Source organism: Gordonibacter sp. An230 (genome assembly GCF_002159915.1).
Classification (GTDB): domain Bacteria; phylum Actinomycetota; class Coriobacteriia; order Coriobacteriales; family Eggerthellaceae; genus Rubneribacter.
Genome location: NZ_NFJP01000006.1, coordinates 1 through 57671, shown reverse-complemented (window position 1 = coordinate 57671; position 57671 = coordinate 1). Strand labels below are relative to the sequence as shown.

Below are 57671 nucleotides of genomic sequence, written 5' to 3'. Positions count from 1 at the left end.
CCCCGCGGTTCAGCAGCTAGCGAATCCCATTCTCGTCAGGCGTAACCATTTGCGCGATCGCCGCAGCCTCTTTCTCGGCGCCCTTCGCCTTCTCGCGGATGCGATAAAGCCTTGCCTTCTCCGCGTTGGCCATTCTCCTGAGATACGAGACCTCCCATTCCTCGATGGCGACAGCGTTCTCCTCCTCGCACCGGCGCCTCTCGTATTCCGAGGAGCCGTCTGCCTTTTTCATCTTGGGTTTCGGAGGGATGCTGCTTCCCCTTTTGAACTGTTTCGACAAGAATTCCGCGCGCGCTTCGTCAGGAAGCTCCAGAAGGGCCTCTTCGCACCGGCGTCGACACCTATCGACCCGGCTCCTTAAACGGCACACGAGGCACAGCCCGGTGCCCTTGAACACCTTCGTCCTCCACGTTGCGCAGTTCGGGCACCAGACAAGCACGGACTCGTAGTGCCTAAGAGAGACGCCTTCTCCGCCCTTCCTAAGCTCGCAAACCTTGCTTTGCACGGAGGCCTTGCTTCTTCCAAGGGCTTCGCAGATTTCGTTTGCCGAAATCCGGCCAGCCCACTTCTTGAGGAAACGCACTTCCGAAGTGGTCCAGCTTCTTCTCGGCATGCTCCCGCCCATAAGAAATTCCCTTCTCGCCACCAAAGCGAGGGAAGTATCTCCAAGGCGTTACTTTTTTCGCGCTCGTCAGAAAGCCCAAGACCCTACAAGCGCTCGAAGCCGGAATGCGAGGAAGAGCGTTTTTCGCTGCGGTTGCCGCGGCAAAGAGCGACCACGCGCCCAAGCCATCGATTTGGGTAACGCCGCGAGCAGGATGGACGCGAAGGCGGACGAAGGGTCTGCCCAGACGCAAGGAGCGTGGTGAGAATGACGAGCAAGAGCGAAGTGGCTGCGCAGATCATGGAGCACCTGTGCACCCACGACGGAGGCGGCGGACACGGCTACTCCCAGCCGGGCAGATACGGGACCGGGACCGAGTCGATAGTCATAGACGGCGTCACGTACAGCTTCGCAGGAGGGGACCGCGACTGCTCGAGCGCGGTCATCTCGGCCTACGAGGCCGCCGGAGTGGACTGCGGCGGCGCGACGTACACGGGAAACATGAAGAACTGCATGTGCTCCACGGGCAACTTCGAGTGGATGCCCATGTCCTACATCGCTCAGCGGGGCGACATCTACCTCAACGAGCACGGACGGGGCATGTCCGGCAACGGCCATACGGCCATGTGCACGTCGGCGTACCCCGACGAGCTGGCCGAGTTCTACGGCCCGGAGGGAGGCGGCGTGGACGGCCAGCTGGGCGACCAGACCGGATGGGAGTCCCGCATCGTCCACTACTACGACGCCCCATGGGACGGCATCCTGCGCTACGTCGGCGAGGGCGGCGGGGTCCAGCCGCCGAGCGGCGGCCTCCCCGACCTCCGCTACCGCGTGAAGACCGCCCAGGCCGGCTGGCTGCCCGAGATGGTCAACTGGAGCGACACCGGCCCCGTCGGCGACGACTTCGCGGGGAACATCGGGCAGCCCATCACGTACGTGGCGATGGACATTTACTGCGGGTACTACCAAGTGCGCACGGAGGCGTCCGGATGGCTGCCCCCCGTGAGCCAGTACAACATCTACGACGAGATGTACGGCTGCGCCGGAGACGGCTCCCCCATCACGGGCATACGGTGCTGGACCGACTCCACGAACCCCGACGTCGGCGTTCTCATGGTGCGCTACCAGGTGGCGACGGTCGGCGGCGTCTGGCTCCCCGAGATGCACGACCTCTACGACCACAGCGGGTCCGGCGACGACTACGCCGGCAACGGCGCCCGCATCGACCGCTTCCGCGCCTGCTACGGAAGGGCGATCTAGCCGGGGCCCCGCGCCCGGCCCGGAGGGGGCCGCCCCTCCGGGACCGTCCCAGCACTCGTCCTACGAGGTGGCCGCCGTCCCCTGGCCCTGATCGAGGCCCATGACGGCCCTCATGTCCTGATATGCGGCTTCCAGGGCCTCCATGTCGTCCTCATCGGCGGAGACGACGCGAGCCAGCACCTTGGCCATCTGACCGAAGTCCTCCTGCAGGGCGAGCAGCTTCGGAGAGTCCGCCCGGCCCTCCTCGAGGGCCTGGTCGTACTCGGTCTCGATCAGCATCTCGAGCCAGTTCATGCACACGAACAGCTTCTCCGTGAGGGCGCGCTTCGAGAACGGCTCGACGCGGGCGTCCTCCTCAAACCATTCAGGGACGTAGCCGAACTCGTCGGACACATCCTCCCGCTCCTCCCCGGAGCCGACCGACCCCTCCTGCGAGCAGCCCGCCATCGGAAAGGCGGCGAGGGCCGCCGCCGCAAGGAGGGCCGCGGCCCTCGCGCCGCTACGCACGGCCGCCCCCTTCCTCGGCGTCGAGGCGCTCCCACATCCCCGGGCTCTCGTCCACCTCCAGTATGTCGAGGAGCTCCCCGTAGGCCGCCTCGAGCGCCTCCGTGTCGGACGCCTCCATGGACACGACGCGCGCGAGAAGGTCGGTCACCCGCTCCTCGCGCTCCTGGTACTTCCGGAGGACGTCCTCGTCGTAGTACTCGCGCTCGGGCTGGCCCTCCATGTCCCTCACCACGCCCTCCGCCGTCCCCGCCTGGTAGAACACCAGGGAGACGAGGGTCGGCTTCGTCACCTCGTCGAGGAGCACCTCCCGCGAGGACATGGGCGACAGGAACGGCTCGGAGGTGGTGACTCCGTCGGCCACCACGGGGGAGTCTGCCGAGACCGCGCCCCCCTCCGCGCATCCGGCGCCCGCAAAGGCGAGCGAACACGCGAGCGACGCCGCGCAGAACAGCGGCACCCTTTTCGAAGTGTTCCCCATCGCCGATGCCTCGCTTTCCCCGAAGACCGCCTGACGAACTCAACGGCATTCTACCTCGCGGCGCCGCGGATGGCGAGGCCCGCCGCGGACCCCGGGCCGGCGAGGCCCCGGGGCCGCGGACCGGAAAGAGGTGGGCGGGGCGATCCTCCTCTTCGACGTTCCGTCGCTTGCCTTCGGCGGGCCCGGCTCGAAGGAAGCGAGGGGGATGGGCGAGGGCATAAGGGCCGTGCGCGAGAAAGGCAGAGGGCGGCCGCAATCGCCCCGACGGCCCCGACGGCTTCGCCTCCCGGCCCCGGGCGCGTTCGCGACGCCCCCGGCGAAGGCCCGCCCGACGGGAGGAGACCTCACAAGAGGGACATCGCGAGCACCACGAGGGGGACGCCGGGCACGAACGCCGCCTCGAACACAAGGGCCGACGCGGCCACCCGCCCGACGCTGTACGAGTAGGGCTCGTAGGAAAGCCTGCGGCACGTCGCCAGGAAGACGAGAAACGACGCCGCGAGGGCGACGCTCGCGCACAGGTAAGGGGACAGGAAGGCCCAGGACAGGAGGCTTTTCGCGAGGAACCCCCCTGGAGTGGCGGCAGTGGCCGCCAGAGCGAGCAGGGCGTTCCCGCAGGAAGCCGCCCCCACCCCGAGGGGCGCCGACACGGGACGGCTCCTCCTCCCCCGCCCAGCCAGGATCGGGACCCAGAACGCCGCGGCGAACACCGCCGCAGGGGCCAGGCAGAGCGCCGCCCCGGAGGGGATCGCCAGCCATTCCAGCAGGGTGCAAGTCCGAACGAACACGAAGCCTCCTCGCGACCGGCCCCGGCGCGGGGGCGCCGCCCCCGCGCCGGAAGCCCAGCCGTCCGCGCGGCGGACGGCCTAGACCTTCCCATCTTGCATCTGCCAATGATCCTCTAAGAGGAGAATGCTTTCAACCACGAAAGGTACGTTTCGGGGCCGTGAGCATGGAAAATCCGAGGCGAAAGCAGACCCCCCGCAATAAGGTACCCCGCCAAATCAGGAAAGCTTGCAGAAGCCGTCGAAAAGTCGGCGATATCGCCTCCACCTCCCACAACACCGGCAAGCTTCATGAAGTACTCGTACGTGGTCAATTGGCCAACTCCGTGCCTCGTCTCATAATAGGCTTGGACGGTCGGCGCATAATTTCCGACATTCGCGATGAACTCGGATGTTTCCGCAGCGCCAGTATAGTTGAGATGATCCTCTCCGACCAATTTCTTGAAGTGATCGTTCATCAGGGAATGCAATTGGTCGTACGAGCTCATCTCTGTGTTCCATTGTTACCCTCCATAACTTCTGATTGTTGCCGTCTTGACGATTATGTATCTTTACATTACCTTCTGAAACATATGGCGCACCTTGTCCAGGCGGCTGTTTGGACGGCGGGGCTGGATGACCGGCTGACCGACAGCGGCCTGATATCCTTTCAGCTCTGTAAGGCATACGCTCCGCCCGTTGGTGTAAAAGGCCAGATCAGTACGGTATGCCTGTATACAGCGGGCGGGAATCTCGCCAGTAAAGACAACTTCATCCTTTTTTACCTGGACCGTTTCGATGGTGGCACAGTATTTCGGTGCATCATGATAAGCCCTGGAAAGATATTCCCGGGGCGCATAGAGGGTGAAGGAGAGATAAGGTTCCAGCAGTTGCGTCCCTGATTCCTTCAATGCCTGTTCCAATACAATCGGGGCCAATGAGCGGAAGTCCGCCGGCGTGCTGACCGGACTGTAATAAAGCCCGTATTCAAAGCAAATCTTACAGTCCGTTACGTTCCAGCCGAACAAGCCCTGCTCCAGCCCGTAACGGATACCATCCCTGACAGCGTTTTGAAAACTCTGGTTCAAGTATCCCAGCGAAACCCGGCTCTCGTATTGTACACCGGAGCCAAGCGGGAGTGGTGTAACAGACAGTCCGATGGATGCCCAAAACGGGTTGGGCGGCACCTCGATATGGATGGTGTGGCTGGCTGCTTTGAGCGGCCGCTCCATATAAATGACGGTGGGTTCCTTTACCACTGTTTCAAGCTTGTATTTTTCCGACAGCAAAGCGGAAACAACCTCCAACTGCACCCGGCCCAAAAAAGAAAGAATGATCTCATGGGTGATGGAATCCACCTCGCAGCGCAAAAGCGGGTCAGTATCCGCAAGTTGCGTAAGAGCGTCCAGCAGCCGTTCTCTTTGCGCTGCCGTTTTCGGCGCAATCGACGTCCGCAGCATGGGGAGGGGGTCCTCACGCCACCTTTTACGAGGGAGCCGGGTTGGGTCCCCTAATACATCGTTTAACCTCACGCTGTCGCTGGGAAGGATAACAATTTCACCCGGATAAGCGGTGTCTGTCCGAACAATTTCCCCTTTGGATGGAATACGCATCTCTGTGATTTTCAGCTTTTCTCTCCCGGCCAGGGCCACCGTATCCCGCAGGCGCAGCGTTCCGCTGTATAGCCGTAGATAGACACGCCGCTGGCCGCAATCTGTATACTCCACCTTGAAAACGCTGCCGCATAGGGCGGCGCTCCCCTGTTCCCCAATCGGTTGGAACAGCCCTGTCACCGCATCCATCAACGGTTGAATGCCAAGGCCCTTTTTGGCGCTGCCATAATAGACCGGGAACAGGGAGGCGTCTTGAACCCGCCGCTGTTCCTCCCGCACAAGTTTTTCCCGGCTGATTGGTTCTCCTGCGATATACTTTTCCAATAATTTATCGTTATTTTCGATGACCGCATCCCATGCTTCTATGTCGGTATTTTCCTCCAGGACTATTTCCGGGGACAGCGACACCGTCTGCTTGATGATAATATCGGCGGAGAGCTTATCCCGAACAGACTGAACCACGCTCTGCAAATCAACGCCAGCCTGGTCGATCTTGTTGATAAAGATAACGGTGGGAATGTTCATTTTCCGCAGGGCATGGAACAGAATACGGGTCTGGGCCTGCACGCCATCTTTAGCGGAGATCACCAAGATGGCCCCATCTAAAACAGCCAAAGAGCGGTACACCTCCGCCAAAAAATCCATGTGGCCGGGCGTATCCACAATGTTGACTTTACATCTGTGCCACTGGAAGGAAGTGACTGCCGCTTGAATGGTAATCCCACGCTGCCGCTCCAAAAACATGGTGTCCGTCCTCGTTGTCCCTTTTTCGACGCTCCCCGGTTCTGAAATGGCTCCGCTGGCATATAGCAGGCTCTCCGTCAAGGTCGTCTTTCCAGCGTCTACATGGGCAAGAATTCCAATATTGATTATTTTCATGTGATTGTCCTCCCTTTACTGCCCCGAAGGGCATAAAAATCCCCAGCAGTAAAATACTTTTACCACTGGGGATGATAATTTGCGGACATACACATATACAGCATACACCTGTTTGTGAGTGCTGTTTTTGGGGATATGTCAAAATTGATAAGGCAAAAGTATTCTTAAATTGGGTACAAAAAACTAAGCCCCTACAAAAAGGACTATCATAATCCTTTGTTCCCACTATTTGATTATAGTTTTATTTAAGAATACCTTGCCGCATATTTTTTACTCCTTTTCTGGAATTGAATTATTATTTTCTGGAATTGAATTATTATATCACATCAGTTTTAGGAAAACAAGTATCTAAAAGAAATTTTTCTTCCCCTTATATGTAACAATCATACCGGCTTCCTAACGTTCAGAATGGTTTCTACTGTCTGCTGCGGTGTTTGGTTGGAATTGTCCAGCCAAAAGCCGATCCGTGGTGTTGTCTGCATTTTACTAAATACAAATTCAATGTATACAGAAAGAAATATATAAGGAGTGGGAGGGATTCCGCCGTAGTCGGCATTGTAGGAAAATCCAAAAGTTTAGATTTTCTCAAAATGCTTATCTTTTGGTCTTTGGTTCGGAATAGTGTAGTGCTGGCGGTCTATCTATTGTTTTCGGTTGCTTGCTTCTTTACCGTACATGAGCATTCATCCAGGAGATAAAAGCCTCGTACACGCCATCCGTGGCAAGCCTGAAACCACGATGCTCGCTCGCAGTCGCAGATCCGCCGGACATGTCCATATTAGACTCCCATTCTGCCCGGTTTGACGTCCCTCGAATAATTGCAACTGCAAAGTTGGCCGTCGAACTACCTACGGTCACCCGTTTCGATGCAAAATGATAACCGACAGGCCCTTCGCCGGCGACGCTGCCCGAAAAAATACTTCCGGAAGGAAAACCGATCTTCTGCAGCCCTGCCGAAACAAGCCCAGAATCCGAATAAGCGAGGGCGCTCAAAGCCATGGCCGCCGTCGCCAAACCACTGCCGTAATCAGCAGAAGAACGCCCGAGCCAATCATCGCTCCAAAGGATATCCCTCATCGTGCTAGTGCTTTCTTTGAGGGTACTATAGTAGTCAAGGTCAACTAGGTAGCAAGCCCCTGGTGGCACCTGACCCTCCGTCACGCTGGAGAACCCCATGTAGCGGCCGGAGGTCACGTTCTTGTCGATGCCGAAGCCGGCGGAGTTCGTGTACTCCTGGATCTGGTCGAACGCCCAGTTGGACGGCAGGGGGTACCCGAGGTTGCCCGAGTAGCCCGTGGACATGTCGGACACGAAGCTGCTCGACGCGAGGCCCTGGGCCGACACGATGCCGCAGGTGTTGCGGGCGCTGTAGATGCCGATCCTGTAGGGACTGCCGACGGCGGCCATATAGGCATTGACCCCCTGGAAGTGGGGCACAACCTTGCTCCATACCTCGCCCTCCATGAAGTCATAGTCGACCGCGAAGTAGATGTACTCTCCGCGAGGGACGCCAAGAGAATACGCCGCGTTCACAGCCTTCTGCGCGTCGCTGAACCCGCGGGAATAGCCGAAGTAACCCGACAGGTCGTCGTGGTCCTGCCACCAGTCGGCGTCATCTTGGAAGATGCAGAACAGGCTCATCCCTCCGGCGAAGATGGTCTGGATCTCGGAGGAGGTGAGGTTCTTGGGTCGCTTGTTCGCGCCGCCGCCGACGGTTCCTGTGAGGTAGCGGCCCACGATGCGGTACTCGTCGTTGTAGAGGGCGGCCACGAGGTCGGGGGTCACGAGCTGCGTCGCGCAGTCGCAGGCGAGGCCGTCGCGGTTGGGGTTGCCCGTGCTCACGAGGAGCCCCATCCATTCGTCGAGGCCCACCATGTCGCGCTGGGCGAGCGCGTAGTCGGACTGGAAGGCGTGGAGGGCGGACAGAGTGGAGGCGCCCTGGCTGCCGTTCATCGCGCCCGGATCGTACTTGGAGCCCGAGCCGCCCGTGTAGCGGTCCACGCCGACGCAGTAGAGGGCGTACTGGGCGAGCCTGGTGAAGTTGGCGATCTGGGCGTCGGTGTAGTTTCCGTTCATCCCCCACTGGCCGGGTTGCCACAGGTCGGGCAGGTAGGTCTTGGTGGAGGGGCCGAAGAACCCGGTCGCCATGTCGGTGGGCATGCCCTCCTCGGCCTGGATGGCGTAGATGAGAGCCGTGTTGGTGGAGCGGCCATAATAGCCGTCGCAGGCGCACAGGCCCGAGTAGGAGCGGTAACGGCTGTTGAGGTCCTGCTGGATGGAACGGACCTTGGGATCGCCTCCGGCGAGGAGCTTGTACTCGTCAACGCCCAGAATGGCCTTCATCGCCATGGACCCGATCGAGGCGTCGGCGAGGACCGACACGCCGGCGTCAGCGATGATGCTCTGCACAGCGAGCCCCGTCGTCCCGTTGTAGATGCCCGTGACCTCGCCGGGGTTGTACCCCTTGGAAAAAAGCCCGTACTGGATGATCTTCACCTGGTTGCCCGAGTCCCCGATGGAGATGCGGTTCGCGTCGCACGCCGCCTCGGTCTGCTCCCCGAACACGCCCGTGACCGTGCTCATGCCGAGCTCGATCTGAAGCGCCGAGACGAGCGCGGCGGACGTGGCCGAGCCGGGAAGGCCCGTCTCCTCGACGCGCTGGTAGCCCGCCCGGCCGCCGTACGTGGAGTTCAGCCACTTTTGGGCTTCGAGAACTTCTGCTGACATGATCTCTCCTTTCTCTGCCGCGAGCATCCGGCTGCGCGGCCCTTGGGAGAGAAGGCTAGGCATGGCGTTACCTTTTTCGCGACGAGCGCTCAAAGGACGCAACGAGTTTGCCATTCCTATTGCAGCAGAATCGCCCACCACGATCCACCCCTCTTGCCGCATACGCCCAACATTGCGGCAACCATGAAAGGCGAGATTATGCCGGACTATTTTCCTATTCGCGCCTCTACGATTTCTCGACAGAACGCGCCTGAACCTCATCGATAGAACAAGTCCGGAGACGGCAAGCCAAGCCCCCTGGCAATCATTACAATTACTCACTTATCTTGAGAAAGCGTTGCCTTCCAATAGGTTTACTTGGAACCCCAGAAAAAGGAACATCCATAGGTGCCGAGAACCCCCGAATCCGAAAGCAGTGCTTCCGAGAGTCGCACGCCCTCAAACAAGCAGGTTGCCCATCTCAATTCGCTTGGACCCCGCCCAATCCCACCTTCCAAATAGCGCCCAGGCAGACAGCATCACCCAACCTAAGGAAAGAGACCCGATATGACCAGTGCTCGAATTGAAAAACGAAAGTGGTCAAAACCGGAAGAGCTCTTTTTAACGAACAACGCCGACAACATTTCCTTTCCGACACTATGCACTCTCCTGGGCAGAAGCGAAGCCTCCGTCCGCTCGAAAGCCTATCGAATGAACAAGCTTGGCTCCGGCATTCACCTTAACAGCGCTCGAGCAAATTTGACATGGTGTCCGCAATGCGCCACATGGAGAACCAAGCTCTACGGCAAATCTGGATTATGCCCCGTCTGCAGAGCAAAAGAGCTACTAAAGAAATACGATGAGAGACTTGACATGGTTTTCAAGATTTCAGATTCGGCCAACATTGAAAAACTCTTGGCCGCTTCAACATTGGAAAGAATCACATATCCACCAAAACCAGAGATGCCTCAACCGAGAGGCAAGGGAAAGCGAAACTCGAAAAGGGAGGAGTACGATCACCTAGTCAAAATGGAGAAATGGGAAATAGATTGCATACGCAGAAAGATCAACGCAAAGAAGGCAAGGCTTACGAGGCTCAGAGAAGGAAAGGGAAGGGCTCGGCTCTCCTAGAAACCACTCTTTTCTTCTCGGAACGCCCCTCCATTATCTACAGCAAACCCTTCTCCACTTTAATTGCATAAGCTTGACAAGCAACCTGCTCTATAACTCCGCGCTCAAGAGCATCGATTTCCCGTCTCTCATTCTTAGAATAGAACGCTCTACTGATCAAATCCAGAGCTTGAAAAACAAGCTCCGCGCTTGTGACCTGCTTACCATCCATATCGAGCACCTATCGCTTGATTCCCGGAGAAAGAGACTTTAAAAAGATCACTTATTTCCGTCCACTAATTCATTATAGCGAAGAAAAACGCAGCAAACCAAAGGCAAAAAAGATTACTAGAATCCTAGCGTTGCTTTAAATGAGGGAATCTCGATGCGATGACAAGCCGATTCTTGACAGAGGAAATCTCCTCCCCGCCGTTTTCGCGATCGTAAACAAAACAAACAGGGATCATGACTCCGAAATCTCTTGGTTGAAGAAAAGACGCATCGGGATAAATCGATTCCAAAGAAGCGTCGTAAGCGACAAAAACCACTCCCTTATCCCGCTGCATAAAATCTATATGGCTTTCCTCGGATGGGAAAACCTCTTCGTAAAGCAGCCCTCTTCCAGCTTTCTCCAAAGCCTCTGCGATCACCTTAAAGCTGTACCGCAAATCATAAGGGCGAGCTATTGGGTAATCAAGCAGATCGGAGAGGGCAACATCCTTCTTAAGGGCCAGAGGGTGACTCTTCGACACGGCCACCTGGGGACAAAAAGAAAAGAGGCGAGAACAAGACACCCATCCCTTCTCGACTCGCCCCAAAACGATCGCCGCCTGGACAACTCCCTCTTCTAAGGCGGCCAAACACGTGCTGCTTGTGCCCCTATAAATTGAAGATGATGGCTTGGGGCATAACTTGTATACGGCATCGAGCACGTGTTGGCTCAACACGATTCCCCTATAAGGCGTTGCGCAAATCGAGATCGATATCGGATGCGCAATGTTCGGCTTTGCTGCTACGGCCTTTGCAAGAGATCGAAAATCATCTACCTCGTCAATAACCTCGAGCGCTTTCTCGTACAGGATTCTGCCCTGCGAAGTTGGCCGGACCCCTCTTCCCGACCTTTCGACGAGTTTTATCCCCAGTTCTTTTTCAAGATCTCCAACAGCCCGCAAAATACCCGATGGGGACAGGAACACATTCTTCGCCGCGCGAGCGTAGCTTCCGCAACGCACGGTTTCTACAAAGTACTGAAGTTGGTATATGTTCATGGATGTCCCATACAAATGAAATTGCGTATTTCGCTATATTATAGGTGAAATGCGCAATTTCAATATCATGGTAATGCGCGAAGAAGAATGGAGATTCTTCTCAACATCTCAAGCAGTTTGGTCGCTTTTGAATCTATGAGTTTTTCTCACTGATTGAGAAAAAGGCACGCGAACGTTTCCAATGATAGCGAGATACTCTTGAACAAGCATTCATAAAACCCAACCTAAGAGAAGGGATGCGCCATGCTTTTTTACTCAAACCCCGAAACACTAGGAGCGTGCAGCTACATCGGCTTTAAGGATATATGCATCGTTCTAGGCTTCTAAATCCTCACCGGTATTCACCTCCGAAAGACGCTGCCTTCTTGCCCACGTCCGGACGTTTCGCGCAAAGAGGCTGGCGAGATAATGGTATATTGAGAGAGCATCGCGTCTTAGAAACAAGGAGGATCGCCGGATGTCAGGCGAAGGATTCTGCCGAATCGAAAGATCGCTTTCGAAAGTAGCGAGATTTGGATATATCGGAAAAGTTGCGCTTGCCGTCTTGGCTAGCGCAACTTCATTAATAGGGATCTCCGTACTTTGCCTTGGGATAGCGAGCCAAATGGCAGCACCTTTCGACACAACCGTCCAAACATCTACCCTAGGCTTGCTCTCCTTGTTCCTCTTGTGGTTCTGCATGGCATTCGCACTATGGGTGGCATACTTTATCTTCAAAGATATGTCTCTGAAGATATCCCCCTTTACCAAAAAACATGCGAATAGGCTAAAACTGCTAGGTGCTATCTTGCTCGCAAGCACTGCCTTGCAAACGCTTTTATCTCCTGAAACTCTCGCAATCCTAGATATCGGAGATATAGCCATAGGGGCTAGCATGCGCGAGGCAAACGAGTATCAAGGCATCCCGATCAACATAGGATTGCTGACTTTTGGGCTTTTTTGCATCTGCTTTTCTCTGGTTTTCGAATACGGCGCCCTCCTCCAAAAACTTTCCGACGAAACTGTTTAGGAGCGGAATGTGGCTATCGTTATTCGACTGGACAGAATGCTTGCCGATAGAAAAATGTCGGTAGGAGAGCTTGCAAATAGATTGAACATCGACCCTTCAAATATTTCCAGAATCAAAACCGGAAAGATCAAGGCTTTTCGCCTTGCAACGCTGGATGCAATTTGCAAAACCCTTGAGTGTGAACCAGGAGACATTCTCGAATGCATACCCGACGAAGAGGCGAGGCGCCTTTTCGGAGACGGCTACCTCGAAGACACCCCTTAGAACAACTACATATCCCGGAATAGATCCTCAAGACCAATATTAAGCCCGTCGGCTATCTTGATTAAATTGTCTAAGGATATATTTCTCTTTCCTTTTTCAACTTCGCTGAAATAAGTTCTATTCATATCGATCATCATGCAGAACTTTCTCTGAGATAATCCGTTGGATTCCCGGAGATTTCTTATTCTGGCACCTACCATATGTCGCTTATCGACCATTGCAAAAGCCTATACTTGCCTTGTAGGCAAGTGGCTTATTACGAGTGAAGTTGATCCCTCTTGGGAAAAAACTTGTTTCTTTTGATGCCAGATTCCGAAGATGGCTTGTCCAACTTCCGGACAACTAAGTGGCAGACTTCATATTCGCTCCGCGTGCATCATCTCTCGACCACCTATGGAAATATTTCAACTATCGGTTAAGAAATTTGGGTTTTCTAGAAGCTGCCCTGCCTAGACCCTTCTTAGGCTCAATGTCAGAGCATCACTTTTGCAAAGAAAAGGGCCGTCGTGGATGATTGCCAAAAGAAGGTCACGGGGCGGGAACTTGCTCAAAAAGGAACCCTTGGCCTCTATGCTCGCCGTTCCACATTTCGTGCGCCGCCTGACGCCGCTCGAATGCGAGCGCCTGCAGGGGTTCCCGGACGGCTGGACCGATGTGGAATACCGCGGCAAGCCCGCTTGCGACACCCCGCGCTACAAGGCGCTGGGCAACTCCATGGCCGTCCCCGTGATCAGGTGGATCGGGAAGCGGATGGAGGCGTCGGCGGCGTAGCGGCCGGAAGGCGAGGAGGGCTCCTGCGCGCTCCGGTGAAAAGGCCGATGCCCTACTTTGCCGCATGCCGCGCGACGCCGCCCCCGCCGCGCTCCCGCAGAAGAGCGGCCGGACGCCCTCCCGATCCCTCGGAGCCAGCCCCTTCGACCATCCGCCTCAAGGCCGCGAACGACTCCTCGCTCAGGGCGTGCTCCATCCTGCACGCGTCGGCCTGCGCCGTCTCCTCGTCGACTCCGAGACGCTCCAAGAGGCCGGAGAAGAACCGGTGCCTTTCGTAGACCCTCTCTGCCACCGCCCGCCCCGACGGCGTCAGGACGAGCGCGCCATGCCTCCCGCACTCGACAAGGCCCTCCCTCGCAAGGCGCGGGACGGCCTTGCACACGCTCGTCTTCGAGAACCCCATGAACCCTGCCACGTCCACCTGCCTCACGACGGGAAGCCCCTCCCCCAGCCGGAGTATGGCCTCCAGGTAGTCCTCCGTCGACTCGCTATAGGCCATCATCGATCCTCCTTCCTCCGAACGCCGCGCGGCCCCCGGCCCTCGCATCGCGCCGCATCGCCCGACAGGCTCCTCTCGACGGCCCTCCCGGTGTACGCCGCCAAGGCCAGGCAACCGGCGAGGGAGGCCAGCCCGAAGCAGCTGAGCACGGCGGGCGCCCCGAGCCCCGCCTGGAGGATCGCCCCTCCGCACATAGGCGCGAACACCGCCCCGAGCCTGCCGAAGCCGAGGGTGAAGCCGAGCGCGGAGCTTCTCGTCTCGGCCGGGAAGGCGTTGGACACGAGCGCGTTCAGGTGGTTCTGCGCGCTTATGGCGAAGGCCCCCGTCGCGGCCACCAGCGCCACGAGCGCGACAGGATTTTCGGGTTTGATCGATATGGCGAAGAGGCTCGCGCCCGCGAGGATGCCGCTCGCCACCGCGACCTTCTTCGCATCGATCCTCAGCGAGACGAGGGACGTCCCGAGGGATCCCGCGACCGCCCCCGCGTTCAGCACCAGCGAAAGCTGGAGCGAGCCTTCGAGGGGAATGCCGAACTCCCGCATGAGCTGGGTGAGCCACGTCGTGACGCCGTAGTAGGCGAAGAGGTCGAAGAACGTCGCCAGGGAGCATGCCACGAGCAGAGGGAGGCGGAACGCCTTGAACGCGCCGCGCCAGGAGTCCGGCGAGGGAGCGCCCTTCCCGGCCCCGCGCCCGTCTGCGGGAAGGAGGGCCAGGGCCAACCCGGAAACAGCGAATCCGGCAACGGAGGCAATGGCCAAGGGGGCGCGCCACCCTAGGCCCACGGAGCCAGAGACGGCAAGCGCGGCAATCGTCCCCCCGATCGGGACGCCCGACATAACCACGCTCACAACCAAAGGAGCCTCCCTGTCTTCCACGCCGCGTCGCGCTATGGAAATGGCGATCGGAAGCACGACCCCCAGTCCGACGCCAGTGACGAACCGGGCGCTTGCCAACGCGGCCAGGTTGGGAGAGAGGCCCGACAAGAGGGTTGCCGCGCTGAAGCAGACCACGCCCGAGACGACGACGCGCTTCGAGCCCAGGGCGAGGCCGATCCTGCCCGCAGCGATGCCGCCCGCGAACATGCCAGCAAAGACGAGGCTGCCGACGTTGCCGGCTGCGGCCTTGTCAACCGACATGGAACCGTCCTCGAGGAGCGAGGGTATCACGTTGCCGTAGACGACCAGGTCGATACCCTCGCAAACCATGACCGCGCAGCACGCGAGCACCGCGCCCCAGCTGATGGAGCGCGTCATATCTTCCAGCCTTCGGCCTCTTTCCGGATGGCGACGAACCTCTGGTAGACGCCCGGCTCGGCTGCAAGCTTCGCGTGCGTGCCCCTCTGGACTATCCTCCCGTCGTCGACGACCAGAATCTGATCCGCGTTCTCGATTGTCGCAAGCCGATGCGCGATAACAACAACCGTTTTATTTCGAGTAAGCTCGTCAAGCGCATGCTGGATTTGGCGTTCATTTTCCGGATCGATAGACGCCGTCGCCTCATCGAGCACCACTATGGGAGCATCCTTGAGCAGGGCGCGCGCAATCGATATTCTTTGACGCTCTCCTCCGGAGAGAGTATTGCCGCCTTTGCCTACAACGGTATCGTAGCCATTGGGAAGTGCGGAAATGAAATCATGGCAACGAGCTCGTTTGGCCGCTTCAACAACTTCCCCCCTCGTTGCGCCTTCGGCTCCAAAAGCAATGTTTGCCGCAATAGTGTCGTTAAATAGGTAAACATCTTGAAACACCATTGAGAAATTGCAAAGAAGACTGTCGCAAGTCAATTCGCGGACATCGCGGCCACCGATTCTTACCGCCCCTGAACTGACATCGTAAAAACGGGCCATAAGGCTCGTCAATGTTGTTTTTCCCGAGCCAGAAGGCCCGACTATGGCGCACGTACTTCCTTCGGGCACGCTGAAGCTAACTCCATGGATTACTTGGCGTTCGCAGCCATTGCCATCCCCGTACGAAAACGACACATCATCGAATTCGATGTCATATCGATCGAGACGAATATCTTTTCCATCCCGATCAATAGGAGTGGCACTTGCAAGAGCCTCAACCCTCTCCAAGCAATCATTGAGATCCGCAAACATATGCGCAGAATCCGTCAATCGCCCAATGCCGCTAAAGACGGTGGTCGAAAAGAATGCGATTCCCAGATATACCCACAATTCAAGACTGCCGGAAACAAGCCCCGCCGTTGCCACCAAGACGAGAATCACCGATGCGATTTCCAAAATGAGTTTATGGGACACGTTCAGAGGGGTGTAGCCAAACTCAATATCGATACGAGCTCGCCTGAGTTCCTCCACAGCCTTGTCAAATGGCCTCCGAACAGCTTGACTTGTGCCGTAAGATTTCGCAGTTCCCAATCCATTGTAAAGAGCCACCGTAGCTCCCGACAGCCTCTCGGTCGCGGTTTTGGCGGCGGGTGAGCGGCGAGCCGACATCTTATTGACGCCAACGAGGGTAAGTATAGCAACCCCTATTGCCACAAGAGCCACAATCCCGCAAAGAGGACTCACGACGAAAAGCCAAGCGGTGATCACGCCCGCCGCTATATAGCTTCCCAAAGCTGCATCCACTTGACGAACGCCCTCGAGTTCCAAAGTGTTGAGATTCGTTGTCACCGTCGAAAGAATGTCCCCTGTTGAAGTATGTTGGTAATAGCCCAAGGGAAGCCTTTTGAGAATATCGCCGACCTCCTGCCGCGTCTCTGCAGCACGCTCGTATCCGATGCTTTCTTGAATACGAGCCTTCGCATAAGAAAGCGCAAAGCGCACAGCAACGCATCCGGCAATTGCCGCAAGACAAACCCATGCGAGATTGCCGTCAATGCGAGTTCCATTTCTTGCGCTGTCGATGAGCTGACCCAGTATCCAGGCAGAAATAAAAGTAGGCAATGCCGTTGCCATGGCGGTGAATATCGAAAGGACGAAACCTCCGTACAAACGACCCTTGAGGCTCCCTATCCAAGTGACAATCTTATTGTATGCGCGCACCATCGGGCATCGACCTCCTGTGCCTTCGAGGCGAATGCCTTGGAAGCGCCCCCGTCTCCAACCGCCCATGTGGAAGCTCCGGTATGAGCTTCCCACATTGAAGAGTACAATTTGCACTCTCTGAGAAGATCGTCATGCCCTCCTTGCGCCACAACAGAACCATCTTCGATAACGTAGATCGTATTCGCCGCGACGATTGTGGACAGCCTATGAGCAATTACTATCAGTGTTTTTCCCTTCGACAGCTGAGCTACCGAGCGTTGGATGCGAGCTTCGTTTTCGGGATCTGCGAATGCGGTGGCCTCGTCGAATACTACTATGGGGGCGTCTTTCAAAATGGCGCGCGCGATGCACACCCTTTGGCGTTCACCACCCGAAAGCATCCTCCCCGCCTCGCCTGAAGGGGTATCCCAACCTTGCGGCAATCTTTTTATGAATTCTTCGCAACTTGCTGCTTGCGCGGCGGCCATGGCCTCCTCTTCGGTTGCGTCGGGTCGACCCATGCGGATGTTGTCCAAGAGAGTTCCGTCTAACAAATAATCATCTTGCGAGACGTAGCTCACAAGATCGGATAACTGGCTAAGAGGCATGCTCCTCACGTCAACTCCGCCAATAGTTATGGAGCCAGAATCAACGTCCCAATGCCTCGCAATCAAACGGGCGATCGTAGATTTTCCTGAACCCGAAGGACCCACCAATGCGACGAAGCTGCCAGAGGATGCCTCAATAGACACGCCGCTAAGGGCCTCCTTGCCCTCCCGATAAGAAAAATGCACGTCATCAAACTTTACTTCTGCCCCACTCGGCACAGCTCGCTCCGCAGGCTGAGGCAATTCGGGCAAATCAAGGAACTCCCTCGCATCCGCAATTGCATAAGATATAAGGTTGATCTCATTGAAGCTTGCCCCTAGATAAGTTACCGGTGTAACTACAGCAAGTGCAAGCACGCAAGAAAGACCGAACTCGGGAGCAGTTATATCTCCCATTTCGAACAGCAATATCCCCACGGGAGCGACCCCCAGTAATGTGGTGGGGATTATCGACATGGCGAGATGCTGCGGAATCCAGGATGACTTCATCCAGCTGAGGGTAAACTTCAAAAAACTGGACACGGCATCGGAAAATTTCTTGTATGAGTTAGTTGCCTGGTTAAATGCTTTTACTACACGGATTCCCTCTATGTATTCGACGACGACAGAGTTAACGCGATCCTGTTCTTTTAGGTAACCGTCATACATCTTGTAATAATTCTGCATTCCCAGCCCCATGACAAGAAGGCCGATGGGGACGGTAAGAAGGCAGGAGAGAGCAATTCTCCAATCTATAATTGCAAGCCATATTGCAATGGCTAGAGCCAGAAGAAGATTGGCCGAAAGTTCTGGAATCATGTGAGCGAGGGGGATCTCGATCTTTTCTATCTTGTCTACTACGAGATTTTTAAGATTCCCAATTGTTTTATCTTGGGCAGTGCCCAATGAGGCATTCATGAGTTTTGTGGCCACCCCCTCTCGCAAGGTGCCCAGAATTGTGTATGCACTGATGTGCGCATTGATGGTGGAGAGTCCGAAGAATACGCGTTGCAGCACATAGGAAGCGATGGAAACAACGCTCCAAAACAGTATCGCATCCCAGCTTGCATAGATATCGTCCGTGGTCGCGGCAACGACTTCGATGATGCGATACACTGCATAAAATGGAACCAGTCCCAAGAACACGCTGGCAACAGACAGAACTTCGGCCAGGATCATACGACCTCGGCATTTGCTCGCATATCCTAAAAGAATCCCGAGCCATCCGCGTGTATCCCTATGAGCTTCGTCCTTGGCTGGCCCCTTCGCAGATTCTCTCTTCATCTTTGCTCTCCCAACTAAAATGCAACGACTTCCCAAGTCCCACCCTGGAGAAAGTTACTCTTATCTAATATTTGAGAGTATGAAGCGAAGGGGCGAGTTGTCCAAACCCATATGGACGCAATCAATCCATTTGGACGAAAATATTTGGAATGAATGCTTCTGCTTCGGCGGGATGACGTCAATCAGGAAGACTGCCTGTTTCGACATGATGCTTTTTTCGGTAAGCGCTCGGAAGGCAGCCCATGATGCTCTTGAACGCTTCAGAAAACTTGCTCGGATTAGCGTATCCCACTCGGACGGCAATATCAGCTATGCTTAAAGAAGGGCATCTTATGAGCAATGCCGCAGCTTTGTTTGCTCGATACGTGCGCATGTATGAAAATACAGGATCGCCGTAAACGGCACGAAAGCAAGTTTTTAAAGTGGTAGACGGAATATCGAAGCGCTTCGCCAAATCGTTGATCGTGTGGTGCCTTTCCACATCTTTGACAAGATAGTCCCTGATTGCAACTATCTTATTGATGTTATCTCGATCAATAAAAGGCTTGAGGTAAGCGTGTTTAAGAGGCTCAAGCGATTCAAGATACAGCAAGAGCTCGCACACCAAATGATAGTAATAGTCATCTCTTATACCGGCGGGAACATCATAGAATCCCGAGAACAGATGCTCCGCGAATTTATCTCCACGCACGATAGAGCGCTCATTATGGCTCAAGAGTTTTTGGTGAAGCTCCTGGATATCAACGGGGTATGCGCTCAGAGCTTCGCGATTGTTTCTTAAGAAACAGAGGTCAAAACTTACAGTCACTCCGACATAGTGCCCGAAAGGAAAATAGTACGTCCCGGAATGATCGCTCCTGCTGTTGATACACATATCCCCCGCGTCGTAGCGACCAGTGCCCAGTTTGCTCACATAGTTCATACGCCCTTTTCGGCAGAAATCCAAAACGAGCAGATCGTCTTGAGCGTCGAACCCACTCTTGCACCACGAGAGGCAGTATTCGTTGTACATGATCGTAACACCAGGAGATGCCTCTCTTACCCGCAGGAAGCCACGGCCGCTTTCTCCGTAGAACGTATAGTAATAGTCATTACCTTCTTTTCTGTCAAAACTGATACCAAATTTTTCTACACCCTCAATGGCCGCATAGGGCGATATTCCGCAGGTTTCCATTCTCCCTCCCATCAAAGAAAGAACCTCCTGTTTTAGCCAATTGGGGGATTGCCGTCCGTTTGGAGTTGCGGAGCAATCCGATGATCAATTAGTGTTAGATGATTCTAACATCATCGAGAACCGATTCGAAGGAGAAAGAAGTGGGAGCAAGTAAACCCGACGGGAAACGGCTGCAGGCAAAAGAGTTGATCAAGATCGGCGTTTTCGCCGCAATATACATTGTCGTCATAGGCATCGCCGGCTCCCTCGCCGCGATCCCCGTGTTTGTGCCCTTGGCGGCCGTGCTTGTGCCGATCTTGGGCGGAATCCCCATGATGTATTTCCTCACCAAAGTGAAGAAGTTCGGGATGGTCGTCGTTCTCAGCCTACTGGTTGGCTTGATTATGTTCATGGGTGGAATGGGATATTTCTCGATCTTTACAACGCTTGTATTCGGCTTAGCCGCTGAATGCATTCTCAAAGCGGGAAACTATCAGAACGCACGCAACGTCGTTCTGGCATACGCCGTGCAAAGCATGTGGATTGTAGGCAACTTCCTTCCGTTTGTGTTCACGAGAGACGCCTTCTTGGCTCAGCAAGAACAGAATCTTGGAGCCGAATATGCCTCCCAGCTATCAACCTTGATGCCCGAATGGATCGTTCCCATACTCCTCGTAGTGGCATTTCTCTCCGGCCTTGTAGGAGCGTTCATCGGAAAGCGTTTGTACCGCAAGCATTTTGAGAGGTCAGGAATTCGTTAGGCCATGTCAGCGCAAGGCACTCCCACCGCCCAGAGGAGCACCATCCTCGATCCACGAACAAAACTGTTGGTTCTTGCGAGTATTTCGACCGTGCTTCTCACTGGAGGGTACGACGGGGCGCTGCTCGTTGTTCGCCCTATCCTCTCACTGCTTCCATTCGTCTTGTTGCTAATGGAACGCAAATTTGTTTTAGCAATCGGATACGCAAGCCTCGTTGCTTTTGCCACAGCTCTCCAATATGTCATTACAGCATACATGCCTTCGTTTGGACTGGTGACAATATTGTTGCTTTTGATGTGCGGGTTTGCCCTTCGATTGGCTCCGGGAATTGCCACGGGGTACTACATGGTCACGACTACGACGGTCAATGAACTCGTCGCCGGCCTCGAACGGATGCATATCCCGCAGACTATCGTTATACCCCTTGCCGTCATGTTTCGATTTGTCCCCACACTTTTAGAAGAGGCCTCCGCTATTGGTCGCGCAGTGAGAATGCGCGGCACCGGCAATAATAGGGGCCTGTCGTTTTTAGAGTATCGCCTCGTTCCCCTTATGATGTGCTCGATACGCATCGGGGAAGAGCTATCGGCATCCGCACTTACGCGGGGATTGGGCGCGCCCTGCAAACGCACCTCTATTAGCACAATAGGGTTTCACTTGGCAGATGGCGTCGTAGGCGCCATCTGCATCGGATGCTTAGCGATCTTCGCTTTGCAGGGATTCGGAGGCGCCCTATGACGAAAACCCCGACGTTTCAGCTGGAAGACGTATCTTTTTCATACGACTCCACCGATGCCCGAGAAGGGGTTCGCGGAATATCCATTGCCGGAGCCGCAGGAAAAGTAATTCTCCTTATGGGAGAGTCGGGCAGCGGTAAAACCACGATTACGAAAATGCTCAATGGCCTTATCCCCCATTACGACGAAGGCGAATTATCGGGCAGAGCAATCGTCTGCGGACTTGATGTCTCCACTACCCCACTTTATGAAATATCTCAAAAAGTCGGATCGGTGTTCCAAAATCCGCGAAGCCAGTTTTTTACCACCGACACGACAAGCGAACTAGCGTTCTCTTGCGAAAATCAAGGAATAGAACCCGACGAGATTCGCCGGAGAATTAGCCATGTCGCCGACCAGCTCGGCATCAACTCCCTTCTGGGCAGAAACATCTTCAGCCTATCTGGAGGAGAAAAACAGCGCATCGCCTGCGCATCCGCCTCCACCATCAATCCGCAACTTTACGTATTGGACGAACCTTCTTCGAACCTTGATATGGAGGGAATCTGCCACCTGAAAAATGCAATTTCCCTCTGGAAAGCCGAAGGCAAAACGGTAGTAGTGGCCGAACACCGAATCTTCTACATACGGGATCTGGTCGATCATGCGGTTTTGATGCGCGAAGGTCGCATCGTTCAAGAAATCAGCGGAGATCATCTGCGGGAGATGAGCAACGAAGATTTGCGTAGCATGGGCCTACGATGCGGAACGCTCAAGGCAAAGGCAAGGCATTCGCGGTTTCAGCCGAAAGCACTTCACTCCGATGAAACTTTCACGGTCGAAATTGCCCGACGCTCCAAAAACGACACCGACCCTCGCGCGCTAACCATTGAGAATGTAAAACTCCCCCGGCATGGAATTACCGCACTCGTAGGGCGTAACGGGGCGGGAAAGTCGACGTTCTCCCTTAGCCTCTCTGGCCTATCGCGCCACAATAGGGCACGAGTCGCCATTGATGGTGAAATCATAACGGGGAAAGGCCTCTCTTCTCTCTCGTATTTAGTGATGCAGGATGTTAACCATCAGCTTTTCGCCGAGGATGCGCTCGAAGAAGTCCTTCTAGGAATGAAAAACCCCGAAAAAGAATACGCATACAATCTGCTGGGAGGGCTCGGTTTGAAGGGGTTTGAAGATAGGCATCCCATGTCTCTTTCCGGCGGCCAAAAGCAACGCATCGCCATCGCGGCAGCTCTTGCCGCCAAAAGAAGGGTTCTCATATACGATGAGCCCACAAGCGGCTTGGACTTGCGTCATATGGAGGAAGTCGCCAGCGTCATGAAGCGTATGCAGCGAGAAGGACTAGCGCAAATCATCGTAACGCACGATCTCGAACTAATAGAGTCATGCTGCACTCACGTCGTCGAAATGGACAAAGGGCGCTTGGGTGCGCCATATCCCCTCGACGATAAAGGAATAAAAAGGGTCTTTGATTTTTTCAACAGCCAGAACGCCATTGCGCAAGAACAGAGAAAGTGAGCACCTTATGGAAAGCCTGCTGTCTGAGATAATGAAGCAAGCGAGCAATGAAGGCGTAGACTTGTGGGTAGAAGAAGGAGCCCTGCATTTTCGCACTACCCAAGGCCCACTTTCCGACTCCTTAAGATCGAGTCTCAAGGCCCATCGGCAGCAAATTATCGACACGTTGAAAAGCAAGGAAGGGGACTCTCTCATTGAGCCAAGCCCCGAAGAAGCCCACATGCCATTTCCCCTAACCGACGTACAGTCGGCTTACCTGCTGGGAAGGCGAGAATCCGTCCAAGGAGGAGGGGTATCCTGCCATGCATACTTTGAGGTGGAAATGCCGGGAATAACCCTCGAGAGCCTACAACGAGCCTTCGAAGCGATCATCCGTCGCTACGATTCCCTGCGGACGATGTACGACGAATCGGGTTTTCAGCAAGTACTTCCTTTCGATGAAATCGATGTTCCGAAAATCGCCAACCTATCGAGCGACGACGAATCGTCTTGCGTCGAGCTAAGAGGCACGATGTCGCATGCCATCCACGAGATTCACAAGCCTCCTCTCATGGGCGTTGGATTGAGCCACGCTAAAGGCGTTGACACCGTACACGTCTCCATCGATTTCCTTGTCGCAGACTGGACAAGCATGATGGTCATTCTTGACACATTTTTCGAAGCAGCCAAGGGAAAGGCACTTCCCGAAAACGATGCGAGGATCACTTTTCGCGACTACGTAATAGCGGCTCAGAAGATCAACTCCGATAAAGACAGAAAATACTGGGAGGATCGATACCAAGACATTGCGATAGGGGTCGATGTCCCCATGCTAGGCAGCGCATGGAAGAATCAATTCAAGCGACTTGACGTGAAGCTATCGAAGGAATTGAAAGATGGGTTTCTCAACTTTGCGAAACGAGTTGGCGTAAGCCTCAGCGCTTTGTTGCTTGCGCTGTACGGTGCATCTATCGCAAATTGGTCTGCCCAGAAACGCAATGCCATTGTTGTAACGTTATTCGATCGAAAGCCTTTACATCCCGATGTCAAAAAACTTACCGGTGATTTCACCTCCACTGGTTATGCCGTCTTGGAGCAACGAGGACAATCGCTGGGCGATCTTGCCAAAGAATCCTTCATGGAATTAATGGGAATAGTCGAGCACAATTCGTATTCGGGCGTTGCGATCATGCGAGACATAACCCGCAAAAATGGAGGCAACAAAGGCGCTTCCTATCCTTTCGTTTTCACATCTGCCCTCTCTTCCGACCGGAAAGAGGAGTTTAGCCACAATTGGAGTATCTCATATGCCATAACGCAAACTCCTCAAGTTGGGGTAGATTTTCAAGCGGCAATCATAGGCACCGATCTCTGCATAAACTGGGATGTTCGGCAAGGGGTATTCCCCGACGGAATGATCGAGACGATGTTTGAATCGTTCTGCTCGACCCTAACTCGCGTATCTCTCGGAAAAATTCGCCCGGAAGATCCGATAATCTTCGAAGTTCCGAAAGACCAAGCGTTAACCAGATCGCACGTGCAGCAAGATTTAGACCAACAAGCGGCCGGTCGTAGCTATGCGGAAGAGATGCTATTCGACGGACTTCTTCGTCAGGCAAAAGAACATCCCGACCGGATTGCAGTCGTCGATTCGCACAACTGTCTTACTTTTCTGCAGCTTCGAAAGAGAGCTGACGCGATAGCCTTTCAGCTATCAGAAGCTGGCATCGGCCCCAAAGACCACGTGGGCATCTGCATGACAAAGGGAGCGGAGCAAATTGCATGCGTCTATGGAACCCTCTTGGCCGGATGCACGTACGTCCCAATAAACCCTTCACATCCAGATGCCCGAAAGGAAGCCGTCGCTGCACGCGCGGGATTAAAGGCTTTGCTGTCGAATTCGGACGCCCGATGGTTCCGAGGAGCAGTATTGTCCCCGGAGACTTCACTTTGTCAAACTTCAAGATTTGATCTCCCGAGCCCGCCAAACAACCCTAGCAACAATGCGTACGCCATCTTCACTTCCGGATCCACTGGAGAGCCTAAGGGCGTGTTAGTAAGCCACAAAGCAGCCTTGAACACCATCCAGGATATCTGTGCGCGATTTGATGTAGGAAGCGACACGGTGGCATTGGGGGTGTCGAACCTCGATTTCGACCTCTCCGTATTCGATATCTTTGGTGTTATTGGTTCGGGAGGCACATTGGTGCTCGTAGAGCAGGGAGCCTTTGCTAATCCCACCCTGTGGGCGCAAGCGGCATGTTCGAACAAAATTACCTTCTGGAATTCGGCACCGGCCCAAATGTCAATGATGCTAGACGCTACAAGCGGGGAAAGAAAACGCAGGGCTACCAGACATATCGATATCTACTAAAACGGAACTGGAAAAATCTCCTACAAGATACTCAACGTCATCGTGAAGCGGTTCCCTATCGAACACGGGTAAATTCAAGAAAAAGCGATCGGTTTCGCTCCAACGATCTACCACTTCCGCAAATGCGGTAGCAAACATTACAGCCGGAGTGACGCCATGCCGATGAGACAAAGCGAATGCAGTCTCTTTCTGTTCGGGAGACAACCAAAAATGCCTTCGTGTGACAGTCGGACGACCCCCTGCCTCTTCTTCGCGAAGAAGAGGCAGGCTAGGCGGCCCTGAAAGAGAGGATAACTTTCCCCTCCACCATCCAGCTGCTTGCTCCCGAGCAATTTGACGACTCTTCGCCCGCTCTGCAAGATACATTGGATACGAATACGTCAAACTTGGAAGTTCAAGGTGCTCCCAAAGGTACAGAATTGACAAGTCATTTAGCAGTCTCCGCAAACTCATTGCGTCGGCAGCCATCATGTCAAGGCTGACATGCATTCTCGTGGCACCTTCGTCGAGCAAGCTCAACTGGATATCAAACACTTCTCCCGCAGAAACATCCATGATTCGATGCGACAGCTCATCTCGGATGCTTTGCAAGCGCTCGACCCTTTCCTCGGCAGAAAAGCCTCTTAGATCGTGAATGCAAAGGCCGTTCCAAGCAGGTTTGCGATCTATGTATTGCCGTCCATCTTCGGTTACCCTCATTCGCAGCATTCCATGCCGTTCGAAGAGTTCTCGAATAGCGTTCTCCAAACGCTGAGGATCAACGCCCGGCACGTCTTTGTTGTCGGCATCAAATTCGTTATAAAAATGAGCGGAGACGCCACTAAGTTCCTGACCTTTAACCCGACCAACCCAAAAGGCATGCTGCATTACGGCAAGGTCAAATGGTTGGCCTTCGTCCATTTGAATGGATTCGAGAGGGCATTCTCTTTTCGAAGAAGCAAGTTCTCGCTGCGCACTTTGCACAAGGCTCCACCATTCGCCAACGGTTTGTTTGCTGGAAAGTTCCGAGAATCGAATCGGCAACCCCTGCTTGCGCAGCCAACCGGCAAGCCTCATAAGACGAATGGAATCAATACCAAGACCAATCAGATCGGAATTTCGCTCGATCCGATTCGAAGAAACGCCTGAAATCTCGCTCACAGCTCGACGAAAATTCTCAAAGGTCAAACATGAGGAACTTCCCTGGTTGTCCATACGCCCTCCAAAAACACCTGTCAGTAGGATTAGCGACACGCAAACAAACTAGAATCGAAAGACTTGATCAGGCATCGAAAAACCGAAATCCTCTCCCTTCGATATGGGAACCCTTGGTATTTCGCTATTGGCGAAGCCTGTTCCTTGACCGGGGAGGCGACGCTCCAAATGAAGTCGATGACCCATCAGGAGGTTCGCACCGCCCCTATGTGCCAGTCGGCACTGCCCCGTTGAAGATCGAAAAGATTGGCATACACTCCGTTTCTGCTCATAAGCTCCTCGTGGGTTCCTTGTTCGACAACTCGCCCCTCATCCAACACGACGATGTTGTCGGCGTCGGCAACCGTTCGCAGACGATGAGCAATGATGAGCACGGTTTTGCTCTCTACCAGATGGCTTATCGCCTCTTGCACAAGCGTCTCATTTTCGGGATCCAAAGAACTTGTGGCCTCGTCGAGCAATATGATGGGAGCGTCCTTCAACAGCGCACGGGCAATGGATATGCGCTGCCGTTCTCCACCGGAAAGCTTTGCCCCGTTCTCGCCAAGCATGGTGTCCCAGCCATTTGGCAACCGATCAATAAACTCCTCGCAATGGGCTGCTTGAGCAGCCGCTCGCACTTCTTCGTCGGTAGCATTAGCCCGCCCCATACGTATATTGTTGGCAACCGTATCGTCGAACAAAACCACATCTTGAAAAACGACGGAGACACTCTTAAGCCACGATTCCTCGTCGAGATCCGCAGTTCCGGTCCCGTCCACCGCCACAACGCCGCTTTGAGGAATCCAAAATCGAGCGACAAGCTGAGCGCACGTCGACTTGCCCGATCCGGAGGGCCCCACGAGCGCCGTAACCGTTCCGGGCTCCATCGAAAACGACACTCCCTTGAGAACCTCCTCGTCGCCATAGGAGAAACGCACATCACGGAATTCGACGCGATGAGGCCCCACTTCGATCTGGCGCGAGCCCGAGGCGATCGGCTCGTCGCGCAAGGCGCGCATCCTGGAAGTTCTGGTGTGCATGTACAGAACGCTCACAAGATAAGACATGACGGACACCATCGGCCCATAAATACGCGATGCGATCAGGAGGAAGGCGAGCAGCACGAGGAAGTCCACCTGGCCGCCGACGAGTAGCCATGTCCCCACAAACACCACAAGCCCAACGCCAAACTGCAAGATGGACTGCGCTATTCCGGTACTCACATCCCCGAATACCTCTGCCTTGAATGCAATGTCGCGCATCTCCCTCAACGCTTGCTCGAGAGGTTTCGACCGCGCGCCAACTTGGCGGCATGCGCGAATATCCTTGATCCCCTCAACGTACTCTTGGACATACGCAGAAGCGGCAAAACGAACCTCGTTTTGACGGACAAACAGCTTGTGCTCATGTCTGCGACACACGAGAACCACAACGAGAGCGACGGGGAGCGTGCAGAAGATGCACAGGGCCAGCCGCCAATCGAAGATCGCCAAGGCAGCGCAGGTGATGGTCACCGAGAAGCAATTCGACAAAAGCTGCGGGAGCACGCCCGTGAGCATGGCTTCCTGACTCGTTACATCACCCATGAGGTTTTCAGACAGCTCGCTCAGATCGCGTCTGTTGAAAAAGCTCATGGGGAGCTTGCGTAGATGCTCGGCGAGGTTTAACCGAGTGGCCTCGGATTCCCTATAGGCTGCTATGTAGGTTTTCCGGTAATCGTTGCGAGCAGAGGCGAACACGATGATCGCGCCGACAATGCCCAAGGGGACGAGCATCCAAATGGAATCCCACGCGGAGACATCCCCCGTTAACACTCGAAGCGTCGTCCAAAAAGCCCCAATCGTTAGGGAGAACGGGATCATGAGCGTGAGATTTGTGACCGTGCAAGCAGCAACGGCCCTCTTAAAATTCCGGTAGCCCCCATCCGTGAGGGCGAGCGCGCGCTGCAAACGCGGCTGCCGCGCAACGGACTTCTCGCTAGGCATCGAGGACCTCCTTCCTCGCCGAAGACACCTTCCACGTCACCGCACGGGTGTACAGGTCCCACAAGCGTGCGTACGCGCCCTTGGCGGCAAGGAGATCCTCGTGGCGGCCTCGCTCCATTATGCGGCCGTCATCAATCACGAGAATTTGATCGGCGCCCACCACGGTAGACAGCCGATGCGCGATCATAACGACGGTTTTCCCGGCCATAAGCTCTGCGAATGCCTTTTGTATGAGATGCTCGTTTTCGGGATCGGCGAAGGCGGTTGCCTCGTCGAGCACGACGATAGGGCGATCGGCTAAAATCGCACGGGCGATCGACACCCTCTGCTTCTCTCCACCCGAGAGGTGCACCCCATCGCTCCCGTACACCGTCTCGTAACCCTGCGGAAGCGCCCTGATAAACTCATCTGCCTGGGCGGCCTTCGCCGCAGCCATCACCTCTTCGCTTGTCGCATCGGGACGAGCCATGCGAATATTGTCGAGCAGGGACGCCTTGAACAAACTGACGTCTTGGAACACGAGGCTCATCTGCGACATGAGGGTATCGGAGGCTATCTCCCGCACATCGACCCCGCCAACGCGCACGCTGCCCGACGAGACGTCCCAAAATCGCGCCATCAGGCTCGCTACGGTCGATTTGCCAGACCCCGATGGCCCCACTATGGCGCAGGTGCTCCCTGACGGCACCGAGAAGCTCACCTCGTCGAGAGCGAGATGCCCGTCCTCTTCATAGCGAAACGACACCTTGTCGAACTCGATGGAGGCGTCGGCGGGAATCTTGGAGCATCCTTCGGCCGGCTCTGGCAGAGAGGAGATGCCCGTGACCGCCTCCACCGCATCAAGGTTCGACACGAGGTTGGCGCTATCCTGGGAGATGTACATGAGCTTGTTGAGCACCGCCGCGATAGACGGCACAAAGAGGAGGTAGAAAATGAGGTTGAGCGCAAACGTCAGCCAATCGTCCACGCCCGTGGCGATAACAATGCCGACAGGAAGGACGAACAGCCAGGCGTTGTTCACGATTGCGGTGAAAGCCGGCATGAGGTTCTGCCAGAACAAGGCCACGTCTATCGCCACTCCCGTATACTCTTTGACGGAATCGGAAAGACGGGTGAAAGACGAGGCCGTCTGCCCGAAGGTTTTGACGACGGGCATACCTCGCACATACTCAACGGTGGCATTCGCCATCTTTTCAGTCGCTTGCTGATAACGGGGCATGACGTCGCGCATCCTATTGTTGAACGCAGACGACATCTGCACCGCATAGCCCGCAACGACGCATGCCAGCGCCGCCAAGCCGAGCCTCCAATCAAAGATAATGAGGACTGCAAGCAAGCAGACTGGCGCCATGGTCGATGCCGCTAAATCAGGCAGAGAATGAGCGATGAACTCACTTACCTTGTTCACGTTTGCGTCCATGATCTTCCCGACGCGCCCGCTGCCAATAGACAGAAAGCGTCCGAGCGGGATGCGTGCAATATGGCTCACCACAGAGAGGCGCAACCTGTACTCGGTATCAAACGCAGCGGCGTGCGAGCACAGCAAAGCGGCCATGTAGAGCACGATGTTTCCCACTGCGCCTCCAACAGCGATAAAGCCATACGTCATTACGCGAGCGGAATCGAGATCGGCGAAGTTCGGGTAAACGTGGATGGCGTCAGAGACGACAAAGTAAATCGCCACATAAGGCAGAAACAAGGCGATTTGCGACAAAGCCGCCAACACTATGGCCGCAACAAGAAGGAATCTCTCCGATCCCGCCGCCGCGAACGCACGTGAAAGCCATCCGGGCTGCTTGCCTGCTTCCTTCATGACAACCGCCTAGGCGATGCCAGCGCGCTCGAAGTGGCGCTTGAGGAGCAAACGACCGAGCAGAGAGCCCACGATGCCCGTCACGAAGGCCAGCACGACAAGACCGCACAGCATAGCCGGCGTGATGGTGTTCATGATCTGCTGGCCGTACTCCACGCCGCCGCTCGCGCTGAGCATGTCGAGGTAATATTGGGGCATGGCGATCAGGGGAAGGTGCGAGCCGACCATGAAGCACGCGCTCACAAAGGCGTATCCGATGGAGTTCCAAAGAAAGCTCTTATACTTGCCGATAGCGCTGCACCCCTCGGCGAGCAAAGCCCCGACAAAGTAGGAAACTGCGACAGGCCAGCCGGTTCCGATGAGGAACATGACGATGCCGCACAGGAACCCGGGGATAAGCATAGCCCACGGTTTGGGGACGCGAACGCGAAGGTAGGTCCAAACTATGCCGGCCAAAATGCTCGACACGGCAGGAGCGACAAGGAATCCGGCCACCGACATTGAGAGCACTCCCATAACCAGCATGGTTGCAACAAAGTAGATCAGTCCGAACACGCCGAGGGCAATAAGATCCTTGGCTCGCAGCCCCTGCTTCGACGGGGAAGAGGCTCCTGCCGCGACATTTTTTACGCTGTTTTCCATGGAAGTCCTTTCTCGATTCCGGATAGGATCGGCCCGATGCCGACCCCTTTCCACAATGCCTCTATTCGAATCGCACCACTCGGTCGCAAGCCCTCGAAAGGAACTCGGCATCGTGCGAAACCACGACGACAGCCCTCCCCTCCGAAGCGAATCTCCTGACCAATGAGGCGAGGCGAACCATGTTGACGAAGTCGAGCCCACTCGTAGGCTCGTCCAGCAGCACCACGTCGCAAGGGCTGAGAGCCGCCATGGCGCAGACGACCCTCTGCTTCTGGCCCCCCGACAAAGATGCGGGGTGCCTGTCGGAAAAGCGCTCCAAACCAAGCTCTTCGAGCAGTGCCCGAGCCTCCTCCAGCTCGCGATTCCCGCGGCGCGCGGCCGCCGCCAGCTCCGCCATAACGCTCGTGCGGAACAGCTGGTAGTCGACGTCCTGCATGACAAGAAAAGCCTTCTCCGGCCGCCTCTTCGCATCGACGGGAGAGTTCTCGAACAGCACCTGCCCCGAAACCTCCCTATGGAGCCCGCATATGCAGCGCAGGAGCGTGGACTTTCCGCGCCCGTTCTCGCCGACGATGCCGACGACCTCGCCTTTGTCGAAGGAAAAGTTAACCTGATCGAGCGCCAAGCCGCCTCCGTATCCTGCGCTCAATCCTCTCACCTCGCACGCGCAAGAAGCCGAAGCGGTCGAAGCCTTATCGAGGTGGGCGCAGCTCGGTTGCTCGAGAGAGCGCATCCCCAACCTCTCCCTGAAATCTGCCCCGAGCCGAGCGAACTCGTCGGCCGACCAAGAGCCCGCAACGCGGCCATCGCGTATGCATACGAAGCGGTCGGCCACATCGGCCAGCCAGAACAGTCGATGCTCGGCAACCAGAACCGCAGCGCCCTCCTTCTTCGCCTTGGCGACGAAACTCGCCAAACGCCTCATCGAGGGGATGTCGAGGTTGGAGGACGGCTCGTCTAAGACATACGCAGCGGGGGTGTTCGCCCATGCGCTCGCAAAGGCCACAGCTTGCTTTTGCCCGCCCGAAAGCTGGAAAATGCCACGATCCATAAGGCCCCGTATTCCCAGCTCTTCCACCACGCGGTCATAGCGGCTATGCATGTCGTCGTGGCTCACGCCTAAGTTTTCCATCCCGAACACCACCTCGCCGGTAGTGTCGAGATTGAAGAACTGCGTACGCGGATTCTGAAACACAGACCCGACGACACGGGCGCGCTCCCACGAAGGCATCTCTGTCACATCGCGCCCGCACACACGTGCCGATCCCGACAGATCGCCTTCGTAGAAGTCATAGGCGAGTCCGTTTACAATGCGCGTGAGGGTCGTCTTTCCGCATCCCGAAGCACCCGTGAGGACAACGCATTCGCCAGCCGAAACCTCCAAGGAGACGTCGCAAACGCTCGGCTCGTCAGCGTTTTTGTACTTGAACGTAACGCCCTTCAGGTCTATCGCCAGACGTTCCATCACGCCCAGCCCCCTTTCGCAATGGAGCAAGCAACGGAAACAGCTACGCAGGCGGCGGAAAAGCAAAGGAGCAGGGCTATATCGGCCCTTGAGAGCGCGAGCTCGTTGAACGACGTGCGCTCGCCTGGCTTCTCGATGCCGCGCGTGACCGCAGCCGCCGCAAGCTCTTCGGCGATTTTGGCCGACCTCAAGACAGTGGGAACTATCAAAGATTCGCAGATCGTCGAAGGATGGCGGACCACCCCGGCGGGAGAAAAACTCACGCCTTGCAGCCTTGCCGCATCGACGACGCAACGAAACTCCTCGACAAGCGTCGGAAAGAATCTGATGCCAACTGCCAAGGGTATGACGAGGAGGCGCGGAACACGAAAGGCGTAAAGCGCGGCCACGAGATCGCCCGTCTTGGTCGTCATGATAAGGATGGCGGCCATCAAAAAAGGAGGGAAGGCCGCTCGAAACGACTGGAAGATCAGAGCGATGCGCGTGCCAATCTCCGGATTAACCGTCACGGCCAAAGTAACGAAGACGAGCACGGCAACATAGCCGACGAGAAACTTCACCGCCAAACGGGCCTCTCCCGTTATGCAGGAGAACAGCAGCGCGAGAGCAAACAAAACGGAACCCCACGCCGCATCGCGGCAAAAGCAGGCGCAGATGCCGAAAACGACCAACAGGATAATCTTCGTCCTTGGATCGAGCCGTAGCGCCAACCGAGAATCAGCCTTATCCGACACGTTCACCCTTCCGCATGTTTCACCAAACTAACTGCTCAAAGTTAGCCTAGTATGACAACAGCGCGCAAATTCCGGTTTCATGACAAATTGTCTCAAATTGAAAAAATACAGGCCGATTTTTATAATTGAGCTCAATACGAGAGAGCAAATGAGTCCGGAGAAGCGAATGGAAACGCCAGACCAAGAAAGAAACCGGCAAGAGAATCCAGATGAGGTCATTCTGCGCTACATCGGGAAACCTTTGGAATCCATCGGAATGCTCCCCGCAAGGAGCAATTCAAAAAACTGCGGGATGCTCTTTCAAGGAGACTCCGTCTTGTCAAGCGGAACCTATTTTGCGTGGACCGACGCCCTCGGATTGTTCGTCTACATAGCCGACTTTCGAGTTTTAGAGAACCGACCTTTTTCGATGAAGTTTCCTGAATTCGTTTCCGTGAGACACGATGCGCGAAGCCGCCCCGGCGAAAACGCTATCGCCAGTTTCGCAGAGGTGGCCGAACGCAACGCGTTCACCCTTCTCAAAAAGGGCGCTCGCTACAACTACGTTGAGGTGCAGTATCTAGAAGCTTACTTTGAAAGCAGGCTTCGAGACGACGAGGTGTCCTTGCACGAGCTCGCCACGGACCTTCTGAGCCTAAAGCGAAAGGTGTCTTGGTCCCTCGAAATCGCGCGCTCCTTCGACGCCATCAAAAACTGCGCTTTTTCAGGTCCTGCGGCAAAGCTCGTATTTTCGGGATCCGCAGACATGATCATGGGCGCCATCCTGGGGATGAAAAACACCCTCACGCTCAACCGCGATGACAAAGATGCCATCGCCTGCGTCGTCCGCTATATCGACCAGAACCTTGACAAGCCCCTTCGCCAAGAAGATATGCTCGCCCTTGCGGGCATGAGCGCCAGCAAGTTCAAAAAGCTTTTCAAGCAGATTGTAGGCCGAAGCATGAGCGACTACATTGCCGATCGTCGAATGGAACGCGCGAAAGAGCTCCTTCTCTGTGGGCAACCCATCAAGACCGTTTCCGAGCAAATCGGAATTCGATCTCCAGCATACTTCACAACTTTTTTCAGACGGGCCTCGGGCAAAAGCCCTTCCGAATGGAGGAAGGCATCCCGCGCCAGAACGTTACCCCCAAGCGACACCGCCAATCAAATCATGTATCCCGATTCTTAGCAGCCATCAAACCAGGAACCGGCAAGCGATCGCCATCGGCCCTCGCCACATTCCCGCAAAACCTCAAGTCGAAAGCGCTTACTCGACAGCATTTTTCGTCTTTTCGTAGATATCCAGAAGAGCTTTTTTATCTGTTTTTCCCGCGGCAGTAGCCGGAAACCTCTTCAACACTCTTACATCGTCAGGAACCTTGAAAGAAGCGAGTCCTTCACTGATTAAGAAGTGTCGAATCTCCAAACGATCAACAGGATCGTACCCATCCGCAATTATGACAAATGCACAAATACGTTCATCCAGCATCTCATCAGGAACAGCGATGACGGCGGCGTCTTCGATCGAAGAGTGAGTTATGAGAAGCTCTTCTATCTCTACCGCAGATACACTTTCACCAGCCCTGTTGATCTGGTCTTTTACCCGTCCTTCCACAACAATATAGCCATCGGGAGTAAACCTCACAAGATCCCCCGTGCAATAGAAACCATCGCCCGTAAAAGATCTTTTATTCTGCTCGGGAGCTCGGAAGTATCCACGGACAGTATAAGGTCCACGAACGAGAAGCTGACCGACAGACCCGACAGGCACATCGCGTCCGTCATCGCCAACAACCCTGGTTTCGTCATCGACGCTCAATGAACGCCCCTGGGTATTGTCAACCACTTCATCAGGAGCCCCTATTTCCGTAAGATGCATCAACCCCTCAGCCATTCCGTACACTTGCTGAACTATAGACCCAAAAGCCGAGCGTAATTGTCGAGAATGCTCCGGCATCAAGCGAGAGCCGCCCACTTGAATAAGACGCAAACTCGACAAATCCTCAGGCATCCAGTCCTTTGCATCTGCCCAAAGCCGGGCAACGGCTGGGACAAGGGATGTTACAGTTACACGATATTTTTGAATGAGCTCAAACGCATCGTCGGGCGCAACACTTTTCGAAAAAACGACCGTCGCTGCAGAAGCCAATGCCCCCAATATGCCAGGACTTGCAAGCGGGAAATTGTGCGCCGCGGGTAGCGCAACCAAGTATACATCGTCTTTGGAAAGCCTCACACTTCGTGCGCTTTCGCGAGCGAAACACAAATAATCATTATGAGTTCGAGGGATCAACTTCGGAAGACCCGTAGTTCCCCCAGAGGTCAGCAAAAGCGCAACATCCGAAGGATCGGGATTCGGTCTGGGGCAGGAAACGCTTCCTCGTTTCATATCCTCTACGTAAATCACCTCAAGACCAGGCATTCCCTCAAGAATGGCCGAAACCATGCTCGAACAACCGTCCGTCCGAACATCTCTCGAGAGAATGTAAAAAGACGCTTGCGAGATACGGCAAAAATGCAGTATCTCCCTCTCCCTATGAGAAGAGAGCGCTAATACAGGAATGGCCCCCAGCCTTTGCAAACCCAAAAACGCAATGGCAAAAGTCACGGAGTTCGACAGATGCATCACCACGGTTTGACCCGACCTAACGCCCTTCTCGAAAAAAGACGCGGCCATCGACTCTGCCTCGCATTCAAGCTCAGCGTATGTTAGCTCTCTAAAAGAATCAGCGACAGCCGTTTTCTCCCGATGCCCTCTAGCAGCTTTTTGTAAAAAACCGTATATCGTTTCCTCGAGCCAGTACCCCTTCTGTTTATACGAATTGGATATTTTCTGGGACCACGGCGTAAACCCCTCCAGCATACTCTCTCCCGTCGATAGCGCCTGAGCGAATTGCATATGCTTTGTAAAGAGAGATGTAGCATATCACTGTCATTGCTTGGTGTATATAATATTAGATTAAGTTAACTCGCTTTTAGGTTTTCGGATGTAAATCGTACATGGCAGGAGGGAATGAATGATTAGCGTGGCTGGTGCCAGCGGCAATGTCGGCCGCCTCGTAGTTAAAGAACTGGTGCGCATGGGCCTTGCTCATATTCGCCTTGGCGGGCGAAACCAGCATGCGTTGTTTGAAATTGCAGAAGAAGTCCCTTACGCTGACATCTTCCCGTTCGATTTGACTTGCGAAAGAGACTCCGTGCGCTTCTGCGAAGGAAGCTCTGTCGTAGTCAATTGCGCCGGACCTTCGTATATCATACTTGATCGACTGGCCCACGCCGCAAGCGTTGCATCAGCGCCTTATGTTGATGCTTCCGGCGATTACCCGGTTTACAAGCTACTTCTCGCTCGCCAAACCTCATGTAGCGCATTGTTATCCGCAGGTGTCTTGCCTGGATTATCAGGCCTTGTACCTCGATGGATGGCAAAAGGATTCGACCATCCCAATAACCTCTCTACCTACGTTGGGGGTTTAGAAAGATGCAGCACCGCAAGCACAATCGACATGCTTCTCAGCATGGACGGCAAAAGAGAGCCTCATGGAGAGCCATTAGCTGGCTGGAGATCTGGACGCAAGGCATCCAAAGCCCTTCGCCCTGCGAAGAATCTAGAAGTCCCTTTTGTTCCCGACCGCGTCAATGCATATCCGTTCTTTAGCATTGAATCAGAAAGGCTTGCGTGCGATCTCAGGCTTAACAACTGTGATTTTTGGAACATTTTTGCCGGGGAAAAGCTCATAGACACTTTCATTCAACAGATGGGTGGAGATTTCTCGGAAGATCATTTGGGACAAGCGCTGGAAGATTTAAACCAAGCAGCCACACTTGACCTACTTGGACGGAAACCCTATTACATGCTCGTGTTCCAAATGGATGGCGTCGCAAATGGAGAAGCCGTCTCAAGAACCGTGGCCTTACGCACGCACGACGCATACCGCCTTATTGCGACCATGACCGCGCTAACGGCTCTCGCTCTCGTCGAAGGAAAAGCAACCGAAGGGATAGGGTTCGCAGCCGAAATGGTCGATCCCGATTGGGCCGTTTCCGTACTTCGACAGTCTCCTTCACTTGACGCATTCGAAATAGCAGACCGGCGCTATGGGGAGAACGCCATTGAAGAGGGGGTAATATGATAGAAGGAATTCTTCCGAGCAAGGCAACAGGCGTTGACATGTTCGGGGATGCGACCTCGAAACTCATTTTCGAAGAAGAGGAGGAGCAGATTCGCGAAGCCGTGCCGAAAAGGAGAAACGAATACATCAGCGTTCGGTGTTGCGCCCGAATCGCGCTGCATCGGATGGGACTCCCTCCATCCCCTTTGCCGAAAGGCATTGGGGGCGCACCCAGATGGCCCTGGGGAGTCGTAGGGAGCATGACCCACTGCGTTCGGTATAGAGCAGCGGCCACCGCCTTTTCAAGCGATTACTCCTCTATCGGAATCGACGCCGAGCGCAATGTGAAACTACCTGATGAAGTAACGCCTCTTGTAATAACCCGGCATGAAGAGGCTTTACTGCGGCAATTACGCGAGTCCCCATTTCCAGTGCAATGGGACACGCTTTTATTTTGCTCAAAGGAGGCTCTTTTCAAGGCATGGTATCCCATTACAAAAGAATGGTTGGGATTTGAGGACGCGCATATATCGCTAACAGCCGAACCCCACTCAACTCCTTCGTCCTCGCGCGGCGCTTTCCATGCCCGCCCATCAAGAGAGTTCGAAAACAAAAGCGAGGATCGCACCGGATTCTTCCCTTCGATGCGCGGAAAATGGCAATGCAGAGACGGGATCATAACCACCTGCGCATACGTTGAAGCTCGTTAACAAGAAGCTTGTGGACAACCGGCGCACCCGCCCTCCCTCTTTTCTCTTTGAATACTCTATACCCCCTTGAAACGATAGCGCCTTCTACTAGATTCCAGCAAACAAGGTGGAACTTAGACTCTACGGTTCGTTTCGTCGAAAAACTCGCAGCACGATGAAGTAAGCCCATCAAGACTCAAATATGAATTCCTTTGCAAGCAGACAGGGCGGCAACATTCCCACAATCGCAATCGAACGAATGACGGCAATGGGAAAAGGCACGCTCCTCGAAGGGGCATCATCTGGCCGATTCTCTTTCTCCTTCAGAGCAGCCCCTCTCAGCCCGCCCTTCCCGCTCGCCATTGGAGGCGCGAGCCCGGCTTCCGACTCCGCGAAACCCTTCCCGCCCGGTGCCTCTGAGAGCCGCCGACCGCGCTTCCTCGGCCTCCCTCAGCACCGTCGCAGCCACGTGGCGAGAGAACGAGAGGTTGCTCAGACGCGCAGTCTGCTCGTCGAGTTCCGACACAAGCGCCTCCTCCCTTCCCAACAGGTCCACCTGCAGCTCCTCGGGACCTCCCGAAGCGAGCCTCACCGCTATCTCGCGCATCTCGGCCCTCGCAGCGGCAAGCCTCCCCTCGGCCGACTCCTTGAGGGCATCGAAGCCCCGCAGCGACCCGACCCCCTCCCTCCTTATGGTGAGCAGGCACCGGGCCAGATCGTCGGCCGAGAAATGGGACAGCGCCCCCTTCCCCTCCACTTCCGAAGGGAAGTCCTCCCAGCGAGCATCCGGAGCAAGGGCCTCGATACCGGAAGGGGAGAACGCCCGCCCCAGGCTCTCGTCAGTGGCCTTGTGCTCTCCATCCGGATGGAAGTAGGTGATGCCGCGCCTAGTCAACCGCATGGAGTACCCTGCCGAGCCGAGGGCTCGCTCAAGGGATGCGAAGTCCTCAGAAACCGCCCCGGCCGCAGTGACCGCCCTCCGGATGTCCTCTTTCCACGATGCCTCTCCCCGCGAGGCCATCCCCCGCTCGGCAGAGGTGCGCGCATCGCGGTCGGCGCGTCGGGCGGGCAAGTCGGGCAAGGCGGAGAACCCCAGCTCCTCGGAGATGCGCTGGAGGCGGTTCGCCTGCCGACGCTGGTCCTTGTCGCCCATCTGAAGCTTCAGGCCCGTCGCAAGGTTGGTGCAGTTAACCACGACGTGGGCATGGTATCCCGCACGGGCCGCATCGTCGTGCAGCACGACAGCGATCTCGTGGTCGGGGAACATCTCCCGAGCCCACCTCGCAGCGAGCCCCATCACCCTGTCCTTGTCGAGGGCCGCCTCGTCCTTCGGATTGGGAGACACGACGAAATGCTCGTAGAACCGCGTGCGACCGCGCCCGCCGCGCTTCCGGTCGTGCCCGCGGGCGCGGCGCGTGGCGTCCATGTCGGCCGCCCACTCACGCTCGTCTCCGAGGTTCAGGCACAGGGTGGCCGCCGCGCGCCCGTTTCGTTCGAGGTACCTCTTCAGCGCTCGCACGGAGTTGTGCCCATCTATGGTTTTGAGCATGGTCACGTGCGCGCCCTCCTCTCGGACGACAGCGCGTCCCGGACCGCACGGTACGCCTCGACGCGCGCCGCCTGGCTCTCGGAGACGGAGGCGATGGCATCGGCGCACCCGAGCGGGTCGACGCGCGAGAGCGCGTTGAGGCGATGGGCCACCTGGTTGAGGTTGTTGCCCTGCCGCGCCAGCTCGAGAAGCAGAGCGCGCAAAAGGTCGCGGTCGGCCGCCGGAAGCAGCACGGTTCTCTCAAGCGCCGCCGTCACGTAATCCGTTTTGGTGACCCCCGCAGCCCGCGCCCTCTCGGAGAGAGCCCGGTCCTGCGAGGGTGTGAGCCGGATGTGCAGGCGGGCATCCTTGCGCTCGTCTGCCGTCATAGCCCCCTCCCGTCTCCGCAGCCGCGGCGAAGAGAGCTCGCACGGGACATGATGGGAAAGAAGGGAATGACGGGAAAACCGCGACGCGCGAAGCGGCGGCGCGCCAGCGGGCGCCGGAGGCGACCGGTATTTGTGCGCACGAACGTGCGCACAAATACGGCTCTGGCTAGTGGACCCCCGCGCCCCGGCGCGGGGGCGGGGCGACCGAGCCCCGACGGCAGAACCTCACGCCCCACGCGTTCCTCCCTCCCCTCGCTTGCGGCTCGCCTCGCGCGAGGCCTCCCTCGACCTCGCCTCGTCCTCGGCGCTTCTCTCCTGGGCCGATAGGTCGGCCGTCCGGGTTCCCGACAAGAGCATCATCGCCACGCGCCGGGCGGCATCCAGATCGGGGGCCGACGCCACCTCTCCACCGAGTCTGCACGCCCCTCCGAACGCGTCCCGGCGAAACACCAGCACCCTTCCTTCCGAATACCCGTCTTCAGCGCTCGCAAGGTACAACCTATGCCCATGAGCCTCTTCCACGAACTCCATGGCGTCACTCCTCGCATCCAAGCGCCGCTTTGGCCGTCTCGTACTCGTCTGGCCAGGTGGCGACGATGGCATGGCGCACGAGCTCATCCTGTGTGGGCTTCGGGGCGTCCTTCGACATCTTTTGGGCAACCAGGGAGAGGGTGAAATGCTGCGAGGGCGTGAGCAGGACGTTGATGGGCTTGGTGTATGCGTCCGGCTCGACCGAGGAGCTGTGACGGGCCTCGTAGCCGGGAAGGTCGCTTGGACGCTCTGCGCACGCCTCTGCTGCGGACAGCATGTCGCGCACGGTGCTCCCTGCGAAGCTCCTACGCCGCGCCATCGGAAGCCCCCTTCCTATCCGCGAGCCCTAGCAGACGAAACGCCGCGTCGGCGACCGCCAACGCGTCCGCAGCCGCAGGGCTGTCGGGCTTGTAGTCCGGCAGATGAGCACCCAAAGCTTGGGCCTCCTGCACCACGACCGACTGACGGACGCGACCAATGACAGGAACCCCTTTCGCCTCCGCCCATCTTCTCAGCGCTTCGTCGAAGTCCTGTTGGACTATCGTGCGGCCCTGCCAGCGGGTAACGACGACGCCCAGGACGGAGAGACAGGTGTTGGCGCATTCGCGCACCTGGCCAACCGTGTCCACCACCTCTGCCGTCTCGTCGAACGCGAACTTCTCCGCAGCAGTGGGGATCAGCACGAAGTCCGCGGCCACAAGCGCGTTGAACGCGAGGCAGCCGAGGCCGGGAGGGGTGTCGATCACCGCAAGATCGTATGCGTGCGCGCACGGCCCGAGCGCGCGGCGAAGCAGCCCGTCCCTCCCCGGTTTCGACGACAAGGCGAGGTCGGCCGCGGAGAGGTCGGGGGTCGCGGCGGCGAGCGAGACGCCGCCGGCATCGCACAGGACGCTTTCGAGCGCAGCCTTCTCGTAGAGCATGCGGGCCACGCCGGTCCGGACGGGGGCGGGATGCAGGTGCCTCGTCAGGTTGCCTTGGGGGTCAAGGTCGATCGCCATGGCGCGCAGCCCGCGCGCGGCGGCCTCTTGCGCCAGCAGGGCGGCCATCGTGGTCTTCCCGACGCCGCCCTTTTGGTTCGCCACCGCCACTACGACCATGCGTTGGGTCGCCGCGTCTTTGGGAATAGGAATGCTCGGCACGTCTCCGTCACCTTCTTCGAATCATATCGGCCTGTCCTCGCGGGGCGTTATGTTCGGTAGGAGATGCCCCGCATCACCTTTGTACCATGATGAGATGGATAATGGGATAATGTTCTTACTAAAGTGGCGCAGGTAACGCAGATAGCGAAGCTGCGAGCGCCGAGGGCTGCCGCAGCGGAAAGGGACGGAATGGGCTTCGTTCATGAAATAGTGCCCCGATTCTCATTCAGGTATCGCGGGCCGGGCGATTTCGCCACCGTAGGCGAGGTGGCTGATGTGGGGCGGCTGAAGGATGCCGTGCTTGACGCGTTGGGCGATGCCGATGCCGCCGTCGACGTGAAGGGGCACGCTGATTTCGTGAGGTGGATGGAGGCCCGCAAGCTGTCAAAGCTGCGGGATGCCATCGACGTGTACAAGGAGCGAGGCGACATCCCGGAGCCGTTGTGCGATGCCGCAGCGGAATGCTGCGACCGCGCTAAAGACATATGCGAGGAGTCGAACAAGGGCGCTGTCGTGGCTTTTCTAAACGAGAATCTCCCTGCCCTCCTGGATCCTGCGAGCGATGATAGCCCGGAAGACATGCTTCCGGCCGTCGTCGAGGTGCTTCTTGAATTCAAAAAGGGAATTCGAGCAGAGACACTTCAGGAACTTATCGAGAAAAGGTGCTTCATACTCATCTTGCATCATGACAAGTTCCTTCCCTTGCTCAGAAATAACCGCCTTGCGGAAAGGTTTCTTGAGGCGGTGGTGGAGGATGCTCGTACGTGCCCTCCTAGATTCGAGTCCGCACTTCGAATCGCGATAGTTTTGGGCAGGGATGGCGAGTTCAAGGAAAAAGCAGATTGGGCTTTCGGGGAGCTTCTTAGCATTTGTAGAACCGGTGGCGCGTTCGGGGCCAGCGCTCTTCCTCGAATCATCGCGGCAAGGGATGCGGTATGCACTCTTAAGGCGGCGCACGATGGACATGCGGGTGACTTCGAGGCCCTAGTCTCCGAATTGGAAGGATCCCTCCGATTAGAGATGGGCAAAGGCGGACACCCGTCCTCGACGAAAGTGGACTTGAGTCCCGTCTTTGAAACCCTCAAGGACGAAAGCGCTCCCTTCGAATCTAGAATGGTCACCGCAATCCTTTTCCCTCTATCCGCCTTTCCCAGCGAGGGGCTGAGGGAGGGCCCCTTGGGTTTCGTCACCCAGACGGAGCCGAAGTCGGACGAACGGTTTACAAGGTCGTACCAAATGAGGCTTAGGCTCGCTTTGTCGATGGGAAGCCATATTGTTGGCGGCATTTTGGACGACGACGATCTGCGCGACGATCTTTTCCGCTGGCTGGAAATCACTTTCAACCTAGTGCAAACTAGGACGGGATCGCCTTCATGGGAGCGGGATTTCCTCCTGCTTCTACAATTCCTCTCCAATCTGTCCGACGCGATGGGGCAGGACGATCTCGAGCAAGGCGATCTTTTCTTGAGAACCCAGTCCATCGGGGCGATGTCGTTCATCTACGGGTTTCTTGAAAAGGCAATGAGACATATGGCGAGTTGCTTGCTCGGCGACTCATCCCTTGCCGAGATGGGAAAGACGACCATGGGCCGACTGACTGAAAATGAAAAGGTGAGGAGGGCTTTGACCGGCGAGTTATGCTCGGCTGTGGAATTCGTACTCAGCTGCAATCCTAACACGATGGTCGGAATGAACAGGAGGAACAGGCTCGCCCATTGGAACGATCCCTCCGACGAAGAGATAGGCTGCTGGGCGGCGCTCGAAGCCGCGTATCTCCTCTTGGCGGCCATGACCATGAGCACCCTGTTCTTCTTGGAGCAGGAAAAACCGGGCTGCTTTGGCGAAGATGAGGCCGCAATGCCGAACGCTTCAGGCGGTATACTTTCGTGATCTTGGTATCTTTATAACGAAAATAGCGTTTCATCAGGGGATACCTGAACATTCTCCGTATCCTATACTTTTCGTCGAGCCCGCCACTCCTACCGAACAGCCCGGCGGGCGCGACGAAAGGACAGACCATGAAACACGCCACCTTCGCAAGGGCGAAGGCGCGCCCGAGACGCCCCGAGGGTGCCTCGACGGCAGCCGCGCCCCCCGCCCCAGCGGCCCGGCCATCGGAATGGCTGCGCCGCGCGACGAGCCTGCTGCTCTGCGCAATCCTGGCAGTCGGGCTCCTCCCCACGCTCTCCCCTCGGCAAGGCGAGGCGCACGCCGACACGGCGCAGACGGTGTCCGGGCAAGCGTACGTGCACTGCGTGAACCCCGGCCACACCAACGATCACGGCAACCTCTTCGACGTGACCATGCCTGACGGAACCGTGCTGCGGGGCCACTGCCTCGACTACGGCCTCGCCTACCCCGCCGACGGATGGTACTCTTTCAGCGGCACCTGGAACGGATCGTCGTTCGACATCGTGGTGAACACCCGCGACGCGAGCCCCCATCCCGACTGCCTCCTTTCCGGCCCTTGCCAGCGCGTCGGAAACTTCTCGTGGTCGCCCGAGGTGAGCGTCTCCTTCGCCAAGGAGAGCGCCGACGCCTCCATCACCACCGGGAACGCGGAGTACGCCTACTCGGGAGCGTCTTACGACATCTACGATGCCTCCGACGACTCGCTCGCGGCCCAGATCGTCACCGGGGAGGACGGGAAGGCGAGCTGCAAGCTGCCCGCGAACAAGAGCTATTACGCGATCGAGCGGCAGGCGCCGGACGGCTTCAAGCCGAGCGGCGAGCGCGTCTATTTCGAAACCGGGATGGGAGACGGCCAGGTGCGGCTCGAGGACGAGCCTTGCACGGTGGCCTTCGCCATCCGGAAGAGGGACTCCGCGACCGGCGGGGAGGCCCAGCCCGGAGCCACGTTGTCGGGCGCGAGGTACAAGCTCGTCGATGCCAACGGAGCCTCTCACGTCGCAACCTCCGACGACGAGGGGATCATCCGGTTCGACGGCATCCCGCTCGGCGACGCGACGCTCGTGGAGATCGAGCCGCCCAAAGGCTACAGGCCGGATCCGGAGCCGCACCAGTTCCACGTGTCGGGAAGCGGGCAGCACGAGGACGTCCTCCTCGAACCGTCCGTGGACGAGGACGTGATCGCGTTCGATATCGAGATCGCCAAGTTCAAGGATTACGGCGACTTCGAGAGCGGCGTCGCCCAGCCCGCCGCCGGCGTGGTGTTCGAAATCGTGTCCAACACCACCCAGGAAGTCGTGGGAACCGTCGAAACGAACCAGTACGGCTTCGCGAACACGGCAAGCAACCCCGATGCGTGGTTCGGCGAAGGATCGCGGCCCGACGGCGCCTCCGGAGCCATCCCTTACGACGAGGCGGGTTACACCGTGAGAGAGGTCGAGGAAACCGTCCCGGACGGATTCCACCACGTGGGCGATTGGACGGTAACCGAAGACGACATGCAGGACGGAGCGCTCCTGCAGTACATCGTCGACAACGCCGCCATCCACACCCGCATACAGATCGTGAAGACGGACGCCGTCACGGGCCGAGCCGTCCCCGTTGCCGGATTCTCGTTCCAGCTGCTCGACGAGGGAGGAAACCCCATCGTCCAGGAGTCGTGGTATCCGAACCATGTCGAGCTCTCCGAGTTCACAACCGACGAGACCGGATGCGTCACGCTGCCCGAGCCCATCGAGCCGGGAACCTACTACGTACGTGAAACCGCAGCCCAGCCCCCTTATCTGCTCGGCGGCGAGGACGTGCGCGTGGTTGTTCCGGACGACGAGGCGATCACGCCCACGGTCGTCGTCCGTTACGCGGACGAGGCCGCCGAAGGGTCGGCGACCATCCGGAAAACCGACGCCGCCACCGGAGAGCCCATGGCGGGTGCCGAGTTCGACGTCGTGTCGCTCGGCTTGGTCAAGGGCCCGGACGGCACCGTCCAGCTGGTCGAAGGGGAGACGGTGGGAAGCGTGACGACAGGCGCGGACGGCACCGCCTCCATCGACGGGCTCCCGCTCGGCACGGGTAGCGCTTCCTACGCGTTCGTCGAGACGCGCGCGCCCGAGGGGTACGTGCTCGATCCGACACCGCGCGAGTTCACTGTCTCCTATCAAGACCAGAACACCTCCGTTGCGCATACGTCCGTAGACGCTGAGAACAGGGCCAACACCCTGACAGTCGCGAAAACCGAGCTGGGGAATGCGGAGGCGTCCCTGCCCGGAACGGAGTTCCTATGGTGGAACGCCGATCAGGAGGCATCCTTCAGCGAGCCCGGAGTCGTGGCCGTGCGCGCCGAAGGCCCCGGCGGCTGGGTTGCCGTGGGCTCCGACGAAACTGAGCATCCCATGTCGTACGACGAGGACAGGGACGTATGGTGGGCCGGCGGCCTCGCCGACGGAGATTATGAGTTCGAGGCGGACGGCGAGCGCGCCGAAGGAACGCTTACGGTGGCCGCCGGGGGGACTGCATTCGGAATCGCATCGGCGAAGGCGCGTCCGTCCGGCGAAGGGACGGCGCTGAGCGGCGGCGCCGATGCCGAGGACGAGGCCGGACCCGCAGCGACCGAGACCCTCGTCGTCGAGGCCCGACCGTACCTGATACTGCCCGGCGAGGAGCAGCAGATCATCGAGGTCGCCGCCGACGGGGCCCTGCATGTGGAGAAGCTGGCGCCCGGAACCTATCGTCTGCAGGAGGCCGAGCCCGTTCCCGGGTACGTGCGCGACGAGACCGTGCGCAGCGTGACCGTGGGAGAGGACGGCGCGATCTCCGGCGAGTGGCTCGAATCCGAGGGAGGCGACGCCGCGGCCGTCTTGGAGAACGACTATACGAAGGTGGATATCAGCAAGCGCAGCGTCGCCGGAGAGGACGAGATTCCCGGCGCGCACCTGAAGTTGGAAGATGCCGACGGCACCGTGGTGGAGGAATGGGTTTCCGGAGACGAGCCTCATCGCGTAGAGCGGCTCGAGCCAGGCGACTACACCTTGACCGAGACGATGACGCCGAACGGTTACGACCAGGCGCAAAGCGTCTCCTTCACGGTCGAGGAGACCGGGGAGGTGCAACGGGTCGTCATGTACGACGAGCCCATATCGGTGTCCGGGGAGATAGACAAGCGCCAAGAGATAGCCGACCCGACCGCGCCGGGGGCCGTGGAGAACGGCGACGGAGCCAACAAGGCCGACGTGTCCGTCTCGGAAGACGGCCGCTTCGACTACAGCCTCGACTACCGCAGCACGTCGAGCACGTGGGTTGACGAGTTCACGGTGACCGACGACCTGTCCTCCGTCGAAAAGGGGCTCGCGGTTCTGGAGGGGGTCACGACCGCCCAAGCGGTTGGGGACCGCGACGGCAGAATGAACGTATGGTACCGGACGAACCTCACCCCCTCCGACCACGTCGACGAGAGCGGCGCGAACGCGACCCTGGACGACGGCCACGGGAACCCGTGGCTCGCGGAGGATCTGAACGGCATCCTGGGGGATGACGGTCGGGCGGTCGACTACGCCGGCTGGCGCCTATGGGAGTCCGGAGTGGACGCGACGCGCGCGACCGACCTCGACGCGTCCGACCTCGGCTTGGGCGACGGCGAGGTCGTCACCGCCGTGCGCTTCGAATACGGGTGCGTGGACGCGGGGTTCACCACCCGCGAGGACGGATGGGACCGCGAAGGGATCAAGGACGCCCACGACGACGTCGCGGACGCGGAGCCCGCAAACGGGGATTCGCCTTCGGCGGCCATCCTGCACATGCGCGTGACGGACTCCTACGCCGAGGGGGCCCTCCTCGAGAACGAGGCCCGAGTGGACCTGTGCCGCAACGGAGGGGGAGATGGCCTCGAGGGCCACGACTCCGATCGCGTCGAGCAGGTGCCGGGGGCCGAGGGGCCGGCGCTCCCCGACACGGGCGACGCGGCAGCGGCGGCCCTGCCCTGGCTCGCCGCCGCGTGCGGCGTGGGCGCGGCGGCGGCCGCCGCCTCGGGAGCGCTCCGCCTCCGCAGGGAGCGGAAAGGAAAGGCCGACGCCGGCCAGGCCCCGGAAGGGGCCGAGGAAGCCTAGGGCGGGACTTGGAGGGCGGGGCGCCCCCGCCCTCCGCGCGGCCCGGCCCTAAAGGCCCAAACCCCCGAACCAGTTGTTGTAGGCGTATTCGGCAGACGCCCAACGGCCGTCTCCCCGGCCGTACATGTCCTCCGAGCGGAACCCGGCCTCCGAAACCGACATCCCCCGGAAGCCGCGAACCTCGGCGAGGGCCTTCCCGTAAGCCCTGCGCGCCGCCTTCTCGTCGGGGTAGGCGTCCAAGAAGCAGTAGGCGTGCCAACCTTTCCGGAAGACGAAGGTGCCCCCTACCAGGCCGCAGCACGCGTACAGGGGCCGCGCCCTTCCGAAAGACGCCCCGTTCTCCTCGAGCGCGAGCCATTCGCTCGGGGCGATCGAGGCGGCGGGCACGACGTCCACCCCCATCTCCCGGATGTTCCTCACCCCCTGCGCCTCGGCGTCGGCGCGGCTCTCGAACACGTTGACCCCCACGTCGCCCTTCCCGAACGTCCAGTTCCCCCCGCCCTCCTGGTTCGAGTGGTACCGGAACGTCCTCCCTCCGAGCGGGTCGTCGCAGTCCCTGCACTCGAACGCCTCCGTCACGACGATGGGCCGCACGCTGTCCAAGACGAGACGGTACAGCCTGTCTCCGACGCCGTACAGCCTGTCGCTCGCCGGGATCGAATCGAACAGGGATTCTTGGTTGGGAAGCTCTTTCCTCATGGCCTCTCTCCTCCTTTGCGGCGTCGGGGCCCCTTCGGCCCTTCACCATGTCGCTTTCCGAATCGGCCTTGCCGGTTGCAAGCCCGCCTTGCAACCGGCTCATTGAGCCGCTCCCGGAGGCGCGCGGGCGGTCAAGGGCGTCCGAAAAGCCGAAGGCGGTCCCTCCACCGGTTCCGCGCAGCGGAAGCTGTGGAGGGATTTTGGGCGCCCTTGACGGCCCGTGCGCCGGAGGGAACCTCGGAGGGCCGGCCCGGAAGGCGCGCGGCCAGAAGGGGGATTCGGGGTGCGAGCGAGGTAGGGCCGTCAAGGAAGCACCTGATGAGAGGCTGGGGTACGAGGCACCGAACGAACCGCGGAGCTTGGGGTGCGGGGCCCGGAACCGGGGGGCGAGAGCCTGGAAAACGAAAATCCCCAAGCCTGTGACCTGGGGATTTGCAAAACTCTTCGATGGTGCGGGCGAGAGGACTTGAACCTCCATGAGATTGCTCTCATACGGACCTGAACCGTACGCGTCTGCCAATTCCGCCACGCCCGCGACTCTTCGCTCCCGGAAAATCCCGACAGCGGATGACATGATACTCTAGCCGGGCGTCCGACGCAAGAGCCTTTTTTCGCTCGCCCCCGCGAGCCCTCTCGATTATGCAGTTTCTATTCATTCCCCCCGATCGGGCCAATACCCGCCGATGAGAAAACTTGGATAATCGTCTTCGCAGGTGAACGATGCCGTTTATTGGGGTGCCGAAACATCGAGGGAAAACGGCACGCCATCATGCCCGACACCGCCCAATCACGCGAAAACCACTTCCTATCAGGAGCGACGTGGCAACGACAGAAAGCCTCCAGAATGATCGCAGATTATTGGATATGCATGGGAATGACCCCGTGGCACCCCAACCACACCCCAACCGCCTCTCGAAAAGGCGCACTTGGGGTGCGATATGAAGAAGAGATTTCCATTTGACCTGGATTTATGAACTCAAGAAAGGAGGATTGCGGTTCGACTGCCTGAACCTCCATGGGGTTGCCCCCATACGGACCTGAACCGTACGCGTCTGCCAATTCCGCCACGCCCGCAGTCCTTGCTCTCGGAAATGCCGAAAGCGGATGATATGATACCTCAGCCGCACATCAGACGCAAGGGCCTTTTTCTCCCGCCCTACGCCCCACGATCCAAAGCGCACGGCACCCTTCGTTCGCCCCTCGCCGGAACATCGCCTTGCCCCCTCATGCGCCCCGCGCGCATGTCCCGCATCGCACCATGCGCGACCCGCACGGGGTCAGCGCTTCCTACATCCTGTGGCGCATGCGCAGCAGCCAAAGACGATGCCGCGCGCATCGCGGAAGCCTCCGTCGCGCCACACGTCCCGCTGCACGCACGCCGCGTTCTCGCCATCGCTTCGACGCGCACTTCGCAGCTCGCGAAGCGGGTCGCGAGGGTAAAGAGCGAGGTCGCCATCCCGCTGCACGCACGCCGCCGCAGCTAGCGAGCTTCTCCACCCTCGGACGCAAACGGCTCGGCACCCTCGTCCCTTCGGTCGGCAAGGTACTTCTCCATCGACCAACGCGTGACGTCCGAACGGTTGATGATGCCCACCAGCTTCCCGTCGTCGAGCACGGGGGCTTTCTTCAAGTGGTTCTCGCCCAAAATGCGACACACCTCGGGCAGATCGGCATGCACGTCAACGGCGATGAGGCCCTTCGCTCCGATATCAGCCGCGCGCATGCCCATGAGCTTGTGCAGCTTCTGCGCGAAATCGGAGTTGTCGGCGTACGCGTTCACCGTTTGCACGATCATCACGACCGGGTCCATGATCATCTGCCCGCGCCGCGACAGGTAGCGCATGATGTCGCCGTCCGACACGAATCCGACGGCTTTGCCCTCGGCGTTCACAAGCGGAGCCGCGCTGATGCGCCGATCCACGAGGAACTGCATGGCCTCCGCCACCGTCGCAGTGTCGGGCAGGGTGTAGGCGTCCTTCTGCATGATGGACTCCAGCAGCGTCCTGCGCGCGCCGTCGGCATCCGTCCGAGCGGCATCACCAGGCTTGTTGCGCACGAAGATAAGCACGAGGACGAACCCCGTGAGGCACAGCACCCCCGCGACGACGAACGCCATGTTGATGCCGAACACGCCCGCCGCAGCAGCGCCCATGCCGGACTCGGACGCATTCGTCACCGCCGTCGAAGCGGAGACGATGATGGCCGTGCCGAGAGAGCCCGCAACCTGGCGGAAGGTGTTCTGCACCGACGTTCCGTGGTTCACCAGATCGTTCGGCAGCGCGTTCATGCCCCATGTTGAGATGGGCATGTTCACCAGCGAGAGCGAGAACAGACGCACCGTATAGATGATCGTGAGCGTGACCAGGCCCGTTCCCGCCCCCACGAACGCGAAGGCAAACGTGGTGAGCATGAGCACGCCCATGCCGATGATGGCCAGCACGCGCGGACCATGCTTGTCGAACAGGCGCCCGGCAATGGGGCCCATCGCGCCCATGATGATGGCGCCGGGCAGCAGCACCAAGCCGGACGTCGTGGCCGAATACCCCATGTACGACTGAAGCAAGATGGGAACCAGAATGCCGCCGGCCAGAAGCGCGCCCTGCACGAGCATGACGATAATGGTCGCCATGAGGAACTTCTTGTTCGCCAGCACGCGCACCTGCAGCATGGGATGCTCCATGCGCAGCTGGCGACGGAAGAAGAACACGAGCGCCACCACGCCGACGAGCACGCCAGCAACGGCGTCGACCGACAGACCGTAGGACCCGATGGCCGACAGACCGTACAGCAGCGCGCCGAATCCCACCGTGGAGAGAGCGACGGAAGGCACGTCGAGCGTGGCGTCCTTGTTCGTCTCGCCCCCTTTCTCGAGCACGAAGCATGCAATGAGAACCACCACGACGCACAGGGCGGTGATGATGAAGAACATGTCGTGCCACGACGCCTGATCGATGACGATGCCGGCAACCGTCGGGCCTACGGCGGGAGCAAAAGCGATGACCAGGCCGAACACTCCCATGGCCGTGCCGCGACGATCAACGGGGAACGTCCACATGAGCACGGTCATCACAAGCGGCATGAGGATGCCGGCGCCAGCAGCCTGCACAAGGCGCCCCGCCAGCAACGCCACGAAGTTCGGTCCCCACCCGGCAAGCGCCGTGCCCGCCGTGAACACGATCATGGCCGTGAGAAACAGGCTGCGCGTGGTGAACCGATCCGTCAAATACGCCGTCACAGGAATCATGATGGCGTTCATCAAAGTGAAACCCGTCGTCAGCCACTGAGCAGTGGCGGCGTCTACGCCCATCTCCCCCATGATGGAAGGCAGGGCGGGAGACACCACCGTTTGGTTCAGAACCGTGACGAACGTGCCGAACAACAGCACGGCCAGCATAACGATCTGCTTGCGCGTAAGACCCATGTGCAAATGCTCCCTCGACTCTCTCTCCGTAAAACCGGCCGCACGAAACGACCGAACTGCGCGGCAACCGCAATAGCGGCAAGCCTCGAACCGACCGCGTAAGGCGACCGAGCCACATGCCAACCGCACGGGACAACCACGTCCTCGCAAGCCGCAGCGTTCAGCCCGTCGCCGAAGCGCCTCAAAGCGCAAACCTCTCGGAAACGACCGCAAAGCAGCCGAGCCCGAGACGGCGGTCGGCGCGATCAACGCAGAGCCTTCGCATGCTGCACCTCCGAGCCATCCGGACTCTCGGCTCGAGCACGCCCCCGACACGTCTGCGCGTCGACGCCTCTCGCGTCCAGTTCGTGTAATTTACACCCAGTATAAATATATAACGGATGAAAGTGTGGTACGCTTCGCGGAAACGACACAACAAAGGGACGCCAAACGATCCGCAAGACGCGAGAACGCAAAGCAAGACGGCGTGAAGCGCGGACGATGGCTCGCATCGGTCGGCGGTGAACACGACGCTTCCGCCGACCGTTTCGCACGGACCGTCCGCACGAAGACGCAAGACCGCCTGCGTTGCTCGGGTCGCTGCACACGGTGGCCAAACGCAAACGCCGCTTGTCGTGCGCGAAGCGCGGCGCTCCTCGAACCCGATGGGAGGTTGCATCCATCATGGCAGATCCGGCGCAGGAAGGGCTGCGCTACCGCAAGAAGCTCAAGGCGCGCCTGGCAGTTGAACGCGCGGCGCTCGAGCTCGTGCTCGAACACGGATACGACGAGGTCACCGTGGAGGACATCTGCGCCCGCGCCGAAATCTCCAAAAAGACGTTCTTCAACTACTTCCCATCCAAAGCAGCCGCCATCAGAGGGCGCGTCGAACCGTTTCCCGATGTCGACGACTTGCTTGCGCTGCTCGAAGCGCATCCCGAAACCTGCTATCTCGACGTGATCGTCGAGGCCCTGGGGATTCAGACCTCCCCCGACGCCGACGACGACGTCCTGCAACTGCGCCGCGAGGTCCTCGCCTCCATGCCCCAGCTGTTTTTCCGAGGGCAGCGCGACTTTCTGACGGTGCAGCGCGTCATCGCCGATGCGCTGCGAGCATACTTGCCAGACCATCCTGAAAAACGGATGCTGCCGAATCGATCGGTTGACGACGAGGCCGTTTTGGCATCGTCGGTGGTGCTCGGCCTCTCGCGCGCCCGCTCCATCCTGCACGTGCGAGACGACAGCGAACCCACCGCAAAGCACATCCGCCTCATGTACGCCGCCTACCTCACCGCCGATCTCGATGCCCGCTGATCGCTAGCGAATACGCACGACGGCCGCGATGGCGGCGGGAACGAGCAGCGCAGTGGTGACAGCGAGCAGCGCCAAATCCGAACCGCTTCCGGTCACGTAGGTCTGCAGGACGCCTCCGCCCAGCAACAACGGCCCTGCGGAGAGCAAATTGAAGGCGGCATGAACCCCGGCGAGCGTCCACAAGTTGCGCATCCGTAGGTACATCGCAGCCATGAACAGGCCGAACAGTCCTGCTTGCACAGGCTTGAGAAGCAGCTGCGCGCAAGAGACGACACCTGAGGCCGATGCGACGTCGCCGACGGACACGTGCAGCAGGCCGAACAGGGCAGCCGACGCGAACGCAGCCCGCACCCTGCCGCGCGAATCGCTGCCGCATGCAAGCCCGAGCGCGTCGAGCGCGAGCACGCGGAACACGCCCTCTTCGAACACGCCGGTGAGCAGGCACAGCAACGCCACGAGCGCAAAGGCACCCGCCGCTCCCACCGTCTGCGTCGCAACGGCCTCCTCAGAACCGGGCGCAACGACCGCCCCCTGCGCCAGCGAGACGACCGACGCGAAGCCCGCTGCGGCGGCCACCGCCAGCACGTACGCCGTCCACGCCCCCAAACCTCCCCATGAACGCAGCGTGCCCGAGCCCTTTTCCATAGCGGACGATCCCGGCGCACCCGACGCCCTTGCCGCTCCCGACGCACCCGACTCGTCCAACCTCCCCGGCGAATCCAGCTCATCAAGCGCATTCGGACTCTCCGGCGCCATCGACGCGGCCGATCGCGACCCTTCGGCTGCGAACGGCGCACCCTTCGCGCCCGAGCCCCGCGATGCCCGCGCCGCTCCCGACTCGTCCGACGCAGCACAGCGATTCGGACAGATCGGGCGGGCGGCCCAATTTGGGCAGGTCGAACGGGCGGAACGGGTCGGGCGAATTCGGCGGAGCGCCCGAACGAGCCTCGGCGCCCTCAGCGTGTGGGGATGGGCAGCCCCCACCCCCACGAGCGCGATTGCAGCAAGAACGGCCCCCTGCACGAGCGAACCCGAAAACGTGTCGCCCGGCAGCAGCGAGAAGCACGCCGCCGACGCCACAAGGGCGGCGACGAACGCGACGACGGCGCCATGCGGCGCACGCTCGCCTCTCGCCTCAGTTTCCGTCGTAGAATTCATGCGCACTGCACGACCTCGCCGCCCATCCGACTCGAACGCATCCTGCACTGGCAGTATACTGGAAAGCAATGGACACCCGCACGGACACCTCGGCCGCTTCGGCATCCTCCGTCGCCCCCTCTCGCAGAGGGCTTTCCTCGTTCGCGCTCAAAATCGCAGCCATCGTGGGGATGACGCTCAACCACGCATGCTACCTCTTCTACCCCCACCTGCCCGTCGAAGCGCGCTGCGTGCTGTTCGGAGTGGGAGGGCTGACCTTCCCCATCATGGCGTTTCTGCTGGTGGAAGGCTATCGTCGCACATCGAGCGTCGAGCGCTACGCAGGGCGGATGCTCGTGTTCGCGCTCGTGGCGCAGGTGCCCTACGGGTTGTTCCTCGCCCACAACCTCAACGTGCTGTTCACGCTGTCCATAGGCCTCGCCATCCTGCATGCGCGCGACCGCATGCGCAACCGTGCGAAGTTCTGGCTTTTCGCAGCGGCGCTCACGGCCGCGAGCGCGCTGTGCGACTGGGGAGTCATCGGTCCGCTCATGATCCTTATGATGCAGGAGATTCCCGAGCGCCGCCAACGCATCGTCCTGCCCTTGCTCGTGCCCATCCTCGGCACCGGCCTGCCCGCGCTCTCCGACTACACGGCCTCCTTCGACCCTGCGCTGCTGCCGTTCGCGCTCTATCCACTCGTGGGCTGCACGACGGCCATACCCCTCCTGCTGGCGTACAACGGATCGCGCGGGCGCCCGATGAAATGGTTCTTCTACGCGTATTACCCCTTGCACATCCTCGCGCTCGGCCTAGCGAAGGGGGTGCTGCTGGGAGAATGGGGGCCGGGGCTGTAGGGAAGGCAGCCCGCACCGCATCGAGCGCTCGCACGGCTCGCCTTCGCAGCCGCGCACCGCTCCCGGATGGCCCGCACCGCAGCCGCGCACCATGCCCGCCCCTCCTTCGCCCGCAGGACCGCCTTCGCGCTACCAGTCGGAACCGAGGATCACCAAAAGCCCGCCGTTCGTCTCGTACGAGCCGTCGTTGAGCACCAGCTCGCCCGTGCCGAGGGCGTCGGCCACCTCCTGGGCGTCTTCCGCCCGGCCTTCATCGTCGTACACGATCATCGTGCGCTCATAGTCGAAATTGTCCGCATTGTCTGACGACACCTCGTATCCGAGGGCCTTGATGCGCTCGGCGGCCACCGATCCGGCCCCCGGCGTACCGTTTCCGTTCAGCACGAGCACAGTGTTCTGCCGCCGGGAAGCCTCAGCGGCGTCGGCGACGGCCGACGCATCGCCATTGCCCGTGGTTGCCAGCACGGTGTTCGATCCCTCGTCCACGATGTCCTCCTCGGTGGGAGGCAGCCCCTGGTCGACGCGGGCCATCATCTTCTTCCACTCGTCGACGTCGTTGATCTCGTACCACACGCCGTTTATGTACTGGGAAGTGGTGGGCTCCATGGCCGAATAGATGTCGGTGGACGGATCGAGCCCCTGCATGGCCTGGGCGAGCCCGATGATGTCGGTGATCTCGAGATCGGTCGTGACGTACTGGGAGAGAGCCTGCACGGTGCCCGCCATCGTGGCCACGTCGGCAGCGAGGAGCTTTTTCGCGATGGCCGACAGCACGAGGCGCTGGTTCGCCGCTCGGAACGAATCACCGTCGCCGTACTGGTCGTAGGCGTGGCGCGACCGGCACAGGATGAGCGCTTGGTCGCCGTTGAGCGTTTGGAGGCCTTCGTCCAGATGGCCGCCCGCATCGGCATCGTCGATGGTCATGGGCACGTCCACTTCAACGCCGCCGAGCGCATCCACGATATCCTTGAAACCGTCGAAGTTGATCTCAGCGTAATGCGAGATGGGAACGCCTGCTAGCTCGGAAACCACTTTCACGGACATGGCCGGGCCGCCGATGGCGTGAGCGGCGTTGAGCTTGTTCTGGCCGTATTCGCCCATGTCGACGAGCGTGTCGCGATGCAGGGACACGAGCGTAACCTTCTTGCCGACCGGATCGATGCGAGCGAGCATGATGCTGTCGCTTCGAAACTGGTCTCCGGCGAACGCCTCGGACGCTTCGCGTTCGTCCGACCCATCGGTGCCCATGAGCAGCAGGTAGAACGGCTCGTTGACGAGGTCGGTGTCCGCGAGCGCGGCGCGCAGTTCGGCATCGACGCCGTCATGCAGATTGCCGGAGAGGACGGAATAGTAAGCGAATGCAGCGCCCGCCCCGCCAAGAACGAGCGCAACGACCACAGCAAGCGCGATGAACGCCGTGCGCCGACGCTTGCGCGTGCGAGCTCGCTCGAACTCGCCGCGCGACACGCGACGCGGCGTAGGGCTTCGATCAGGCTGCGCTTGCGAACGCGGGGACGGCGAGGCCGTTCGAGAAGCACGCGGGGAAAGATCCGACCGGGAAGGCCGAGACGTCCGATCCGTCGAAGCCTGGCGACGAGCACGCGAGTCGGACGGCGCGCCAGAGGCGTCGGCACGCGAGCGGCGTGCGCGCGAGTCGATCGATGCGCCAGGGGCGTCAGCGGACGCACGGCGTGAGCGCGGAGAGTTGCTACGGCGGATTTCCATACGGCCATGGTGCCAGCCACCCGCCCAAGCCGCAAGCATCCGCCTGCCTTTCCTAAGAAAAGCCCATAGGGACAGTCGCACCCCCCCCCCGTTCCCATGGCCGCCCTGAAGCCGCGCTCTCGGGCCAGCCCCCGATCATCCCCAGCCCGCACTCTCGGGCCATCGCCCAAACCGTCCCGAAGTCGCGTTGCGAGACCATCTTCCGCGTCGCCACCCTCCCACAGACCGCATTTTCGATCATCTTCAAGTCACGCTCCCGTGTCATTTCCCCGAGCAGTCCTCCCAAGCCGCTCCCCCGAGCAGCACTCTCGGATCGCGCCCCTTTTGAGGCATGCCCTCCGACCCTTTTCTGAGCCGTGCTCGCCCCCTGATAACCACCATCCCTCCCACCTTCTTGGGCCATGCTCTCCGACAAGGCGTCGGGCCGCTTTCCAACTGCATGTCGGATCGCTCCTCCTAGATCGCGGATGCTTTCCCCAGGTTGCGTTCCCGACCGTTTCCCCTAAGGCTCCCTTGCCCCCATGACGCCCCTTGTCGGCAACCGCACGCAAACATTCCACACCCCATGGAGCAACGCTTGCAACTGCGGTGAAACTCTGAGAACGAGTGCAAGACCATCTGTAGCGAACGAATGTTTCACGTGAAACAATTTCGCGAAGAGTCTGCGAGAACACGAGCAGCCCTCTTTTACGACAAGCACGAGCGCAACACCATCAGACGCCGAAAAGGACGGGGGCACATCGCTCGGATCGGTTTCCTTCGATGCAAACGATGGCCGACCGAAGCGAAAATGCGGGACGCAAGGCAGCCCAGAAGGCCGAGAGCCGAACCGCACGCGGATACGCGCCGCGTCGAGGCTCGGAACGCAAGACAACCCAGAAGGCCGAGAGCCGAATCCAAGCCTGCGGAAGCGAAAGCGCCGAGACCATCGATGCAACCGGAGCAAGCCGGGGCCAAGGGCAAAGCAAAGTCGAAGCCAGGGCCGCCCTCTTTCAGGATCGGGACGTCCTTGCTTTCGATCATGGGCGCAATAGGACGCCAAGGCTTGCGCAAGAAGCTTCCGGAAACGCACGAAGAATCGCCGTCAGCCTCGCATTGTCAGCCGAGACTCGCACGCCGAGACCTCCGGAAACACCGAGGAAAGCACCTATTGCGAACGAATGTTTCACGTGAAACATCTTACCACATTAGAAGAAGCGCAAAAGAAGAGAGAGGAGGGGTGTCTCTAAAACCCAACT

The 57671-nt window shown here is 58.4% G+C and carries 47 protein-coding genes and 1 tRNA gene; 16 read left to right on the top strand and 32 right to left on the bottom strand.

From position 1 onward, the window contains the following. Positions 1-16: 16 nt before the first annotated feature. Positions 17-625 carry a hypothetical protein gene (locus tag B5F40_RS04555; RefSeq protein WP_087193196.1) on the bottom strand — a complete coding sequence of 203 codons (609 nt, stop codon included), beginning with the start codon at positions 623-625 and terminating at the stop codon, positions 17-19. A 246-nt stretch (positions 626-871) separates the two neighbouring features. Here B5F40_RS04555 and B5F40_RS04550 point away from each other — a divergent pair, with 246 nt between their 5' ends. Continuing rightward, the gene (locus B5F40_RS04550) at positions 872-1864 is read left to right on the top strand and encodes a peptidoglycan amidohydrolase family protein (protein ID WP_087193195.1); all 993 of its coding nucleotides are present in this window, start codon (positions 872-874) and stop codon (positions 1862-1864) included. A 60-nt stretch (positions 1865-1924) separates the two neighbouring features. Here B5F40_RS04550 and B5F40_RS04545 read toward each other — a convergent pair whose 3' ends face one another. The 6 genes from B5F40_RS04545 to B5F40_RS04520 form a co-directional block, all read right to left on the bottom strand. Beyond that, a complete protein-coding gene (locus B5F40_RS04545; protein WP_087193194.1) occupies positions 1925-2371 on the bottom strand; it encodes a hypothetical protein in 447 nt (148 codons plus the stop codon). After that, positions 2364-2849: a hypothetical protein gene (locus B5F40_RS04540; RefSeq protein ID WP_087193193.1), complete on the bottom strand. Its 486-nt coding sequence runs from the start codon at positions 2847-2849 to the stop codon at positions 2364-2366. The genes B5F40_RS04545 and B5F40_RS04540 overlap by 8 nt, the downstream gene beginning before the upstream one ends. Before the next feature lie 344 nt (positions 2850-3193). After that, a complete protein-coding gene (locus B5F40_RS04535; RefSeq protein ID WP_087193192.1) occupies positions 3194-3637 on the bottom strand; it encodes a hypothetical protein in 444 nt (147 codons plus the stop codon). A gap of 113 nt (positions 3638-3750) precedes the next feature. Beyond that, positions 3751-4122, bottom strand: a complete 372-nt coding sequence (locus tag B5F40_RS04530) for a hypothetical protein (RefSeq protein WP_087193191.1) — start codon at positions 4120-4122, stop codon at positions 3751-3753. Between the two features lie 63 nt (positions 4123-4185). Then, complete coding sequence (gene tet(W), locus B5F40_RS04525; RefSeq protein ID WP_087193190.1) at positions 4186-6105, bottom strand: tetracycline resistance ribosomal protection protein Tet(W); 1920 nt, start codon at positions 6103-6105, stop codon at positions 4186-4188. A 666-nt stretch (positions 6106-6771) separates the two neighbouring features. Then, positions 6772-8832, bottom strand: a complete 2061-nt coding sequence (locus B5F40_RS04520) for a glycoside hydrolase domain-containing protein (protein ID WP_162610893.1) — start codon at positions 8830-8832, stop codon at positions 6772-6774. 546 nt (positions 8833-9378) lie between these two features. Here B5F40_RS04520 and B5F40_RS15855 point away from each other — a divergent pair. Next, positions 9379-9942 carry a hypothetical protein gene (locus B5F40_RS15855; RefSeq protein WP_140396416.1) on the top strand — a complete coding sequence of 188 codons (564 nt, stop codon included), beginning with the start codon at positions 9379-9381 and terminating at the stop codon, positions 9940-9942. A gap of 37 nt (positions 9943-9979) precedes the next feature. Here the strand turns inward: B5F40_RS15855 and B5F40_RS16175 are convergent, their stop codons facing one another. Beyond that, entirely contained in the window at positions 9980-10153 is a 174-nt protein-coding gene (locus tag B5F40_RS16175) for a hypothetical protein (RefSeq protein WP_162610892.1), read from the bottom strand. A gap of 124 nt (positions 10154-10277) precedes the next feature. Beyond that, on the bottom strand, positions 10278-11189 hold the full coding sequence (locus B5F40_RS04515) for a LysR family transcriptional regulator (protein WP_087193188.1): 912 nt from the start codon (positions 11187-11189) through the stop codon (positions 10278-10280). 457 nt (positions 11190-11646) lie between these two features. On the opposite strand from B5F40_RS04515, the gene B5F40_RS04510 reads away from it, so the two are divergent. Continuing rightward, on the top strand, positions 11647-12198 hold the full coding sequence (locus B5F40_RS04510) for a hypothetical protein (protein WP_087193187.1): 552 nt from the start codon (positions 11647-11649) through the stop codon (positions 12196-12198). Between the two features lie 9 nt (positions 12199-12207). Then, positions 12208-12462, top strand: a complete 255-nt coding sequence (locus B5F40_RS04505) for a helix-turn-helix domain-containing protein (protein ID WP_087193186.1) — start codon at positions 12208-12210, stop codon at positions 12460-12462. 5 nt (positions 12463-12467) lie between these two features. On the opposite strand, the gene B5F40_RS16615 is transcribed toward B5F40_RS04505, so the two are convergent. Beyond that, entirely contained in the window at positions 12468-12662 is a 195-nt protein-coding gene (locus B5F40_RS16615; protein WP_255396403.1) for a helix-turn-helix domain-containing protein, read from the bottom strand. Positions 12663-12972: 310 nt separating this feature from the next. Here B5F40_RS16615 and B5F40_RS04495 point away from each other — a divergent pair, with 310 nt between their 5' ends. Next, positions 12973-13233 carry a DNA cytosine methyltransferase gene (locus B5F40_RS04495; RefSeq protein WP_087193184.1) on the top strand — a complete coding sequence of 87 codons (261 nt, stop codon included), beginning with the start codon at positions 12973-12975 and terminating at the stop codon, positions 13231-13233. 52 nt (positions 13234-13285) lie between these two features. Here the strand turns inward: B5F40_RS04495 and B5F40_RS04490 are convergent, their stop codons facing one another. The 5 genes from B5F40_RS04490 to B5F40_RS04470 form a co-directional block, all read right to left on the bottom strand. Beyond that, positions 13286-13735: a metal-dependent transcriptional regulator gene (locus B5F40_RS04490; RefSeq protein ID WP_239442911.1), complete on the bottom strand. Its 450-nt coding sequence runs from the start codon at positions 13733-13735 to the stop codon at positions 13286-13288. Beyond that, complete coding sequence (locus B5F40_RS04485) at positions 13732-14985, bottom strand: MFS transporter (RefSeq protein WP_087193183.1); 1254 nt, start codon at positions 14983-14985, stop codon at positions 13732-13734. The genes B5F40_RS04490 and B5F40_RS04485 overlap by 4 nt, the downstream gene beginning before the upstream one ends. Next, positions 14982-16742 carry an ABC transporter ATP-binding protein gene (locus B5F40_RS04480; RefSeq protein ID WP_087193264.1) on the bottom strand — a complete coding sequence of 587 codons (1761 nt, stop codon included), beginning with the start codon at positions 16740-16742 and terminating at the stop codon, positions 14982-14984. The genes B5F40_RS04485 and B5F40_RS04480 overlap by 4 nt, the downstream gene beginning before the upstream one ends. Beyond that, a complete protein-coding gene (locus B5F40_RS04475; protein ID WP_087193182.1) occupies positions 16706-18592 on the bottom strand; it encodes an ABC transporter ATP-binding protein in 1887 nt (628 codons plus the stop codon). The genes B5F40_RS04480 and B5F40_RS04475 overlap by 37 nt, the downstream gene beginning before the upstream one ends. Positions 18593-18770: 178 nt before the next feature. Next, on the bottom strand, positions 18771-19766 hold the full coding sequence (locus B5F40_RS04470; protein WP_162610891.1) for an AraC family transcriptional regulator: 996 nt from the start codon (positions 19764-19766) through the stop codon (positions 18771-18773). Positions 19767-19906: 140 nt separating this feature from the next. Between B5F40_RS04470 and B5F40_RS04465 the strand changes: the two genes are divergently transcribed. From B5F40_RS04465 to B5F40_RS16810, 4 genes are read left to right on the top strand one after another with little or no spacing between them, the layout of a single operon-like run. Continuing rightward, positions 19907-20506 (top strand): MptD family putative ECF transporter S component, encoded by a 600-nt coding sequence (locus tag B5F40_RS04465; protein ID WP_204217327.1) that lies wholly within the window; start codon positions 19907-19909, stop codon positions 20504-20506. A 3-nt stretch (positions 20507-20509) separates the two neighbouring features. After that, on the top strand, positions 20510-21244 hold the full coding sequence (locus B5F40_RS04460) for an energy-coupling factor transporter transmembrane component T (RefSeq protein ID WP_087193179.1): 735 nt from the start codon (positions 20510-20512) through the stop codon (positions 21242-21244). Beyond that, positions 21241-22758, top strand: coding sequence for an ABC transporter ATP-binding protein (locus B5F40_RS04455; RefSeq protein WP_162610890.1), 1518 nt, complete (start codon positions 21241-21243; stop codon positions 22756-22758). The genes B5F40_RS04460 and B5F40_RS04455 overlap by 4 nt, the downstream gene beginning before the upstream one ends. Beyond that, positions 22709-25111 carry an AMP-binding protein gene (locus B5F40_RS16810; protein ID WP_140396415.1) on the top strand — a complete coding sequence of 801 codons (2403 nt, stop codon included), beginning with the start codon at positions 22709-22711 and terminating at the stop codon, positions 25109-25111. The genes B5F40_RS04455 and B5F40_RS16810 overlap by 50 nt, the downstream gene beginning before the upstream one ends. Here B5F40_RS16810 and B5F40_RS04445 read toward each other — a convergent pair. From B5F40_RS04445 to B5F40_RS16930, 6 genes are all read right to left on the bottom strand, one after another. Further along, positions 25052-26305 carry a condensation domain-containing protein gene (locus tag B5F40_RS04445; protein ID WP_087193176.1) on the bottom strand — a complete coding sequence of 418 codons (1254 nt, stop codon included), beginning with the start codon at positions 26303-26305 and terminating at the stop codon, positions 25052-25054. The genes B5F40_RS16810 and B5F40_RS04445 overlap by 60 nt on opposite strands. 185 nt (positions 26306-26490) lie before the next feature. Then, the gene (locus B5F40_RS04440; protein WP_239442910.1) at positions 26491-28050 is read right to left on the bottom strand and encodes an ABC transporter ATP-binding protein; all 1560 of its coding nucleotides are present in this window, start codon (positions 28048-28050) and stop codon (positions 26491-26493) included. A 214-nt stretch (positions 28051-28264) separates the two neighbouring features. Further along, complete coding sequence (locus B5F40_RS04435; RefSeq protein WP_087193174.1) at positions 28265-30085, bottom strand: ABC transporter ATP-binding protein; 1821 nt, start codon at positions 30083-30085, stop codon at positions 28265-28267. Positions 30086-30094: 9 nt separating this feature from the next. After that, positions 30095-30727 (bottom strand): MptD family putative ECF transporter S component, encoded by a 633-nt coding sequence (locus B5F40_RS04430; protein WP_162610889.1) that lies wholly within the window; start codon positions 30725-30727, stop codon positions 30095-30097. A gap of 61 nt (positions 30728-30788) precedes the next feature. Then, positions 30789-32192 (bottom strand): ABC transporter ATP-binding protein, encoded by a 1404-nt coding sequence (locus B5F40_RS04425; protein ID WP_087193172.1) that lies wholly within the window; start codon positions 32190-32192, stop codon positions 30789-30791. Beyond that, entirely contained in the window at positions 32192-32926 is a 735-nt protein-coding gene (locus B5F40_RS16930) for an energy-coupling factor transporter transmembrane component T (protein WP_162610888.1), read from the bottom strand. Before B5F40_RS16930 ends, B5F40_RS04425 begins: the two co-directional genes overlap by 1 nt. A gap of 166 nt (positions 32927-33092) precedes the next feature. Here B5F40_RS16930 and B5F40_RS04415 point away from each other — a divergent pair, with 166 nt between their 5' ends. Then, the gene (locus tag B5F40_RS04415; protein WP_162610887.1) at positions 33093-34097 is read left to right on the top strand and encodes a helix-turn-helix domain-containing protein; all 1005 of its coding nucleotides are present in this window, start codon (positions 33093-33095) and stop codon (positions 34095-34097) included. Between the two features lie 78 nt (positions 34098-34175). Here B5F40_RS04415 and B5F40_RS04410 read toward each other — a convergent pair whose 3' ends face one another. Beyond that, on the bottom strand, positions 34176-35771 hold the full coding sequence (locus B5F40_RS04410) for a (2,3-dihydroxybenzoyl)adenylate synthase (protein WP_162610886.1): 1596 nt from the start codon (positions 35769-35771) through the stop codon (positions 34176-34178). 154 nt (positions 35772-35925) lie between these two features. Between B5F40_RS04410 and B5F40_RS15850 the strand changes: the two genes are divergently transcribed. After that, positions 35926-37038 (top strand): epimerase, encoded by a 1113-nt coding sequence (locus B5F40_RS15850; RefSeq protein WP_140396414.1) that lies wholly within the window; start codon positions 35926-35928, stop codon positions 37036-37038. Further along, entirely contained in the window at positions 37035-37727 is a 693-nt protein-coding gene (locus tag B5F40_RS04395; RefSeq protein WP_087193166.1) for a 4'-phosphopantetheinyl transferase family protein, read from the top strand. Before B5F40_RS15850 ends, B5F40_RS04395 begins: the two co-directional genes overlap by 4 nt. A gap of 277 nt (positions 37728-38004) precedes the next feature. On the opposite strand, the gene B5F40_RS04390 is transcribed toward B5F40_RS04395, so the two are convergent. The 5 genes from B5F40_RS04390 to B5F40_RS04370 form a co-directional block, all read right to left on the bottom strand. Beyond that, positions 38005-39255: a relaxase/mobilization nuclease domain-containing protein gene (locus tag B5F40_RS04390; protein WP_087193165.1), complete on the bottom strand. Its 1251-nt coding sequence runs from the start codon at positions 39253-39255 to the stop codon at positions 38005-38007. Positions 39256-39257: 2 nt separating this feature from the next. Beyond that, positions 39258-39623 (bottom strand): plasmid mobilization protein, encoded by a 366-nt coding sequence (locus B5F40_RS04385; RefSeq protein WP_087193164.1) that lies wholly within the window; start codon positions 39621-39623, stop codon positions 39258-39260. A gap of 225 nt (positions 39624-39848) precedes the next feature. Next, positions 39849-40154, bottom strand: a complete 306-nt coding sequence (locus B5F40_RS04380; protein ID WP_087193163.1) for a hypothetical protein — start codon at positions 40152-40154, stop codon at positions 39849-39851. A 4-nt stretch (positions 40155-40158) separates the two neighbouring features. Then, a complete protein-coding gene (locus tag B5F40_RS04375; RefSeq protein WP_087193162.1) occupies positions 40159-40473 on the bottom strand; it encodes a hypothetical protein in 315 nt (104 codons plus the stop codon). Then, positions 40460-41293 carry a ParA family protein gene (locus B5F40_RS04370; RefSeq protein WP_140396412.1) on the bottom strand — a complete coding sequence of 278 codons (834 nt, stop codon included), beginning with the start codon at positions 41291-41293 and terminating at the stop codon, positions 40460-40462. Before B5F40_RS04370 ends, B5F40_RS04375 begins: the two co-directional genes overlap by 14 nt. A 189-nt stretch (positions 41294-41482) precedes the next feature. Between B5F40_RS04370 and B5F40_RS04365 the strand changes: the two genes are divergently transcribed. Together B5F40_RS04365 and B5F40_RS04360 are read left to right on the top strand one after the other, a co-directional pair. Beyond that, on the top strand, positions 41483-43183 hold the full coding sequence (locus B5F40_RS04365) for a hypothetical protein (RefSeq protein ID WP_087193160.1): 1701 nt from the start codon (positions 41483-41485) through the stop codon (positions 43181-43183). A 128-nt stretch (positions 43184-43311) separates the two neighbouring features. Then, positions 43312-47301, top strand: a complete 3990-nt coding sequence (locus B5F40_RS04360; protein ID WP_087193159.1) for a SpaA isopeptide-forming pilin-related protein — start codon at positions 43312-43314, stop codon at positions 47299-47301. Positions 47302-47349: 48 nt separating this feature from the next. On the opposite strand, the gene B5F40_RS04355 is transcribed toward B5F40_RS04360, so the two are convergent. The 3 genes from B5F40_RS04355 to B5F40_RS04340 all read right to left on the bottom strand — a co-directional run bounded on the left by B5F40_RS04355 (position 47350) and on the right by B5F40_RS04340 (position 51421). Beyond that, entirely contained in the window at positions 47350-48000 is a 651-nt protein-coding gene (locus tag B5F40_RS04355; protein WP_087193158.1) for a hypothetical protein, read from the bottom strand. A gap of 448 nt (positions 48001-48448) precedes the next feature. After that, a tRNA-Leu gene (locus tag B5F40_RS04350) sits at positions 48449-48535 on the bottom strand. 945 nt (positions 48536-49480) lie between these two features. Then, entirely contained in the window at positions 49481-51421 is a 1941-nt protein-coding gene (locus B5F40_RS04340; protein ID WP_087193156.1) for an MDR family MFS transporter, read from the bottom strand. 663 nt (positions 51422-52084) lie between these two features. Between B5F40_RS04340 and B5F40_RS04335 the strand changes: the two genes are divergently transcribed. Continuing rightward, positions 52085-52714: a TetR family transcriptional regulator gene (locus tag B5F40_RS04335; RefSeq protein WP_087193263.1), complete on the top strand. Its 630-nt coding sequence runs from the start codon at positions 52085-52087 to the stop codon at positions 52712-52714. 3 nt (positions 52715-52717) lie between these two features. Here the strand turns inward: B5F40_RS04335 and B5F40_RS04330 are convergent, their stop codons facing one another. Further along, positions 52718-53359, bottom strand: a complete 642-nt coding sequence (locus B5F40_RS04330; RefSeq protein WP_239442908.1) for a CPBP family intramembrane glutamic endopeptidase — start codon at positions 53357-53359, stop codon at positions 52718-52720. Between the two features lie 581 nt (positions 53360-53940). Between B5F40_RS04330 and B5F40_RS04325 the strand changes: the two genes are divergently transcribed. After that, the gene (locus tag B5F40_RS04325; RefSeq protein ID WP_087193155.1) at positions 53941-54708 is read left to right on the top strand and encodes a TraX family protein; all 768 of its coding nucleotides are present in this window, start codon (positions 53941-53943) and stop codon (positions 54706-54708) included. A gap of 129 nt (positions 54709-54837) precedes the next feature. Here B5F40_RS04325 and B5F40_RS04320 read toward each other — a convergent pair whose 3' ends face one another. After that, complete coding sequence (locus B5F40_RS04320) at positions 54838-56175, bottom strand: LCP family protein (RefSeq protein ID WP_087193154.1); 1338 nt, start codon at positions 56173-56175, stop codon at positions 54838-54840. Between the last annotated feature and the right edge of the window lie 1496 nt (positions 56176-57671).

What these genes read in the sequence shown, in the direction of transcription:
- B5F40_RS04460 (WP_087193179.1), top strand. Translation starts at nt 20,510, where the DNA reads ATGTCAGCGCAAGGCACTCCCACCGCCCAGAGGAGCACCATCCTCGAT.
- B5F40_RS16175 (WP_162610892.1), bottom strand. Translation starts at nt 10,153, where the DNA reads ATGGATGGTAAGCAGGTCACAAGCGCGGAGCTTGTTTTTCAAGCTCTG.
- B5F40_RS04365 (WP_087193160.1), top strand. Translation starts at nt 41,483, where the DNA reads ATGGGCTTCGTTCATGAAATAGTGCCCCGATTCTCATTCAGGTATCGC.
- B5F40_RS04550 (WP_087193195.1), top strand. Translation starts at nt 872, where the DNA reads ATGACGAGCAAGAGCGAAGTGGCTGCGCAGATCATGGAGCACCTGTGC.
- B5F40_RS04540 (WP_087193193.1), bottom strand. Translation starts at nt 2,849, where the DNA reads ATGGGGAACACTTCGAAAAGGGTGCCGCTGTTCTGCGCGGCGTCGCTC.
- B5F40_RS04455 (WP_162610890.1), top strand. Translation starts at nt 21,241, where the DNA reads ATGACGAAAACCCCGACGTTTCAGCTGGAAGACGTATCTTTTTCATAC.
- B5F40_RS04495 (WP_087193184.1), top strand. Translation starts at nt 12,973, where the DNA reads ATGATTGCCAAAAGAAGGTCACGGGGCGGGAACTTGCTCAAAAAGGAA.
- B5F40_RS04360 (WP_087193159.1), top strand. Translation starts at nt 43,312, where the DNA reads ATGAAACACGCCACCTTCGCAAGGGCGAAGGCGCGCCCGAGACGCCCC.
- B5F40_RS04485 (WP_087193183.1), bottom strand. Translation starts at nt 14,985, where the DNA reads ATGACGCGCTCCATCAGCTGGGGCGCGGTGCTCGCGTGCTGCGCGGTC.
- B5F40_RS04425 (WP_087193172.1), bottom strand. Translation starts at nt 32,192, where the DNA reads ATGGAACGTCTGGCGATAGACCTGAAGGGCGTTACGTTCAAGTACAAA.
- B5F40_RS04490 (WP_239442911.1), bottom strand. Translation starts at nt 13,735, where the DNA reads ATGATGGCCTATAGCGAGTCGACGGAGGACTACCTGGAGGCCATACTC.
- B5F40_RS04330 (WP_239442908.1), bottom strand. Translation starts at nt 53,359, where the DNA reads ATGGAAAAGGGCTCGGGCACGCTGCGTTCATGGGGAGGTTTGGGGGCG.
- B5F40_RS04385 (WP_087193164.1), bottom strand. Translation starts at nt 39,623, where the DNA reads ATGACGGCAGACGAGCGCAAGGATGCCCGCCTGCACATCCGGCTCACA.
- B5F40_RS04430 (WP_162610889.1), bottom strand. Translation starts at nt 30,727, where the DNA reads ATGGAAAACAGCGTAAAAAATGTCGCGGCAGGAGCCTCTTCCCCGTCG.
- B5F40_RS04510 (WP_087193187.1), top strand. Translation starts at nt 11,647, where the DNA reads ATGTCAGGCGAAGGATTCTGCCGAATCGAAAGATCGCTTTCGAAAGTA.
- B5F40_RS04470 (WP_162610891.1), bottom strand. Translation starts at nt 19,766, where the DNA reads ATGGAAACCTGCGGAATATCGCCCTATGCGGCCATTGAGGGTGTAGAA.
- B5F40_RS04515 (WP_087193188.1), bottom strand. Translation starts at nt 11,189, where the DNA reads ATGAACATATACCAACTTCAGTACTTTGTAGAAACCGTGCGTTGCGGA.
- B5F40_RS04520 (WP_162610893.1), bottom strand. Translation starts at nt 8,832, where the DNA reads ATGTCAGCAGAAGTTCTCGAAGCCCAAAAGTGGCTGAACTCCACGTAC.
- B5F40_RS04435 (WP_087193174.1), bottom strand. Translation starts at nt 30,085, where the DNA reads ATGAAGGAAGCAGGCAAGCAGCCCGGATGGCTTTCACGTGCGTTCGCG.
- B5F40_RS04555 (WP_087193196.1), bottom strand. Translation starts at nt 625, where the DNA reads ATGGGCGGGAGCATGCCGAGAAGAAGCTGGACCACTTCGGAAGTGCGT.
- B5F40_RS04335 (WP_087193263.1), top strand. Translation starts at nt 52,085, where the DNA reads ATGGCAGATCCGGCGCAGGAAGGGCTGCGCTACCGCAAGAAGCTCAAG.
- B5F40_RS04380 (WP_087193163.1), bottom strand. Translation starts at nt 40,154, where the DNA reads ATGGAGTTCGTGGAAGAGGCTCATGGGCATAGGTTGTACCTTGCGAGC.
- B5F40_RS04375 (WP_087193162.1), bottom strand. Translation starts at nt 40,473, where the DNA reads ATGGCGCGGCGTAGGAGCTTCGCAGGGAGCACCGTGCGCGACATGCTG.
- B5F40_RS04410 (WP_162610886.1), bottom strand. Translation starts at nt 35,771, where the DNA reads ATGCTGGAGGGGTTTACGCCGTGGTCCCAGAAAATATCCAATTCGTAT.
- B5F40_RS16615 (WP_255396403.1), bottom strand. Translation starts at nt 12,662, where the DNA reads ATGGTAGGTGCCAGAATAAGAAATCTCCGGGAATCCAACGGATTATCT.
- B5F40_RS04395 (WP_087193166.1), top strand. Translation starts at nt 37,035, where the DNA reads ATGATAGAAGGAATTCTTCCGAGCAAGGCAACAGGCGTTGACATGTTC.
- B5F40_RS04480 (WP_087193264.1), bottom strand. Translation starts at nt 16,742, where the DNA reads ATGGTGCGCGCATACAATAAGATTGTCACTTGGATAGGGAGCCTCAAG.
- B5F40_RS04355 (WP_087193158.1), bottom strand. Translation starts at nt 48,000, where the DNA reads ATGAGGAAAGAGCTTCCCAACCAAGAATCCCTGTTCGATTCGATCCCG.
- B5F40_RS04325 (WP_087193155.1), top strand. Translation starts at nt 53,941, where the DNA reads ATGGACACCCGCACGGACACCTCGGCCGCTTCGGCATCCTCCGTCGCC.
- B5F40_RS15850 (WP_140396414.1), top strand. Translation starts at nt 35,926, where the DNA reads ATGATTAGCGTGGCTGGTGCCAGCGGCAATGTCGGCCGCCTCGTAGTT.
- B5F40_RS04445 (WP_087193176.1), bottom strand. Translation starts at nt 26,305, where the DNA reads ATGGACAACCAGGGAAGTTCCTCATGTTTGACCTTTGAGAATTTTCGT.
- B5F40_RS04415 (WP_162610887.1), top strand. Translation starts at nt 33,093, where the DNA reads ATGGAAACGCCAGACCAAGAAAGAAACCGGCAAGAGAATCCAGATGAG.
- B5F40_RS15855 (WP_140396416.1), top strand. Translation starts at nt 9,379, where the DNA reads ATGACCAGTGCTCGAATTGAAAAACGAAAGTGGTCAAAACCGGAAGAG.
- B5F40_RS04530 (WP_087193191.1), bottom strand. Translation starts at nt 4,122, where the DNA reads ATGAGCTCGTACGACCAATTGCATTCCCTGATGAACGATCACTTCAAG.
- B5F40_RS04475 (WP_087193182.1), bottom strand. Translation starts at nt 18,592, where the DNA reads ATGAAGAGAGAATCTGCGAAGGGGCCAGCCAAGGACGAAGCTCATAGG.
- B5F40_RS04340 (WP_087193156.1), bottom strand. Translation starts at nt 51,421, where the DNA reads ATGGGTCTTACGCGCAAGCAGATCGTTATGCTGGCCGTGCTGTTGTTC.
- B5F40_RS04390 (WP_087193165.1), bottom strand. Translation starts at nt 39,255, where the DNA reads ATGCTCAAAACCATAGATGGGCACAACTCCGTGCGAGCGCTGAAGAGG.